General features: G+C 57.3%; 53 protein-coding genes, 1 tRNA gene and 1 riboswitch (1 of these 55 running past the window's edge). Of the genes, 26 read left to right on the top strand and 28 right to left on the bottom strand.

Translation table 11 applies throughout. From position 1 onward, the window contains the following. The first annotated feature begins 36 nt into the window (after positions 1-36). The 4 genes from CPY64_RS00805 (at position 37) to hslU (ending at position 3,769) form a co-directional block, all read left to right on the top strand. Entirely contained in the window at positions 37-1,137 is a 1,101-nt protein-coding gene (locus tag CPY64_RS00805) for a CobW family GTP-binding protein (protein ID WP_042488241.1), read from the top strand. An 82-nt stretch (positions 1,138-1,219) separates the two neighbouring features. Continuing rightward, positions 1,220-1,657, top strand: a complete 438-nt coding sequence (gene dksA / locus CPY64_RS00800; protein ID WP_042488105.1) for an RNA polymerase-binding protein DksA — start codon at positions 1,220-1,222, stop codon at positions 1,655-1,657. Between the two features lie 223 nt (positions 1,658-1,880). Next, a complete protein-coding gene (gene hslV / locus CPY64_RS00795) occupies positions 1,881-2,414 on the top strand; it encodes an ATP-dependent protease subunit HslV (RefSeq protein ID WP_009462614.1) in 534 nt (177 codons plus the stop codon). A 17-nt stretch (positions 2,415-2,431) separates the two neighbouring features. Continuing rightward, positions 2,432-3,769, top strand: coding sequence for an ATP-dependent protease ATPase subunit HslU (gene hslU, locus CPY64_RS00790; RefSeq protein WP_042488109.1), 1,338 nt, complete (start codon positions 2,432-2,434; stop codon positions 3,767-3,769). 87 nt (positions 3,770-3,856) lie between these two features. Here hslU and CPY64_RS00785 read toward each other — a convergent pair whose 3' ends face one another. Further along, positions 3,857-4,162: a copper-binding protein gene (locus tag CPY64_RS00785; RefSeq protein WP_042488111.1), complete on the bottom strand. Its 306-nt coding sequence runs from the start codon at positions 4,160-4,162 to the stop codon at positions 3,857-3,859. A 111-nt stretch (positions 4,163-4,273) separates the two neighbouring features. On the opposite strand from CPY64_RS00785, the gene CPY64_RS00780 reads away from it, so the two are divergent. Together CPY64_RS00780 and CPY64_RS00775 are read left to right on the top strand one after the other, a co-directional pair. Beyond that, positions 4,274-4,798 carry a GNAT family N-acetyltransferase gene (locus CPY64_RS00780; protein WP_080723836.1) on the top strand — a complete coding sequence of 175 codons (525 nt, stop codon included), beginning with the start codon at positions 4,274-4,276 and terminating at the stop codon, positions 4,796-4,798. Positions 4,799-4,806: 8 nt separating this feature from the next. Next, complete coding sequence (locus CPY64_RS00775) at positions 4,807-5,370, top strand: cob(I)yrinic acid a,c-diamide adenosyltransferase (protein WP_042488113.1); 564 nt, start codon at positions 4,807-4,809, stop codon at positions 5,368-5,370. Positions 5,371-5,449: 79 nt separating this feature from the next. On the opposite strand, the gene CPY64_RS00770 is transcribed toward CPY64_RS00775, so the two are convergent. Beyond that, complete coding sequence (locus CPY64_RS00770; protein WP_042488115.1) at positions 5,450-6,487, bottom strand: C45 family autoproteolytic acyltransferase/hydrolase; 1,038 nt, start codon at positions 6,485-6,487, stop codon at positions 5,450-5,452. Between the two features lie 5 nt (positions 6,488-6,492). Next, positions 6,493-7,368 carry a MurR/RpiR family transcriptional regulator gene (locus tag CPY64_RS00765; RefSeq protein ID WP_226791453.1) on the bottom strand — a complete coding sequence of 292 codons (876 nt, stop codon included), beginning with the start codon at positions 7,366-7,368 and terminating at the stop codon, positions 6,493-6,495. A 165-nt stretch (positions 7,369-7,533) separates the two neighbouring features. Between CPY64_RS00765 and CPY64_RS00760 the strand changes: the two genes are divergently transcribed. Together CPY64_RS00760 and CPY64_RS00755 are read left to right on the top strand one after the other, a co-directional pair. Continuing rightward, positions 7,534-8,859: an aspartate aminotransferase family protein gene (locus CPY64_RS00760; RefSeq protein WP_042488120.1), complete on the top strand. Its 1,326-nt coding sequence runs from the start codon at positions 7,534-7,536 to the stop codon at positions 8,857-8,859. Between the two features lie 125 nt (positions 8,860-8,984). Beyond that, positions 8,985-9,509 carry a carboxymuconolactone decarboxylase family protein gene (locus CPY64_RS00755; RefSeq protein WP_042488124.1) on the top strand — a complete coding sequence of 175 codons (525 nt, stop codon included), beginning with the start codon at positions 8,985-8,987 and terminating at the stop codon, positions 9,507-9,509. Here CPY64_RS00755 and CPY64_RS00750 read toward each other — a convergent pair. Next, a complete protein-coding gene (locus tag CPY64_RS00750) occupies positions 9,506-10,447 on the bottom strand; it encodes a LysR family transcriptional regulator (RefSeq protein WP_042488127.1) in 942 nt (313 codons plus the stop codon). The genes CPY64_RS00755 and CPY64_RS00750 overlap by 4 nt on opposite strands. Positions 10,448-10,710: 263 nt before the next feature. On the opposite strand from CPY64_RS00750, the gene CPY64_RS00745 reads away from it, so the two are divergent. The 3 genes from CPY64_RS00745 to CPY64_RS00735 all read left to right on the top strand — a co-directional run bounded on the left by CPY64_RS00745 (position 10,711) and on the right by CPY64_RS00735 (position 12,689). Continuing rightward, on the top strand, positions 10,711-11,169 hold the full coding sequence (locus CPY64_RS00745) for an alanyl-tRNA editing protein (protein WP_226791451.1): 459 nt from the start codon (positions 10,711-10,713) through the stop codon (positions 11,167-11,169). Positions 11,170-11,293: 124 nt separating this feature from the next. Continuing rightward, the gene (locus CPY64_RS00740; RefSeq protein ID WP_198501049.1) at positions 11,294-12,028 is read left to right on the top strand and encodes a 2OG-Fe(II)-dependent halogenase WelO5 family protein; all 735 of its coding nucleotides are present in this window, start codon (positions 11,294-11,296) and stop codon (positions 12,026-12,028) included. Position 12,029: 1 nt separating this feature from the next. Next, entirely contained in the window at positions 12,030-12,689 is a 660-nt protein-coding gene (locus tag CPY64_RS00735) for a LysE family translocator (protein WP_042488137.1), read from the top strand. Positions 12,690-12,797: 108 nt separating this feature from the next. Here CPY64_RS00735 and CPY64_RS19150 read toward each other — a convergent pair whose 3' ends face one another. The 6 genes from CPY64_RS19150 to CPY64_RS00705 all read right to left on the bottom strand — a co-directional run bounded on the left by CPY64_RS19150 (position 12,798) and on the right by CPY64_RS00705 (position 19,503). Further along, on the bottom strand, positions 12,798-12,920 hold the full coding sequence (locus CPY64_RS19150; RefSeq protein WP_086059762.1) for a putative transporter small subunit: 123 nt from the start codon (positions 12,918-12,920) through the stop codon (positions 12,798-12,800). Between the two features lie 32 nt (positions 12,921-12,952). Beyond that, complete coding sequence (locus CPY64_RS00725) at positions 12,953-14,650, bottom strand: sodium:solute symporter family protein (protein ID WP_042488140.1); 1,698 nt, start codon at positions 14,648-14,650, stop codon at positions 12,953-12,955. Positions 14,651-15,177: 527 nt separating this feature from the next. After that, positions 15,178-15,975, bottom strand: coding sequence for a winged helix-turn-helix domain-containing protein (locus CPY64_RS00720; protein ID WP_042488142.1), 798 nt, complete (start codon positions 15,973-15,975; stop codon positions 15,178-15,180). Between the two features lie 42 nt (positions 15,976-16,017). Further along, positions 16,018-17,235 carry an ESPR-type extended signal peptide-containing protein gene (locus tag CPY64_RS00715; protein ID WP_042488144.1) on the bottom strand — a complete coding sequence of 406 codons (1,218 nt, stop codon included), beginning with the start codon at positions 17,233-17,235 and terminating at the stop codon, positions 16,018-16,020. Positions 17,236-17,600: 365 nt separating this feature from the next. Continuing rightward, on the bottom strand, positions 17,601-18,290 hold the full coding sequence (locus CPY64_RS00710) for a response regulator transcription factor (RefSeq protein WP_226791448.1): 690 nt from the start codon (positions 18,288-18,290) through the stop codon (positions 17,601-17,603). Between the two features lie 337 nt (positions 18,291-18,627). Continuing rightward, a complete protein-coding gene (locus CPY64_RS00705; RefSeq protein WP_042488148.1) occupies positions 18,628-19,503 on the bottom strand; it encodes an ATP adenylyltransferase family protein in 876 nt (291 codons plus the stop codon). Positions 19,504-19,620: 117 nt separating this feature from the next. Between CPY64_RS00705 and CPY64_RS00700 the strand changes: the two genes are divergently transcribed. The 4 genes from CPY64_RS00700 (at position 19,621) to CPY64_RS00685 (ending at position 21,817) form a co-directional block, all read left to right on the top strand. After that, a complete protein-coding gene (locus tag CPY64_RS00700; protein ID WP_042488150.1) occupies positions 19,621-19,998 on the top strand; it encodes a RidA family protein in 378 nt (125 codons plus the stop codon). 92 nt (positions 19,999-20,090) lie between these two features. Further along, the gene (locus CPY64_RS00695) at positions 20,091-20,588 is read left to right on the top strand and encodes a RidA family protein (protein WP_080723837.1); all 498 of its coding nucleotides are present in this window, start codon (positions 20,091-20,093) and stop codon (positions 20,586-20,588) included. A gap of 144 nt (positions 20,589-20,732) precedes the next feature. Beyond that, positions 20,733-21,083, top strand: coding sequence for a CidA/LrgA family protein (locus CPY64_RS00690; protein ID WP_042488153.1), 351 nt, complete (start codon positions 20,733-20,735; stop codon positions 21,081-21,083). After that, the gene (locus CPY64_RS00685; protein ID WP_042488155.1) at positions 21,083-21,817 is read left to right on the top strand and encodes an LrgB family protein; all 735 of its coding nucleotides are present in this window, start codon (positions 21,083-21,085) and stop codon (positions 21,815-21,817) included. The genes CPY64_RS00690 and CPY64_RS00685 overlap by 1 nt, the downstream gene beginning before the upstream one ends. A 20-nt stretch (positions 21,818-21,837) precedes the next feature. Here CPY64_RS00685 and CPY64_RS00680 read toward each other — a convergent pair whose 3' ends face one another. The 4 genes from CPY64_RS00680 to metX all read right to left on the bottom strand — a co-directional run bounded on the left by CPY64_RS00680 (position 21,838) and on the right by metX (position 25,581). Beyond that, positions 21,838-22,455, bottom strand: a complete 618-nt coding sequence (locus tag CPY64_RS00680; RefSeq protein ID WP_009462658.1) for a trimeric intracellular cation channel family protein — start codon at positions 22,453-22,455, stop codon at positions 21,838-21,840. Between the two features lie 8 nt (positions 22,456-22,463). Beyond that, the gene (locus tag CPY64_RS00675; protein WP_080723838.1) at positions 22,464-23,693 is read right to left on the bottom strand and encodes a muropeptide transporter; all 1,230 of its coding nucleotides are present in this window, start codon (positions 23,691-23,693) and stop codon (positions 22,464-22,466) included. A gap of 17 nt (positions 23,694-23,710) precedes the next feature. Continuing rightward, positions 23,711-24,340, bottom strand: coding sequence for a methionine biosynthesis protein MetW (gene metW / locus CPY64_RS00670; protein WP_042488161.1), 630 nt, complete (start codon positions 24,338-24,340; stop codon positions 23,711-23,713). Then, positions 24,337-25,581, bottom strand: a complete 1,245-nt coding sequence (metX, locus tag CPY64_RS00665) for a homoserine O-succinyltransferase MetX (protein ID WP_042488164.1) — start codon at positions 25,579-25,581, stop codon at positions 24,337-24,339. The genes metW and metX overlap by 4 nt, the downstream gene beginning before the upstream one ends. After that, a riboswitch (SAM riboswitch) is annotated at positions 25,571-25,649 on the bottom strand. (Overlaps the previous gene by 11 nt.) 203 nt (positions 25,650-25,852) lie before the next feature. On the opposite strand from metX, the gene CPY64_RS19230 reads away from it, so the two are divergent. After that, the gene (locus CPY64_RS19230) at positions 25,853-26,128 is read left to right on the top strand and encodes a response regulator transcription factor (protein WP_080723839.1); all 276 of its coding nucleotides are present in this window, start codon (positions 25,853-25,855) and stop codon (positions 26,126-26,128) included. Here the strand turns inward: CPY64_RS19230 and CPY64_RS00655 are convergent. Next, positions 26,058-26,588: a hypothetical protein gene (locus tag CPY64_RS00655; protein ID WP_042488168.1), complete on the bottom strand. Its 531-nt coding sequence runs from the start codon at positions 26,586-26,588 to the stop codon at positions 26,058-26,060. The two genes, CPY64_RS19230 and CPY64_RS00655, sit on opposite strands and share 71 nt — an antisense overlap. A 194-nt stretch (positions 26,589-26,782) precedes the next feature. Here CPY64_RS00655 and gshA point away from each other — a divergent pair, with 194 nt between their 5' ends. The 3 genes from gshA (at position 26,783) to CPY64_RS00640 (ending at position 31,387) form a co-directional block, all read left to right on the top strand. After that, positions 26,783-28,366: a glutamate--cysteine ligase gene (gene gshA, locus CPY64_RS00650; protein ID WP_042488171.1), complete on the top strand. Its 1,584-nt coding sequence runs from the start codon at positions 26,783-26,785 to the stop codon at positions 28,364-28,366. Positions 28,367-28,559: 193 nt separating this feature from the next. Beyond that, entirely contained in the window at positions 28,560-30,614 is a 2,055-nt protein-coding gene (locus tag CPY64_RS00645; protein WP_042488175.1) for a TonB-dependent receptor domain-containing protein, read from the top strand. Next, positions 30,611-31,387 (top strand): class I SAM-dependent methyltransferase, encoded by a 777-nt coding sequence (locus CPY64_RS00640; protein ID WP_042488178.1) that lies wholly within the window; start codon positions 30,611-30,613, stop codon positions 31,385-31,387. Before CPY64_RS00645 ends, CPY64_RS00640 begins: the two co-directional genes overlap by 4 nt. A gap of 429 nt (positions 31,388-31,816) precedes the next feature. Here the strand turns inward: CPY64_RS00640 and CPY64_RS00635 are convergent. Continuing rightward, positions 31,817-31,891: transfer RNA gene (locus CPY64_RS00635), tRNA-Arg, on the bottom strand. A 243-nt stretch (positions 31,892-32,134) separates the two neighbouring features. Here CPY64_RS00635 and CPY64_RS00630 point away from each other — a divergent pair. Both CPY64_RS00630 and CPY64_RS00625 read left to right on the top strand, forming a co-directional pair. After that, positions 32,135-33,025, top strand: coding sequence for a c-type cytochrome (locus CPY64_RS00630; RefSeq protein WP_042488182.1), 891 nt, complete (start codon positions 32,135-32,137; stop codon positions 33,023-33,025). A 181-nt stretch (positions 33,026-33,206) separates the two neighbouring features. After that, complete coding sequence (locus CPY64_RS00625; RefSeq protein ID WP_042488185.1) at positions 33,207-33,809, top strand: hypothetical protein; 603 nt, start codon at positions 33,207-33,209, stop codon at positions 33,807-33,809. 270 nt (positions 33,810-34,079) lie between these two features. Here CPY64_RS00625 and CPY64_RS00620 read toward each other — a convergent pair whose 3' ends face one another. Beyond that, positions 34,080-35,615 (bottom strand): 3-hydroxyacyl-CoA dehydrogenase, encoded by a 1,536-nt coding sequence (locus CPY64_RS00620; RefSeq protein WP_042488187.1) that lies wholly within the window; start codon positions 35,613-35,615, stop codon positions 34,080-34,082. 37 nt (positions 35,616-35,652) lie between these two features. After that, on the bottom strand, positions 35,653-36,879 hold the full coding sequence (locus CPY64_RS00615) for a CaiB/BaiF CoA transferase family protein (RefSeq protein ID WP_042488190.1): 1,227 nt from the start codon (positions 36,877-36,879) through the stop codon (positions 35,653-35,655). Between the two features lie 246 nt (positions 36,880-37,125). Here CPY64_RS00615 and CPY64_RS00610 point away from each other — a divergent pair, with 246 nt between their 5' ends. The 5 genes from CPY64_RS00610 (at position 37,126) to CPY64_RS00590 (ending at position 46,110) form a co-directional block, all read left to right on the top strand. After that, complete coding sequence (locus tag CPY64_RS00610; RefSeq protein ID WP_042488193.1) at positions 37,126-38,097, top strand: NAD(P)H-dependent flavin oxidoreductase; 972 nt, start codon at positions 37,126-37,128, stop codon at positions 38,095-38,097. Between the two features lie 13 nt (positions 38,098-38,110). Continuing rightward, positions 38,111-38,854 (top strand): enoyl-CoA hydratase/isomerase family protein, encoded by a 744-nt coding sequence (locus CPY64_RS00605; RefSeq protein WP_042488196.1) that lies wholly within the window; start codon positions 38,111-38,113, stop codon positions 38,852-38,854. A 230-nt stretch (positions 38,855-39,084) separates the two neighbouring features. Next, positions 39,085-43,806, top strand: coding sequence for a glutamate synthase-related protein (locus CPY64_RS00600; protein ID WP_096917368.1), 4,722 nt, complete (start codon positions 39,085-39,087; stop codon positions 43,804-43,806). Positions 43,807-43,839: 33 nt separating this feature from the next. Continuing rightward, complete coding sequence (locus CPY64_RS00595) at positions 43,840-45,312, top strand: glutamate synthase subunit beta (protein WP_042488199.1); 1,473 nt, start codon at positions 43,840-43,842, stop codon at positions 45,310-45,312. Positions 45,313-45,873: 561 nt separating this feature from the next. After that, positions 45,874-46,110: a hypothetical protein gene (locus CPY64_RS00590; RefSeq protein ID WP_022983381.1), complete on the top strand. Its 237-nt coding sequence runs from the start codon at positions 45,874-45,876 to the stop codon at positions 46,108-46,110. 324 nt (positions 46,111-46,434) lie between these two features. Here CPY64_RS00590 and CPY64_RS00585 read toward each other — a convergent pair whose 3' ends face one another. The 10 genes from CPY64_RS00585 to CPY64_RS00540 all read right to left on the bottom strand — a co-directional run. After that, positions 46,435-48,510, bottom strand: coding sequence for a UvrD-helicase domain-containing protein (locus CPY64_RS00585; protein WP_042488202.1), 2,076 nt, complete (start codon positions 48,508-48,510; stop codon positions 46,435-46,437). A gap of 299 nt (positions 48,511-48,809) precedes the next feature. Continuing rightward, positions 48,810-50,903: a primosomal protein N' gene (locus CPY64_RS00580; protein ID WP_042488204.1), complete on the bottom strand. Its 2,094-nt coding sequence runs from the start codon at positions 50,901-50,903 to the stop codon at positions 48,810-48,812. A 285-nt stretch (positions 50,904-51,188) separates the two neighbouring features. Next, positions 51,189-52,265, bottom strand: coding sequence for a uroporphyrinogen decarboxylase (gene hemE / locus CPY64_RS00575; protein ID WP_042488206.1), 1,077 nt, complete (start codon positions 52,263-52,265; stop codon positions 51,189-51,191). 31 nt (positions 52,266-52,296) lie between these two features. Next, positions 52,297-53,100 carry a hypothetical protein gene (locus tag CPY64_RS00570; RefSeq protein ID WP_042488208.1) on the bottom strand — a complete coding sequence of 268 codons (804 nt, stop codon included), beginning with the start codon at positions 53,098-53,100 and terminating at the stop codon, positions 52,297-52,299. A gap of 113 nt (positions 53,101-53,213) precedes the next feature. After that, entirely contained in the window at positions 53,214-54,164 is a 951-nt protein-coding gene (locus CPY64_RS00565; RefSeq protein ID WP_042488210.1) for an AraC-like ligand-binding domain-containing protein, read from the bottom strand. A 116-nt stretch (positions 54,165-54,280) separates the two neighbouring features. Then, positions 54,281-54,781 carry a c-type cytochrome gene (locus CPY64_RS00560; RefSeq protein WP_042488213.1) on the bottom strand — a complete coding sequence of 167 codons (501 nt, stop codon included), beginning with the start codon at positions 54,779-54,781 and terminating at the stop codon, positions 54,281-54,283. 139 nt (positions 54,782-54,920) lie between these two features. Further along, a complete protein-coding gene (locus tag CPY64_RS00555; RefSeq protein ID WP_021447059.1) occupies positions 54,921-55,469 on the bottom strand; it encodes an aralkylamine dehydrogenase light chain in 549 nt (182 codons plus the stop codon). Continuing rightward, positions 55,453-56,094 (bottom strand): methylamine dehydrogenase accessory protein MauD, encoded by a 642-nt coding sequence (gene mauD / locus CPY64_RS00550; protein ID WP_009462707.1) that lies wholly within the window; start codon positions 56,092-56,094, stop codon positions 55,453-55,455. Before mauD ends, CPY64_RS00555 begins: the two co-directional genes overlap by 17 nt. Before the next feature lie 9 nt (positions 56,095-56,103). Then, positions 56,104-56,646 carry a MauE/DoxX family redox-associated membrane protein gene (locus CPY64_RS00545; RefSeq protein WP_042488215.1) on the bottom strand — a complete coding sequence of 181 codons (543 nt, stop codon included), beginning with the start codon at positions 56,644-56,646 and terminating at the stop codon, positions 56,104-56,106. Between the two features lies 1 nt (position 56,647). Further along, positions 56,648-57,325 carry the 3' portion of an amine dehydrogenase large subunit gene (locus tag CPY64_RS00540; protein WP_042488217.1) on the bottom strand. 495 nt of this gene lie beyond the right edge of the window, so only the last 678 of its 1,173 coding nucleotides appear in the window; its start codon lies beyond the right edge, outside the window; it ends in the stop codon at positions 56,648-56,650.

Raw genomic sequence — 57,325 nt, 5'->3', positions numbered from 1 at the left:
CCTTGTACCTTTCGCCCGCCACTGCGAGGCATGTTTATGAACGCGGCATCAGATCTGAACAACATGGTTCCAGTCACTGTTCTGACTGGTTTTTTGGGCGCTGGCAAAACCACGCTGCTCAAGCGCATCCTGAGCGAATATCACGGTCGACGTATTGCCGTCATCGAAAACGAGTTCGGGCCTGAAGGCATCGACAACGAATTGTTGGTGCAAGACTCCGAAGAAGAAATCGTCGAGCTGAGCAACGGTTGCGTGTGCTGCACCGTGCGCGGTGACCTGATGCGCACCCTGAACGATTTGCGCGTTCGCCGCCAGGCGGGCGAACTGAAGTTCGAGCGCGTCATCATCGAGACCACCGGCATGGCTAACCCCGGCCCGGTCTGCCAGACCTTCTTCATGGACGATGATATTGCCGACTACTATCGGCTGGACGCGGTCATCACGGTAGTGGATGCCAAACACGGCATGGCCACGCTGGACCAGCAAGAAGAAGCCCAGAAACAGGTTGGTTTTGCGGACCGTTTGCTGATCTCCAAAAAAGATCTGGTCAATGATGTGGATTACGAGGCCCTGCGCGCCCGTCTGATCCGCATCAACCCGCGAGCCACGATTACGCCGGTTCACTTCGGTGAAACCGACATCAAGGATTTGCTGGAAGTCAGCGGTTTCAACCTGAATTCCATTTTGGACATTGATCCGCAATTCTTGGCAGAGCAACACCCCGATGCAGCGGACGAGCATGATCACCACCACGATCATGCCCACGGTGAAGAAGGCGATTGCGGTCCTGACTGCGGGCACGACCACCACCATCATCACCACGAGCACGCCGCTCACAATGACGAGATCGGGGCTTTCGTGTTCCGTTCGGATCGACCTTTCGACCCCGAACGGCTGGAAGACTTCCTGTCGGGCATTGTTCAGGTATTTGGACCAGATCTGATGCGCTACAAGGGCATTTTGTATCTGAAGGGCATCAATCGCCGTATGCTGTTCCAAGGCGTACACATGATGATGAGCGCCGAGCCCGGCAATGCCTGGCTGGCCAAAGATAAAAAAGGCACCAAGCTGGTCTTTATTGGCCGCAAGCTGCCCCAAGACATATTCACCCAGGGCCTGGAGAATTGCCTGGTTTGAATTAATAATTATTCAGTAAATGCGGAGCGATTGCGCGTGACGACAGTTACAGGCTCCCAGACGTCAACAAGAGGTAAGCATCATGGCAACTAAGTCACATGACAGTACTACAACCCTGCTGACCGAGCAGGAGCTTTTGGCGATGCCTGAGTCAGACTACATGAACGCCGCCCAGCTGGAGTTTTTCAAGCATCGTTTGCGCCAGCTTGAGCAGGAAATTCTGGCCAACGCCGGTGCCACGACGGAAAACCTGCGTGAAACCCAGTTCGTTCCTGACCCGGCTGACCGTGCCACGATCGAAGAAGAACACGCTCTGGAGCTGCGCACCCGCGATCGCGAACGCAAGCTGCTCAAGAAAGTGCAACAGTCCATCGCCCTGATCGATTCGGGCGAATACGGCTGGTGTGAGGAAACCGGCGAGCCCATCGGCCTGCCCCGTTTGCTGGCACGTCCTACGGCCAACCTGTCTCTGGAAGCCCAGGAACGTCGCGAGAAGCGTCAAAAGATGTTTGGGGATTGATAGGCGGCAACGCCCCTCACCCTGATAAAAAGCCCGCCCGATCATTCTGGCGGGCTTTTTTTTGCCATTTAGTCCAGCCACACCAGCCTCTATCAACACAGCAGCGTGCCCTCCTTCACCCCCGTTCAGCGCAGCAACCTAGCGCCCGGTAAAAACTTCCTGCTGTCATGCGCTTGAAATTTTCTGCCCGGCCCCCAGATGGGAACCTTAAAGGAAGGAAATCATGGAACAATTTCACGCCACTACTATTGTCTGTGTACGCCGCGGAGATCAGGTCGCCATTGGCGGCGATGGTCAGGTCACCCTGGGCAATATTGTCATCAAGGGCACGGCCCGCAAGATTCGCCGTTTGTACAACGACAGCATCCTGGCCGGCTTTGCCGGTGCGACGGCCGACGCCTTCACCTTGCAAGAACGCTTTGAAGCAAAGCTGGAAAAGCACCAGGGCAACCTGCTGCGCGCCGCCGTCGAACTGACGCGCGACTGGCGCACCGACCGCGTTCTGCGCCGTCTGGAAGCCATGCTGCTGGTGGCGGACAAGGAACACACGCTGGTGCTCACTGGCAATGGCGACGTGCTCGAACCCGAGCATGGCCTGGCTGCCATCGGTTCGGGCGGCTCCTATGCCCAGTCAGCCGCCATGGCCTTGCTGCAAAACACCGATATGGCTCCTGCCGACATCGTTAAAAAGTCTCTGGAGATCGCAGGTGACCTGTGCATCTACACCAACCAGAACCATATCGTCGAAACACTCTGACAGCCGGATACCCCACCATGTCTACACCTAATATGACTCCCGGAGAGATCGTCTCCGAACTGGACAAGCATATCGTTGGCCAGGGCAAGGCCAAGCGCTCCGTGGCCGTGGCCCTGCGCAATCGCTGGCGCCGCCAGCAGGTTGCCGAGCCCCTGCGCAGCGAGATCGTGCCCAAGAACATTCTGATGATCGGACCCACCGGCGTGGGTAAAACCGAAATCGCCCGTCGTCTGGCCAAGCTGGCCAATGCGCCTTTTATCAAAGTTGAAGCCACCAAGTTCACGGAAGTGGGCTATGTGGGCCGCGACGTTGAAACCATCATCCGCGACCTGGTGGATATTTCGGTCAAGCAAACTCGCGAAGTCGAAATGCGCCGTGTGCGCACCCAGGCCGAGGAAGCCGCTGAAGACCGCATTCTGGACGTACTGGTGCCGCCCTCGCGCGATGCCCACGGTCAGCCCCAGCGTGAGGACAACTCGGCACGCCAGGTGTTCCGCAAGCGTCTGCGTGAAGGCAAGCTGGACGATACCGAGATTGAAATCGAGATGGCTCAGGCCATGCCTCGCATGGAAATCATGGCCCCTCCCGGCATGGAAGAGATGACCGAGCAATTGCGCGGCATGTTCTCCGGTCTGGGCCAGGAAAAAACCAAGGCTCGCAAGCTGACGGTCAAGGAAGCCTTCAAGCAACTGACCGAGGAAGAAGCGGCCCGTCGCGTCAATGAAGACGACTTGCGTACCGCTGCAGTGGCCAACGCCGAGCAGAACGGTATCGTGTTCCTGGACGAGATCGACAAGATCACTGCGCGTGGCGAAAGCCAGGGCAGCGGCGGCGATGTGTCCCGCCAAGGTGTGCAGCGTGACCTGCTGCCACTGGTAGAAGGCACCACCGTCACGACCAAATACGGTGTGGTGCGTACCGACCACATCCTGTTTATTGCCTCGGGCGCGTTCCATCTGTCCCGCCCCTCGGATCTGATCCCTGAACTGCAAGGCCGCTTCCCTATCCGTGTGGAACTGGAATCGCTGAGCGCCCAGGATTTCGTGCAGATCCTGTCGACCACGGACGCTTCCCTGACCAAGCAATACGCCGCCTTGCTGGGCACCGAAGACGTGCAACTGGACTTCCGTCCCGACGGCATCCAGCGTCTGGCCGAGCTGGCCTTCGATGTCAACGAGCGTACCGAAAACATTGGTGCCCGTCGCCTGTACACCGTCATGGAAAAACTGCTGGAAGAGCTGTCCTACAGCGCCGGCAGCCACGGTGAGCAAAATGTGGTCATTGACGCTGACTACGTGAACAAGCAGCTGCAGGAAACCGCAGCCAGCCAGGATCTGGCACGCTACGTGCTGTAAGACATCCGCTTGTCGCTGTAATAGAAAAGGGGCAGATTCTTCTGCCCCTTTTTCTTACTGCAACCCTGCGCCCGCAGAGCGCTGCGCCTATTTGCTGATCTTGGTGACCACGTAATCACCGCCATCACGTTTGGCAGTGAACTTTACCTTGTCACCCGGCTTGATATTGGCCAGCAAGGCGGGATCAATTTTGTACACCAATGTCATGGCGGGCAGCTCCAGGTCGCTGATCTCACCATGCTTGATGGTAATTTTGCCGGCCTCGGCGTCCAGACGGCGTACTTCACCCGAGGCACTGGCTTCCTGAGCCTGGGCAACCACGACATACGCCGAGCCCGCTACCACACCCAATGTTCCCAGTGCCAAGGCTGCGCCTCGTTTCGTCCACGTCATTTTTACCTCCTGCAAATTGGGCAGAGCCAGACAATTAGCTCATAATGCCTACTTTCGGACGCCTGATGCGTCTGTTTCCGATCAAGCATAACGCTAAACCTTTGCAAAAGCATGAGCGAATTTATTAAAGGGTATGTGCTGCGTCCAGCCACCCCCGCAGACATTCCGGCCGTTCTGGGCCTGATGCGCGATATGGCCGCCTTTGAAAAACTGGAGCATATTTTCAAGGCTAGCGCCGAGTCGCTGCGCAACAGCTTCTTCTCCGATGAGCCCAGCGCCTACTGCCTGGTGATCACGCCAGAAGACCAGCCCGACGCACCAATTTCTTACATTATGTGGTTTTACAACTACTCCAGCTTTCTGGATCGCCGCGGCATCTATCTGGAGGATTTGTATATAGACCCGGCCCATCGCAAGCACGGTCTGGGCGCTGCTGTCTTGCGCCATCTGGCCCAGATGGCTGTCGCCCAAGGCTGTGGTCGCCTGGAGTGGGTAGTACTGGACTGGAACCGGAACGCCATCGACTTTTACAAGCACCAAGGCGCTCAAGTGCTGGAAGACTGGCGTGTGGTGCGTGTTACTGGCGATGCCCTGGCCAACCTGGCCCAAGGCACCCCTAGCCCTGCCGAAATTTAAGGCCCCTCATGTCCACACGACTTTCCATTATCAGCACCCGCACCGGCGACGATGGGACAACAGGTTTGGGCGACGGCAGCCGCCTGCCCAAAACCGCTCCCCTGATCCACGCCCTGGGCGACGTGGATGAGCTGAACAGCCATATTGGTGTCTTGCGCAGCATGGCGCTGCCAGAAGATGTCGATAGCCTGCTGTCCGATATCCAGCACGACTTGTTCGATATGGGAGCTGAACTGTGCATTCCTGGCCATCAGGTCATAGGTAGTGCCCATGTAGAGCGTCTGGATCAGGCGATTCGCCACTACAACGAGCCTTTGGGCATACTCAAAGAGTTCATTTTGCCGGGCGGCAGCCCGGCAGCCGCACAAGCCCATGTGCTGCGCTGTGTGGCACGTCGTGCGGAACGTAGTGTTGTTGCTGTGCCCTCTGAGGCATTGCCACAGGACAGTCCGCGCTTGTACCTGAACCGCCTGTCGGATTTATTGTTTGTGTTGGCGCGTACCTTGAACCGCCATGCTGGCCGCTCTGACGTACTGTGGGAGCCCAAACGCAACGAGGCTGACAAGGACTGATCGCCCCGTCGCGACTGCGACTGCGACTGCGACTGCGACTATAAGAATAGGGCCCTGCATTAGCAGGCCCTATTCCTTTTCAGGCTAGATCAATGCGAGTGGTATCCGCAAATTTCAGCACAGGCTCGTCCGTGGGGTCTTCGTAGACCTGCCACTTCAAGGACTGGCTGCCCACCTGAATATCCACAGTTGCCAGGGTGTTTTCCGCGTCGCTGTCCTTAGGGTCACAGCGCCAGATCGGAAATTCCGCATGGTGCTGATCCGCCAGGACCGTCAAAGGATCAAGTGCAGCACCTGCTTGTGCCAGCAACTGATCCCCACGCTCCTGCCGCAGCTCGGAAGACCGGGTAATACGCTGTTCAAAGCCTTGCATGGACGGATGTACCGCATGATTGGCGTGCAGATGGTTCTGCTCAATGGTCTGCACAGAAACGGCCTCGGCACTAAATTCCACACTCAGCAAGCGCGGATCGCCACGCTGCGCCAGACTCAAATGGAAAGCGCCGGAACGGGGATGATCCTGCAGGATACCCACCGCCTGATCCAGATCGGGCTGATCCAGCATGGCACGGGTCAGAACCATGCGCGGCACCCCTGCGGTCACATGACGGGCGCGCACATTATTGACGGTCATGGCCAAGCCTGCCTGTGTCACCGCAAAGCTGTGACCTGGCAAGGAGGCGGGGTACAGGAAGGAGACAAAGGACATGCCGCTGTCGGGGATGAATTTGGCCACCCCGCAGTAACCGGCAAACCCTGGATCACCATCTTCGTTATGCACCAGGCGAGGTTCGCCCTGGGCCGGCATTTGTACGGTGGTGCAACCATCGGGAGCCATGGCCCACAGGTCGCCACGGCAATTCCACAAAAACACTTCTTCGAATGGGAGCTCCAGACCTAATGCCAGGCCCTGGAGCTCGGTCCATATTCGGGGGAAATAGCGCTCGGTGTACTGGGCCAGCTGGCTGGCTACAGCCGTCCCTTTTGATTGCATGATGCCTTGCCATGCTGCTGAACTCAGCAAATAGGCATGCACTGCAGGGGCTCCGAAACGTCCCAAAGAATGGCCAATTTCTTTGGGACCACCACTTAACTCCAGATAGGACAACTTAGCCATTGCGTCTATTTCCAGTAGGCACCGGACTGGTGCAATTGATTTTCAAGCAACTCGATACCGCTTACCGCACGACTGCCCGCCTTGGCCAGAACCTGCTCCAGCAAAACCTCCACCAGCGCCTGTGCAGCAACCAGAGAAGGAAAGAAAGACGGACTGTCGGTTCCAAACAATAATGTGGCATCAGCCTGCTGCGCAATAGGGGCAAGCAAGCTATCGCAAATCGCCAGAATTTGTGCATCTGCCTGCCGGGCCGCCTGATGCGCCAGTACGGCTTCCTGCGAATAGGGCGCAAAACCGAACAAGACCAGCACATCGCCCTTTTGCAAGGCACGCAAATCCATATCCAGGGTCCCCGACTCCCCACGTAGCAAGGCAATGGAAGGCCGGAACAAACGGTACTGGTAATGAAAGGAAAAAGCAGGCGCAAAAGAAGCCCGAAACCCGGCAACAAAAACCCGTTTCGCCTTGGCAAGCAAGCTGATAGCCTGGGGCAGCCGCGCTTCGTTCACCTCGCGCAACAGCGCCAGATTATCCATTTGCGCGGTCAAGGCCTGCGCCAGCCGATCTTCCTTGTTCCGATTACGAACCACCGCCCGCGCCTGATCGGCATAGCGGCGGGCCCCCTGGCCATGCAGAGCCTGGGTGAACACGGCCTTGAATTCTGCCCAACCGCCAAAGCCCAAAGACTGTGCAAAACGCAGCAAGGTTGCAGGCTGTACCTGTGCCTGGGCTGCCAACTGACGCATGGACAGCAAGGGCACCTGATCGGCATGATCAAGCACATAGCGTGCGCTTTGCTGGAACTGGGGCGACATGGCGGCAAACGCCGCTTGAATGCGCTCAGTCAAGGTGCTCAGGGAGTTCATGGCCAATACGCTCAAAAAGGGGACACCAAGTATATATCGGTCGCAAATGCTGCCAAGGCGCAACAGTGCAGCCTTTATCCACCCATACCGATCATTCAATGATGATTTATTTGTTGAAAGTATTATTATATATTCAACATACGTTGAAAATTCATTGGGACTACTTTCTGGATCTGCGCCATGACACATGTTTTTCATCGCAACCCCAAGCAAACGCTGCCCTATGCCGTCAAAGGCGATGGCATCCGCATCGTGGACAAGGAAGGCAAATCGTATATAGACGCCAGTGGGGGTGCGGCCGTGTCCTGCCTGGGCCATAGCCACCCAGCCGTCATCACGGCCATCAAGCAGCAGCTGGACCAGATTGCCTACGCCCACACCTCTTTCTTCAGCAGCCAGGCTGCCGAGGATCTGGCGGATTTTCTCAGCAGCCGATCCCCAGGGGATCTGAATCACGTCTACTTTCTATCCGGCGGTTCTGAAGCTGTGGAAGCCAGTCTGAAACTGGCTCGGCAATACTTTGTGGAAATTGGCCAGCCCGAGCGTCATATTTTCATCGCCCGCCGCCAGAGCTATCACGGCAATACACTGGGCGCTTTGGCCATTGGGGGGAATGAATGGCGTCGCAAGCCCTTCCTGCCCCTACTGGCTCCAACCCAGCACGTTTCCCCCTGCTATCCCTACCGCGACCAACGCAGCGATGAAAGCGCCGAGCAATATGCGGACCGTCTGGCCCAGGAGCTGGACGACATGATTCAAAGTCTGGGCTCCCAGAATGTCGCCGCTTTTGTTGGCGAGACCGTGGTGGGCGCCACCGCCGGCGCCTTGGCCCCAGTAGGCGACTACTGGAAGAAAATCCGCCAGGTCTGCGACAAGCATGGCGTGCTGCTGATTCTGGACGAGGTCATGTCCGGCATGGGACGCACCGGCTATCTGTTCGCCTGCGAAGAGGACGGCGTAGTGCCGGACATCATGGCCATAGCCAAAGGTCTGGGCGCAGGCTATCAGCCTATCGGCGCGATGCTGGCCAGTGACCGGATTTATCAGGCCATCCTGAATGGCTCAGGCTTCTTCCAGCACGGGCATACCTATATGGGGCATGCCACGGCCTGCGCCGGTGCTCTGGCCGTACAACAAGTGATTGAGCAAGACCAGCTGCTGAAAAACGTTCGTCAGCGCGGCGAACAACTGCGGCGGGAACTGCATCAGGCCTTGGACAGCCACCCCAATGTGGGCGATATACGCGGCCGTGGCCTGTTTGTCGGGATCGAGCTGGTGCAAGACAAGGCCAGCAAGCAAGCGCTGGACCCAGGCCTGAAAACTCATGCCAAGATCAAGCAATATGCGTTTTCCCAGGGCCTGATGCTCTACCCTATGGGTGGCACGATAGATGGGGTGCATGGCGATCATATTTTGCTGGCGCCACCTTTTATCTGCACCGAGTCCGACATTCAGGAAATCGTGAAACGTCTGACGCAGACCATAGAGCACATCCTGCCTCGTTAAATCCCATGTTGCAGAGCGTTGAGCAGGCAGCCCGCCCGGGTCTTGGCCACTGCAGAACGCTCTGCCGACCGCCCTGCGGCAAGCCCGCCGCAAGAAGCACCGCCAGCTATACCTAAAGGAGAACCATGGCCCGCCTACCTTATGCTGACTTGAACGCCCCCGAGGCTGCCCCGTTGGTAGAACAGATCATTGCAGAGCGTGGCAGCGTATTGCACCTGTACCAGATGCTGCTGCACAGCCCACCCATTGCGAAAGGCTGGCTAAATCACCTGACCGGCATACGCCACAACAGCAGCCTGCCAGGTGATCTGCGTGAGCTGGTCATCATGCGTGTCGCCTTGCTGAACCGCGCCCCATACGAGGCCGACCAACATGCCCCTATCGCGCTGGCAGAGGGCCTGAGCCAGGCCCAACTGGATGCCCTGCCTGACTGGCAGGACTCGGAGGCATTCACGCCCATCCAGCGGGCTGTACTGGCGTACACCGATGCCATGACCCTGAATGTGCAAGTGGAACCCGCTGTTTTTCAGGACGTACGCCAGTATTTCGATGAGCGACTGACGGTAGAGCTGACCGCCACTATCGCTACCTACAATATGGTGTCGCGTTTTCTGGAAGCCTTGCACATCCATTCCGACGACTCGCGCTAAAACGGCACCCTGAGTACATCCGTCCTGCTGCCTCCCAAGCGCCCCGCCAGAAACTCCACAAACAAGCGCAGCTTGGGGGGCAGATGGCGGGTAGGCGGATACAAGGCCCACAAGGCACCGCAATATTGAGTGCGGAACTCCCAATCGGCCAGCACGCGCACAATACGCCCTTCCTGCTCGGGCTCCTTGGCCACAAAGCAAGGCAGGCTGCCTATCCCCAAGCCCCGTTCCACCGCGTCCAGACGCACGCCCGTATGGTTGGCCGCGTAGCGTCCGCTAACCGACACATTCAACACCCGCCCGCCTTTATTGAACCGCCAGCGTGAATCGCTGGGTGCCTCGCCCAGATAGATGCAGCTGTGTTCGCGCAACTGCTGGGGATGCACGGGCAAACTGTGCTCGGCCAGATAGTCCGGACTGGCGTACAGACCATGTCGAATATCAGTCAGATGACGCCCCATCAAACCGGGCGGCGGCTGATCGGTAATCCGTATCGCCAGATCCAGCTGATCGTCGATCAGGTCTGCATAGCGATCATCCAGATTCATCAGCACGTTCACCTTGGGGTGCGCCGCCAGGAAATCCGGCATGTGCGGATGAATCAGGAAATGCCCGACTGCTTTGGGGACACTCAAACGAATCTGCCCCTCTGGCTCGGTCTGGAACTGCCCCGAAATCTCCATCGCCGCCTGGGCACAAGACAGCATGTCACGGGCATGCTCATAAATCGCCTGACCACTATCACTTAAGCGCAGTTTGCGTGTCGTGCGCTGCAGGACGCGCGTTCCCAGACCTTTCTCCAGACGCGCAATGGAACGGCTGACCGCCGACGGGGTATAGCCAAGCTGGCGAGAGGCTTCAGAAAAGCTGCCTGTCTCCACCACTTTGACAAAAACCACCATATCGCTCATCAGGGAAGTGAGATTACTTGTGCTCATAGGGAATAAATTATTTCAATGAATTGCAATTATCAGGACTGCTCACAATGCCTACAATGCCTTAAAACCAACCTACAGGTAATAAAATGCAAGATAAATTATATTTGACTAGCAATAGCCTTACCTGCATAGCGGAAATCCTGGAGTGTTATCACTCTGAAAATGAACGCTATGCTGTCAGGCTGGATAAAACCTTATTTCACCCTCAAGGCGGTGGCCAACCTTGTGACAAAGGCACGATAAATGGGCACGAGGTTCTGCATGTGGCACAAAACCGCGACGGCCATGTACTGCACTACCTGCATGTACGCCTGCCTCTGGGCCCCGCAGAACTGCATATCGACCGCGACCATAGACTGGAACATGCCCGGCTGCACACCGCTGGTCACATGATCGGCCATCTGGTTGAGCGCATTGGCTGGCAGGCCGTAAAGGCACATCATTGGCGTGGCGAGTCGCGTGTCGTCTTCCGTAACCCCAAAAACGCCCTCCCACCCTTCCTGGATGATTTATCGAACCGCTGTGCCGAACAGATCCCGCTGGCCCAGCCTATTTCCATCAGTTTTCAGGAAGGCCGACGTCAGGTTGCCATTGGCGGCCTGGGGCAATATGCATGTGGCGGCACCCATGTTGAAAACACATCCGAATTAAATGGATTGAAAATAGTCCGCATCAAAAACAAAAAAGATGAATTGAGCGTTCATTATGAAATGATGGATTAATAAATAATAAAAATTAAGGCAGTTTATTAGTTATAGCTATTATCGGAAAAGAAAAACAATTCTTCTAAAACCCCAAGGGAAGTGAGATATGTATTTAGAGACCGAACGATTGCGGACTGAGCATATGCAGTCCCTGCTAAATGGCGAACTCCTGGCCATTCGCCTGTCCCAGTTCATTGATGCGCCCACCTCACAAAAGCTGGGCAAGCAAATCATTGATAAAGGCTTTGATCGCTATGTGAATGCCCCCAGCATCGGCCGTATAGGCATGGCTTTTTACGAAGCCGAAAACCAGCCCGAACGCATGGCCTCTTACTTCGAGGGGGTTTTTGACAATATCGACGAGCTGCGTCACCGCTGCGCTCCCTACCTGTCCCCGATTGATGTACTGCGCTGCACGCTGGACGAGGTCTGGCCCGCCGGAGCCACGCTGGAGACGCTGTATGGCAAAAAAATGTATGTGGGTTTGTCGCGTGTGGTGCAGCCCGATGTGCACTTTCTGGCGCATCACGACATTTTGGCCAAAGACGCCCCCGGTAATTATCAGGCCATCAGTCTGCAAGGACAGCTGGCCGCCAATGTTTATTTAAAAATGCCTGAGCAAGGAGGTGAACTGCAGATCTGGCAAACCGAACTGAGTCCTGAGGAGTTTGATCAGATGCGGGGCGACAGCTACGGCATTCAACCTGACTTGCTGGGCGCCCCCGAAGTACAGATACGCCCCGGTCCGGGCGATCTGATTATTTTCAATTCTCGCAAAATGCATGCCGTCACCCCCGGCAAGGGCGATTTGCGCTTGAGCCTGTCTTGCTTTGTGGGATATCGCGGCCCGGCCATGCCGCTGACCTTTTGGAGTTAATGTGTTGCAAACCTATTGGCCGGAGTTCGCTACTCTGGCTTTGATACATGTTTTGGCCGTTATTGCCCCTGGGCCTGACTTTGCTGTCACCATCCGCCAAAGTGTGCGGCTGGGCCGCCAGGCCGGGATTGCCACTGCCATTGGCATTGGCGCAGGAATCTCCGTTCATGTGATCTATACCTTGATGGGCGTGGGCGCCTTGCTGCACTCCACCCCCTGGCTGATGAGCGTGGCCGAAGTCCTGGGCGGCGCATACCTGCTGTATATAGGCTGGGGATTTTTACGACAGGCCCATACCCCCATGGAAGTCAGTCTGGCCGAGTCCGGCAATGGCAAGCCCGCCGCTGTCAGTGTGCGTCAGTCCCTGACGCTGGGCTTCATGACCAACGCCACCAATCCTAAAGCCACGCTGTTCTTTCTGGCGGTGTTTACCACCGTGGTCAGCGCCAGCACGCCCTTGACGACCCAGATGCTCTACGGCGTGTGGATGTGTCTGGTCAACGCGGGCTGGTTTGTAATTGTCAGCCTGATCTTTACCAATCCCGGCGTACGCCAACGATTCTTGCGCATGGGAACCTGGTTTGAACGGATCACAGGCATCTTGCTGCTGGGCTTTTCAGTGCGTCTGCTGGTGCATGCAGGACAGCGCATCCTGCTCTAGGTCTGCTCCTGAGCCCCACCAAGGTCTGAGTGCTCTAACGCCTTGGTGATGCCCATCTACATCACAAAAAAAATCCCGCCCTTCAGAAAAGGGCGGGATTTTTTGCACTTAGATCATGGACTCACCCGTCTTGCGGGCTCTGCGCCAATCGCGGATCAGGTTGCCAACCAGCAAGGCCAGGATAATGGCCGACATGACAGGCCAAACCATAAAGTAAATCGTCATAAGCATAAGATTCTCCTTTGGGTTTTTCTATCGTGAGTTCAAGCACGGGCCGAAGCCGGCTCGCCTTTCACTTCACGCTGTTTCTTGCCCGGTACGGGAGTTTCGTCGTAGTGGAAGGACTGCACGCGCTCGGCCAGTACGGAAAAATCAAAACGTTCCTGACTACGCAAACTGATGGCCACACAAACCACAGCGCTAACGCCGTAAGCCGTCAAGGATCCCAGCAAGACAATGTATTCACGCAGGAAACCAATGAAGTTGGGCAGCAAGATGGCCGTGGCGATCACACCGATCGCAATCGCAATACGGCTGCGGAAAAATGCGAATGCCATCAAACCGGCAACCACGCCACCACCAATCGATGCGATCACTTCATAGAACACCGCCACCACACCTTCGATAGGAATCAGCTCAAAGCGTACGATCGTAAACAGCACAACGGCACACAGCACCGACCAGCTAAAGGCCTTGTTGGTGACACGGTCCCAGTAAAAACTGACGATGACTGGGAACACAATCGCACCCCACAAGGCACCTACAAACACCAGCATCACCAGAATATCCAGGCGCAGGCTGGCGAAGATCACCCCCACCATCGTGGCAACCACCATGGTGATACGGCCCCACCACAACATGCGAGCTGGTTTTGGACGACCACGGGCAATGTTCTTGGCATAGATGTCAGTCATCATAATGGCCGACAGTGCAGCCAGGTCCGAGTCCGCCGTGGAGGACAGGGAGCCCACCACCAGGATGAAGAACAAGGCGATGCCAAATGGCGGCAAGTAAGTGGACGCCATCTGCGGGATGATGTTGTTCATGTTCCCGTCCACTGGCTGCAGACCGGTGAACAGCGCCAGCAGACCCAGCATGCCCAGACCAATCACCACGGCGCCATAGCCAATGGTGGCGGTCAGGAACGTGGGTTTGATCAAGTCTTCACGCACGGCAAACAGGCGCTGCGCAATGGTCTGGTTACCAATCGCGTAAGCCAGCACGGCCACAAAGTACGGCGCACCTTGCTCCAGAATGGCCTTGGTCGAGTAGAAGTTGGCTTGTTCGGAATCCAGACGCCACCAGTTGGCCTGAATCATCTCTGTGCCGCCGGCGTTAAAGAAGATCAGTGGAATAATGACCACGGCCGACAAGATCATGGCGACCAGCTGGGCAAAGTCCGTCATCACCGACGCACGGAAACCCGACCACAGGGTATAAGACAGCACACCCAGACCGGCAATCAACACACCTTGAATAAATGTCAGAGGGCTAAGGATCGAGACCAACGCACCCGCGGCGGTGAAGTTCACCATCAGGCTGATACCACTGCCCACCACGTTGGAAATCGCCATAATCATCTGGCTGGAGGAGCCGTGCCGTGCATGCAGCACCTCGGCCAATGTGTGTGCCTGCGGGGCCAGCTGGCGAAAACGCCTGCCAAAGGGGTAGATGAACAGAATCATCAAGGCACCCCATAGCCCGTAATGCAAAGGGCCCGATAGCCCGTATTTAAAACCTGAGGTTGCGCTGGCATAAAACGACGCCGCCCATACCCAGGTGGCGATCATGCTGGCTGCTGACAAGCCAAACCCCACCGCACTGTTGGATACCATGTATCCATCCACGTTTTCTTTCTTTTGACCGATCATGAGCGACATCAGGAAGGTCGCGCCATAAAAGCCGACCAGCAACAATATGGCCGTTGTAGTTGAAAGCGTAAAAAACTCCGCCTCTTGCATGTCTTTCCCTTTCTCTTCTGCGCGATGGCTGCTTGCAAAACAACCCTCACTCGCATGCGTGCCGATTCCGCAGTAACGCGCTGGGCGGCACCGGTCCCAGGACCAGAACCGAAACACCTGAACCGAACGCGCGCACGAGCGCCTTCGCCCTTGGCGAGAGCCAAAGCGAAAAAAAAGCAAGACACAGCGCAAAGTGCCTCACATTACGGCGAGTCTGCGGGCCTTACAGCAAATAAACATGGCCAGAGACAAACCGCTCTGTTGCAGGCCGATGTCATGTGAGACAGTCGGCTGGTTGCTCCGCGACCCAAGGGTCGGGCAAGGTGTTTCGGGCTAAAGCCGGGTTGTTGTGCAACAACCTGTTGAAGAACGGACCGCCATTTTTTTATGCAATTTTGTCGCACCTGAACGGCCTGTTCGAGAAGCTGATTCAATGAACCAGAGCGATCAATTATACATATTTAAAATTTTAGGGTCTATATCATGCTGTTTCAGCATCGAGAAAGAGCTTTCAAGCCTTTTCCGAATCATTCATAGACCTCGTCCATGCTAAGGCTGACACGCGCCAGTTCCTGGCAGGCAACGGACACTTTGCCTACAAAAGCGTAGCCTTCCCCCCGCACCGCGCGTATGGGCAACTCCTCTCCCATCGCGGTTATTTTACGTTTCAAGCGACTGATCAAAACGTCCACAGAACGGGCAGTTGCCTCCCGTCCCTCCTCCAGTGGAAACAGACGGTCGCGCTCCACAGTTTGGGGACTGACGGCAAAGAGAACCTGCACAATACGCCGCTCGCCACGGGTCAGCATGACCGAGTGGCCTCTGGGGGTAAGCATGGTCCAACCGTTCTCCATCAAGTCCCATAATTGCAGCTCCGGCTCCAGCTCTTTTTTTTGAGACACAGGCCCGGCTTTGGCAGGTTCCGCAAGAACGGTTTGCAAACTTCGCTGCAAGGCATAGCCGCGACGTCGCAGCGCCTGCACGCAGGCCACCACTTCCACCGGCAAGGCGTCCTGATCAAAGCAGGCATCAGCCCCGGCAAGTAGCAAATGCCCTCGCTCCAGGCCGGCCATTTTGTCGCGTCGCACAACCAGGACGCCCGCAGCTGGAAAATCCATGCGTAAACGATTGATATGCAAAAAAACGTTGTCTGCCTGACACATCAAGGCAAACACCCTCTCGGCACTGGTCGAATGCGCCAGGGACAAGCACTGCTCCATCGTCTCTACCGTCTGAACCTTCACCCCCCACTGCTCCGACTCCAAAGCGATCTGCTGCAAACTAGCCTTATCGTCATACAACAGAAAAATCTGTTCTACCGTCATAGTTCTCACCCTTGCTGGCCCCATTAGGCACTTTATGTTTTTTTACCCTTGGACCTGCCGTAACAAACGCTGTGCCGCTGCGTCGTCAGGCATGGAGAGGTAAATCATCCCCTGCTTCAAGGGTTCGCCAATTCGGGCGACCTGTGCCACCTGATCTTCCATGACCAAAACCAGCAAGGCTCCCACATTACCAGAGCTGACCTCGGCCAACTTGCGCGCCCCTAAGGAATTCAACTGAAATCGAACCAGATGCTGGCCTTGCTCGGTACGCAAGGAGGCCACGCGCGTCAAATCGCTGCCCTTGCTGGTAGTCCCTGCATCACTGCCAATCGCAATACCGTTTTCCACGGTGTTGCCGGTGCCCGAGCGTGCACCCAGAGCAATTGCTTCCTTGCCTGTGGCTTCCGACTCCAGTCCCGCTGCCAACGCTGCCTCGCCGCTGGAGGTCGCTTGCGGCCCTATGGCGGTGGAGTCTGTCCCGCTGGCCACCGAATCTGCCTTGGTGGAGCTGCCGTGGAAATACTTGATGCCATCGCCTGAATTCAAGACTCCATACAAGACTTTGCCCGAGACAGCCTTGGTACTGGAGGCGCTCACGGCGGCATCGGCCAGACCCGAAATCTTGTTGTTATTCACATTCACGGCACGCAGGCTGCTATTGCCGGTCGCCGTCAGGCTGACGGTAGTGACGCCACCCGAGTTGACGGAGCCCACCGCCGAGGCCGATTTTGCCGCGATGTTTCCATCAATAATGGCACTGGGCGCCGTCAAACCTCCCGTAAACGTACCTGCCCCGGCGGACACACTTCCTGCCGTCAATTGGTTGGTAATCGTGGCGGTATTCGCCTGCAAATTACCTTGCACCGTGGCCACTTTGACCAGGCCCGAAGCCGTCACGGAGTCCACGTTGAGATCAGGATTCAGGGCAACGGCAACAGTCCCGCCCGTCTGGGTCAGAGCGATGTTGTTTCCCAAAGTCAGGGAGAAAGCCCCGCCAGGAATCACGTGAAAGGGAGCGGCTCCATCTACAGCCAATTCCCAGCCATCAGTAATCTGTGCCATGGCAGGTTGCGTCACGACACCCGCACTCAGCAAGGCCAGCGCCACCGTCCGCAAACGCAATCCCTGCAACCATTCCAGCACCGTCTGGCTGGCGCAAGCGCCCCCTGAACTGCGTTTGCCGCGTGCCTTGGTGTTTTCCGCAACTGCCACAAATGTTGCAGTTTGCTCGTTCCAAACCGACTTGTAGATTCTGTTCATGGTCTCTTCGCTTACAAAAAAAATTAGCCATTAGCCTTTCCGGATCACCCTTCTCCCGCGCTGACGTAACAGAGTTTTCAGGCGCAACAAATCCCCTCACCACGTCACGGTGATAATTTGAATTTGTTGTTCAGGAAAGCCTTACCGAACCCTCATTCCTATTCGGATCGTTTTATTTTCTTACCGTTTTTTAATAATTACTTTTGAATTTCTACAGAAGCCATTTGAATCACTGCAAAACAACATTTTATTAAATTACTTATTTCATTTTCGTTTTAAATATTAGTACCGTTGCGCTGTCTGTAAACCGACGGAGACAGGCCGCTGTACTGACGAAAGGCGGTGGCAAAGTTGGCCGGATTCACCTACCCGGACTCCACCGCCACATTGGTTACAGCCATATCCGTTTGTCTGAGCAGGTGCATGGCATAGCGCATTCGACTGGAGCGCACAAAGTCATGCACTGTCAAGCCGAAACCGCCCTTGAAGAGCTCATTAAGACGGCGTCCTGTGGTCCCGAACATCTCCGCCAGGCTTTCGGCCGTCAAGCAATCCGACAGGTTGTCCCGCACATATTGCTGGACCGCATCCACCAGGAGATGCTGCAAAGATGGCCTGGTAAATCGGCCCCACTCCCTAGCCTGGCTGACATCCTCTCTATCTGACTCCACTTCTTTCAATCCCAGATGCAAACGAATTCGCTCCACCACTAATTGCATATTTGTTTGGTAGGCAATGAAATCGCGAGCTCCGCTACGCAGGGCCATAAGCTGACTATCCGCACAGGGCACCGTTGACATGAACACCACCGGGATAGAGGCTGTTTGGGGATTGGAACGCAACATTCGCATAAACGTATCACCCCGCAATCGGGGCAAGTGGTACTCACTCAACACACAATCGGGTAGCAAGGACTGGCAGCGCGCCAGCCCCTGCTGGGCATCCAGCGCAAAGCTGATACGGGCGAAACTGGTGCGTAACAAAACTAATAAATCCGCTACCCCTGCAGGTTCTGGAGCAATAAACAAAATATGTGCTTCAGACGAGACACACATAAGCGATCCACCTATGAAGACAGACCAATTTGTGTAGTTTCAAGCTGACGGTAATTCTAATAATTAATTTCGCTTATACATTAACGCTCCAATTTTCCTACACTCCATATTTCTATTTATTTCCATAATAAAAGTTACATTATTTCAAATCATTTCCTTTTAAACCCATTAAACGTCGTCCCAAACCGCAATAAACCGAAAATCTGGCTTTATTACATTCAAATATTTGTCTTTTGTTTCAATTCGGTAAATGAAGCTTCCAAACAATACGAAAATACACAAATAAAAACCCCGCCGCAGCGGGGTTCATCATGTAAAGCAGGGTAAAACCCAAGGATCATTCGTTTCTGGCATAGCCCGCTCGAGCCAGAACGCCCAATGGGCCGATCTGGCGTACCAGGTCGATTTGCTCGGGAGTGCGCACATAAATGCAGCCAGCATACGACAGTGCATTGACTGAAATCCCATCGACCAACTCCACACTGCGTGGCACCACCAACAACCAACCCTGGCCGGCCAACATATTATGGGCTGCCAACAGGCCATCCTCTCCAGGGGCCAGTCGCAATTCATTGCAGGCTCGGCGGTAAGAACTTAAAAGACTGTCACTCAAGGCCACAGGGTCGGACGTATCCACCAAACGAACAAAGCAATGCTCGAAGGCCAGCGCGGGATGGTGATGCACACTGCCCGCCGCTGCCTGCGCAGGCAGCTTGTCCTGATAAAGGGCCAGCGAACCATTGCGGTCTGCTTGCGGAATCCACTGCGTATGTTTGTGGCGCTGGCTGGCCCCTGCCGGGCCTCCCCCGTTATAAAAGCCCAGGCCGCCTTGCAGTGTCAGAAAGTCGGCCAGAATCCGGAAATCAATATCGCGTAGCGGGCTGAGCTGTTCGGAGAACACCTTGTCAGCCAGAACCAGATGCAGATCACAGACAGCAAACTTGTTCAGCACAATATTGTGCGTGCTGCTGGCATCAGCCACCGTCAAGGCAGGGGCCGGCGGCAAGAAAGGATTGAAGTTGGGGTCGCGCGGTCCACCTGGAATCGAGACGCTGGCGGCATCCTTGGCCGCCAGAGTGGATACCCAACGCACAAAAAATGTCAGCCCTTGATCCTGCATCAGCTCTTCCTGAGCTTGCACGGGCAACAAGTCACCGCTGGCCAGCGCGGCCTGGCTTAGTTGGTCCAGGCGTTGCAAAATTTCCTTGCTCACGTCGTCTCGCTCCTCATTTGAAGTTGTATAGTGACGCCTTATTGTAGGCAAGAGACGCGAATAAACGCGCATTGCTGCCTAGTCCGAATTTTCCACCATCCCTATCAGGAGTACTCCATGTCCGGTATCCGCCGTATTACCAGCCCACTGCCACTGCCCTTCTCGCGTGCCACCATGGCTGGCGGCTTTCTGTTCTTGTCCGGCCAGATTCCTTACGACGCCCAAGGTGAAGTGGTGCGCGGTTCCATCCAGGATCAGACCCACGCCGTGTTTGATCGCCTGATCGAAGGCCTGGCTCTGGCTGACGCCACCCTGGCTGATGTCGTCAAAGCCACGGTCTGGCTGTCGGATATGGCCTTGTTTGCCGACTTCAACAAAGTCTATGCCGAGCGCTTTGGTGACACCCTGCCTACCCGCTCGCTGGTTGAAGCCAAGCTGGCCAAGAACGTGGACGTAGAAATCGAAGTGCAGGCCTGGCTGGGCGATCGCGCCTAAGCCGCCTTGAGGCCGACGGGCCGTCACACAAATTAACGCTACCCAGCCCCGGCTATGGCACACTGAATTTCCCTAGTCCAAGGAGAATTCTGATGCGTTTTTTTTCTTCGGCCCGTCACACTTTGCTGGCTTGTTCTATCTTAGGCCTGGGCATCAGCAGCACCGCCTACGCAGCCAATACTGAAAAAACCGCAGAGCCGACTGCGATCAAACGCTTTCTGGGCAACTCGGACATGCCATTCTCCCGCGCCGTACAGGCCGGGGACTTTTTGTTCCTGTCCGGACAGATTCCATTGAACGAGAAAGGCGAGATCGTACGCAGCAGCATTGAGGATCAGACCAATGCCGCACTGGACCGGATTGAAGAGACTCTGAAACTGGCAGGCGCAGACTTCAGCCATGTCGTCAAAGCCACGGTCTACCTGTCTGATATTGCCTTGTACGACCAGTTCAACAAAACCTATAAAGAACGGCTGGGCAGCAACTTCCCGGCGCGCTCTCTGGTACAAGCCAAACTGGTAGATGGTGTGGACGTGGAAATCGACGTTCAAGCCTGGACAGGCGCTAACACCAGCCCCGCCAAGCATTGATGCAGGCCACTTACTATAGGCAATTCGATATAAGCAGCACGCTTACAGCCTGGCTGCCTTGTATGGCACACTAGCACCCTTAGCCCGATTTTCACCCGCGCCAGGCCCGCCGCCTGGCGTTTTCGTGCCTTTACGGAAACTCTCATGATCTACGCGATTACTGCCCTTTTCGCCTTTCAGTTACTAGGCGAAATTCTGGTGCAGACTCTGTCCTTGCCACTGCCAGGCCCTTTGGCAGGCATGCTGCTTCTGACTGCTGCCTTGCTGATTCGCGGCGGCGTGCCCAGCTCTTTGGAGAGCACGGCCAGTGTCATGCTGCAAAACCTGATGCTGCTGTTCATCCCCGCTGTCACCGGCGTGATGTTGTATTTTGATCGGGTGGCCGATGAATGGCAGCCCTTTCTGATTGCCACCTTGGGCGGCACCGTCATTACCATGGTGGTCACCGCCCTGGTGCTCAATCGTCTGCTTAAAAACCGCCAGGAAGAAGAATAATGACGGACGGACTTTTTCAAATCTGGGTCTTTCTGGCCAGTTCCCCCCTGCTGTGGCTGACCCTGACCTGCTCGGTCTACGCAGGTTCGGTCTGGATGTATCGCAAGTCGGGCAGCAGCCCCTTTTTGCTGCCGATTCTGGTCTCGGTCATTGTGATTGTGTCCCTGCTCTTGCTGACCCGCACACCGTACCCCGTCTATTTTGAAGGGGCCAAGTTCATTCACTTTCTGATTGGACCGGCCACGGTTGCCCTGGCGGTGCCGCTCTATAGCCAGCTGCGTCAGTTGCGCAAGATCTGGAAGCCGCTGACCATTGCCTTGCTGATTGGCTCGGTTACCGCTATTTTCAGTACGGTGCTGATTGCCTGGGCCTTGGGTGGCTCGGCTGAAACCATCATGTCGGTCGCGCCACGCTCGGCTACCATGCCGATTGCCATGGCTTTGGCAGAGCAATTTAACGGGCAGCCTTCCCTGGCCGCGGTGGCGGTTGCCATTACCGGGATTGCGGGCACCATCATGGCGCGCCCTCTGCTGAACTTGCTGCGTATTGATCGCCCCGAAGCGCGGGGCTTTGCGGTGGGAGTAACGGCGCACGCCATTGGCACCGCCCGTGCCTTGCAGGTTCATGAAACGATTGGAGCCTTCTCCGCCATAGGCCTGAGCCTGAACGGGATCATGACCGCAGTGCTGGTGCCCTTTGTTCCGATTGTGCTGCGCTGGTTAGGCGTGGCCTGACAAGGCAGGACAGGCTGGCTCTAGCGCCACTCGTCACGATAGACGAAGCGGGGCATCTGCCAATTGCGGTGCAGAGCCAGCATACGGAAACTCAAGCCGATAATCATGGGGCCCAGCAGGGTTACATACGGGTGCCAATCCAGGTGCTGGGCACCCAGATACAAAGCACCGGTCAGCATGGAAACGCTGGCATACATCTCCTTGCGCAGCAGCAAGGGGATGTCATTACACAAGATGTCGCGCAAGACGCCACCGGCACAGCCGGTAATCATGCCGCTGAGCAGCACCACTGTAATGGGCAACTTCATCTCCAGCGCAATCTGACAGCCAATCACAGTAAAGACCACCAGCCCCATGGCATCGAGCAGCAGGAACAGACTGTGCAAGCGCCGCATGATAGGGGCGATCAAAGCCGTCAGAATGGCCGCACCCGCCGTGATCCACAGGTATTCAGGATGCTGCACCCAGGTCAGCGGGTAATGCCCCAGGAGCACGTCCCGCACCGAGCCGCCGCCCAGGGCAGTGACGCAGGCGATGGTACAGACGCCCACCCAGTCCATATCGCGACGGCCAGCGGCCAGCGCCGCAGTCATGGCTTCTGCGGTGATGGCAATAATGTAGAGAACAAGTAAGAGCATGATATTTTTCAAGCATCAAGCTGTTGAATAAGGCCCCGATAACAACGCAGCATCAGCAAGCCAGGCACAGCAATAAAGACGGTACAAATAAAAAAGCCCGGCCAGCCCAGGGATTCGACCAGCACAGGCGTCAAGGGCCCGGCCAGATAGGTGCGTCCCACTGCCGACAAGGCCGACAGCAACGCAAATTGAGTGGCGGAATAAGTTCGATTGCACAAGGCCATCAACAAAGCGACAAAAGCCGCTGTACCCAAGCCACCACACAGGTTTTCCAGACCGACCACACTGCCCATCAGCCACATGGATGGCGAAGTTTCAATCGCAATCAGCCAGTAACCCAGGTTGGAGACGGCCTGCAAAACACCAAAAATCATCAAGGCACGATACAAACCCAGGCGAGCCATGATCGCCCCGCCCATCAAGGCTCCAACTACGGTGGCGGCCAGGCCGAACACCTTGTTGATCGTGCCGACCTCGGACAAGGTAAAACCGGCAGCCCGAATCAGAAAGGTGGTGGACAAGGCTCCCGCAAAGGCATCGCCCAGCTTGTAGAGCACGATCAGCGCCAGAATACTCCAGGCACCGGGGCGCGAGAAAAAATCTGCCAACGGCGCTACCACCGCCTCAGACAAGCTGCGCGGTGGGCGGCTTTGCTCCTGTGGGTCCGGTGAAATCAAGGTCACCAGTGCGCACAGCGCCATGAAGCCACCCATCAGGAAATAGGTGTTGGACCAGCCCAGCCAGCGGTCGGCCAGAATCAGGGCCAAACCACCAGACACAATCATGGCAATGCGATAACCCATGACCTTGACCGCCGCCCCTGCCGCCCGTTCCTGCGCTTGCAGCACATCAGTGCAATACGCATCAAAGGCAATGTCCTGCGTGGCCGACAAAAAGGCTACCCACACGGCCAGCAAGGCCAGCGCAGTCAAATTCACGGAAGGAGAAAACAGACCCATGGCCGCAATCGAGGCGGCCAGCAGCAATTGGGTGACCAGTATCCAGCCGCGTCTACGCCCCATAAAAGGCGGCGCATAGCGATCAATCAGGGGGGCCCACAGAAATTTCAGCGTATAAGCCGAGCCAACCAGGGTCAGGAAACCGATCTCGGTCAGCGAAACATTTTCAACGGTTGCCCAGGCCTGCAAAGTGCCTGAAACCAGGGCCAGAGGCAGGCCGCTGGCGAACCCCAGAATCAGCAAAGGCAAGACTCGGGGACTGGTATAGACACGTGACACGTCAGGCCTTATTAGCGCTAAGCAGCAAGAAAATGGGGAGACTCGAAACGATACATGGCCAAGGTACTGCGCCAGCCCGGCAAAAAGCGCACCGTGTCGCGACCATTGAATGCCGCACGATCAAGAATACGTACGCCCACCGCCTGGGCCAGATCCTGAAAGTCTTTCATGGTGCACAAATGGATGTTGGGCGTGTTGTACCACTGATAAGGCATTTCGCCCGTGACCGGCATGCGTCCGCGCAAGATGCTCCAGCCATGTGGCCAATAACCGAAGTTAGGAAACGAGACGATACCATACCGCGCCACTCGCGCCATCTCGCGCAGGATGTGCTCGGTATGGTGCATGGACTGCAGGGTTTTGGACAGGACGACGGTATCAAATTGCTGGTCGCTGAACAGCGCCAGGCCTTTTTCCAAGTCCTGTTGAATGACATTGACGCCACGGCGCACCGAAGCGATCACGAACTGATCATTCAGCTCCACACCCGTGCCGACAACCCGGCGTGTATCACGCAGGTGCGCCAGCAAGGTGCCATCGTTACAGCCCAGATCCAGCACACGCGAACCTGGCTCAATCCACTGCGCAATGCGCAGCAAATCCGGTCTTAACATGGCGTCATCCACCTGTGTTTGCAGCTTAGTCATTCTGCCAGCACCCCTGTAGTACGCGTGCGCGCAGGCAAGCCCAAATTAGTGGCGATCTGGTCATAGTATCCCTGCACAACGGCATGGTAACGAGGGTCTTCCAGCAAGAAAGCGTCGTGCCCGTGCGGCGCATCGATTTCGGCATAGGTTACCTGACGCTGGTTGCGCAGCAAGGCCTGCACGATTTCGCGCGAACGCTCGGGCGAGAAACGCCAGTCTGTCGTGAAGGACACCAACAGGAATTTGGCCTGCACCTTTTCCAGCGCCTTGACCAGATCCCCCTGGTACTGACGCGAAGGATCAAAGTAATCCAGCGCACGGGTGATGATCAGGTAGGTATTGGCGTCAAAATAACGCGAGAACTTCTCGCCTTGATAACGCAAATAGGATTCGACCTCGAATTCCACCCCGTAGTTGTAGTGGTACTCACCGCCTTGGGCTGGGGCGCGCTGATTGCGGCCAAACTTTTCCGCCATGACAGTATCGGACAGGTAGGTGATATGGCCCACCATGCGAGCCACGCCCAGGCCAGCCTTGGGGACCACGCCGTGCTCGTAATAATTACCACCGTGAAACTGCGGGTCGGACAAAATGGCGCTGCGGGCCACTTCGTTGAAAGCAATGTTCTGGGCCGACAGACGCGGGGTACTGGCAATGACCACGCAGTTTTCCACGCGCTCCGGGCAGCTGATGGCCCAGCTCAGGGCCTGCATGCCCCCCAAGGAACCGCCCATGACGGCCGCAAACTTGCGGATACCAAAGTAATCAGCCAGACGGGCCTGGGCACGCACCCAGTCTTCTACCGTCAGAACGGGAAACTCGGAACCCCAGGGTTTGCCAGTGGCGGGATTGATGCTGGACGGGCCGGTAGAGCCAAAGCAGGAGCCGATATTGTTGACGCCAATAACAAAGAAGCGATCGGTATCCACCGCTTTGCCGGGGCCGACCATATTGTCCCACCAGCCAGTGCTTTTGGGATCGTCGTCGTAATAACCGGCAACGTGGTGCGAGGCATTGAGCGCATGGCACACCAATACCGCATTGCTGCGTTCTTCGTTAAGGGTGCCGTAGGTTTCGACTGCCAGCTCGTAGCTGGGCAGCACTTGCCCGCTGCGCAGATGCAGGGGTTCGTCAAAGGCGATGAGTTCGGCTTGTACAGGGCCCACGGAACCTTCGGGGATCAAACCGCAGGATGGGCTAAGGGCGCCAGCGTCGGCGCTAGGGACGGAATCAGTGGCCATCAGGACCTCTTTAGCTGGATTTATGGAGCGCCCGCAAGCGGATCAGGCAAATCGGCGCAAAACGTATAAGACAAAATTCTAGCATCGCTGCGGCGCGGCGTCCAAATCGACCAGCCGGGATCGATTCAGAACTCTGGGCAAAGGTAACGTCAGAAAAAATACAATGCTTTGATTTACATCATTATTTTCGTGCACATCTGTCTGCCAGCTAAGCTAAATTTGAGTACATTGGCCCGACGTCTACCACGAATGCATGAGGAATGGCTTTACCGTGACGCATCTAACTTCACGCGAGCAGTCCTGCCTGAACTGGGCTGCCCATGGCAAGACCAGCTGGGAAATCAGCATCATCCTGGGCATTACTGAACGCACGATCAACTTTCACTTCCAGAACGCCTACGCCAAGCTTGGAGTCTATAGCCGCCAAGCTGCCATTACCCTGGCCCTGCAACAGCACCTGATCAGTGGCGATCCGGCTAGCGAGCTAAGCCGTCAAAGAAAACCTTCGCCTGAGCCGCGTCCGGGGCCTTCCCGGAATCCGTCATAACAAAGCCCTGCACCAGCCAGCCCGGCTCCATGCGTATCATGGCCTCCAGGCGCAAGGCCACGCCGCCCACATCACGCGTCATGAAAAAGACCTGGCCTGGTGGAGGAAGTTGTATCTGGCTTTGCTCGCTGACCTGTCCATCCGGTATGAATTTCCCGCGCAGGGACTCATGCAGCGCTTCATACAGCCGTTGGCGGGCAGCCTCGTCCTGTTGCAGTTCCGTGGGCAAAATCACGTGGCCCACGGTATAGCTTTGCCCGCCGGCCGTGGCAGTAGTCAGGTAAAAATCCAGTTGATGCTGCTCGAAATCCAACATTCGGTGGCTGGTGGTGGGCTTGCCAGGCAACATGGCCGACAAGCCGGTTTGCTCAAGCTGGACCTTGCGCCAGTTAAACTCCGGACTGCAGGCAGCCAAGGTCAAGAAGGCCACCAGTATCGCGATAATGCGCCTGATCATCATGGTGCTAATCCCATATCCCGTTTCATGCTTTTCATCGGCTGGCTGAACAGCCGCCTTATACTCGCCCTGCCCGATACGCCTTTTGGCGCAACTTAACAAAGCAAGTGTGGTCGGACTACTATTTATAGACGGGGCCAGGCCCCTTTGAACAGTCCCGTATCTTGCACCCGATTTCGAAAGTGGGAAACACCACCATGAACACCAGCCACGAACGCCGCCTTGCCCTGCAACAGAATCCCGAGATTTTGAAAGGGATCTTGCGTGGCATCGAAAAAGAAGGACTGCGCGTCGATGCGCTGGGCCAATTGGCAAACACTCCCCACCCGCAAGCTATCGGGTCGGCCCTGACCAACGGCCACATCACCACCGACTACGCCGAAGCCCTGCTGGAGCTGATTACCGAGCCACGAGCCCGGGTCGAGGACGTGTTGCAGGAGTTAAGCGACATCCATACCTTTGTAGCCAGCAAGCTGGACCAGGAAATTATCTGGAACCAGTCCATGCCCGCGCTCCTGCCCGCCGAAAAGGACATTGCCATTGCCTGGTACGGCAAGTCCAACACCGGCATGCTCAAGCATGTGTACCGCCGTGGCCTGGCCGAGCGCTATGGCAAACCCATGCAATGTATCGCCGGCGTGCACTACAACTTTTCCCTGCCGGATGGCATCTGGCCCTTGTTGAATGTCTGTGGCGACAATCTGCAAGACCAGCGCTCCAACGGGTATCTGGCGCTGATCCGCAACTTCACGCGCTACTCCTGGCTGCTGATGTACCTGTTTGGTGCCTCGCCCGTGCTGGATGCGAACTTCCTGCAAGGTCGCAACAACAATCTGGACAAGATCGACGAGGACACGCTGACCATGCCCTGGGCGACCAGTCTGCGCATGAGCGATCTGGGCTATCACAACAAGGAAGCCCAGGCCGAGCTTCAGCTTTGCTACAACGACCTGGACACCTTTGTGATGCGCATGTATCACGCTGCCGTGACCTCTTGGCCGGACTACGAAAAGCTGGGTACCCACCGCGATGGCGAGTGGATTCAGCTCAACACCCATATTCTGCAGATTGAAAACGAGTACTACTCCAGCATTCGTCCCAAGCGCACGACGCAGCGTAGCGAACGCCCGGCTACCGCCCTGGCTCAGCGCGGTGTGGAATATATCGAAGTACGCTGCCTGGATATCGACCCTGAGTCGCCCACCGGTATCTCCGAGCAAACCTGCCGCTTCCTGGATACGTTCCTGCTGTTCTGTACCATACAAGACAGCCCCTTCTTCCCGGACGGTGGCTACTGCCAGGACAGCAAGAACAACTTTGCAACCGTTGTGCGCGAAGGCCGCCGCCCCGGCCTGATGCTGACCAATCAGCAAAAACAAAGCGTCAAGCTGCAGGACTGGGGCCACGAGATCCTGGAATCTCTGCTGCCTTACGCACACATGCTGGATCAGGCCCTGAATACCCAAGGTCACACCGAAGCCGTGCAAGCCCAAATCCGCAAGCTGGAGAACCCCGAGCTGACGCCGTCAGCCCAGCTGCTGAGCCGCTTGCGCGACACGGGTTTGAGCTTTCACGACTACGCCTTGCAACGCAGCCGCGAACATCATGAAACCTTGTTGGCCCACCCTTTGCCTGCCGACAAGCAAGCTGCTTTCGAACAACAGGCCAAAGATTCTCTGCAAGCCCAAATTGATATCGAGGCCCAGGATCAGGAGTCCTTTGAAGACTACGTACAGCGCTACGAGCGCAACCTGATTCCACCTGAAGTGGAAAACAGCTAAACGACTCCACTAAAAAGCCGCTCTCAAGAGCGGCTTTTTTTTGCTGCCTGCACACCCACGCGACCTCCGAGCTCCTTCGAACAGCACAAAAGCAAGCTCTGCTTTTCCCCTTTTCTTGAAATGGCTTTCCGACTATTTCAAAAAATAATTGTTATGTTATAACATCTCGAAAATTAACAAACCGGAAGATGAGATGCGTTTCCAACCCCGTCCCCTGCCACTCGCCCTGGCTCTGCTTTTGTGCGCCTCTGCCCAAGCCAATGAAATTGAAGAACCTGTCCCTGAACTGGCCCCTATCCGAATCTCCGCCAGCCCCCTGGCCTTGCAACAAACCGAGCTGGCCACGGCCAGCACGGTCCTGCAAGGCCCCAAACTGGATTTGCGCCGCAGCAGCACCTTGGGTGAGTTGCTGGACGGTGAAGTCGGCATCCATGTAGACAGCTTTGGTAGCGGTGCCAGCCGCCCCGTCATCCGCGGCCAAACCGCACCCCGCGTTAAAGTCCTGAGCGATGGCGCAGAGGTCATGGACGCATCGGCCATCTCGCCCGACCACACCATCACGGTCGACACCTGGCAAGCTGATCGCATTGAAGTGCTGCGCGGCCCATCGGCCCTGCTGTATGGTGGCGGCGCCATTGGTGGCGTGGTCAACGTACTGGATCGCAAGATCCCAACCGCCATCCCCGAAAAGGGGTTTGAAGGCTCGGTACGCGCCCAAGGCTCCACGGCTGATCGCGGCAGGATCGGCGCGGTGGAAATGACGGCGGGTGAAGGCAATATCGCCTTGCACGTAGAAGGTGCCTCCCACCGCAGCCGTGACTATCGTGTCCCGAACTGGACCGACAGCCGCGTCAAGGACTCGGACTCCAGCACAGACACGGGCAGCATCGGCCTGTCCTTTATTGGCGACCGTGGCTACATTGGTGCCGCCTACTCGTATCGTGAAGGCAGCTATGGTCTGCCCGGTCACAGCCACGAATACGAGGACTGCCACCCGCACGGCGCCACCCTGCATTGCGGCGGCCACAGTCACGACCATGACCACGATCATGGGCACAGCCACGATCACGGTCATGAGCACGAGCACTCCGCCACCGCTCATCTGCGTACCCAACGTTTCGATATACGAGGCGAACTGCGCGATCCCTTGCCCGGTTTCCAGCGCGCTCGCCTGCGTGCGGGTGCGACCAACTACCAGCACGTAGAAAAAGATGGCGATATTGCTGGCACCCGCTTTACCAATCGAGGTTATGACACCCGCCTGGAGCTGGAACACAATCCATGGGGGCCGTTTGAAGGGGTCATCGGCCTGCAAACCAGCCAGTCTGATTTTGCGTCCCGCGACGGCACGGAAAACTTCATCCCTCCTACCCGCACCCGCAGTCAAGGCTTGTTCCTTCTGGAGAGCGTGAACTGGGACGACTGGCGTCTGGAACTGGGCGCTCGTCAGGAATGGCAAACCGTCACACCCGACTCGCAAACTCTGGAGCGCCGCAAAGGCACGGCCACCTCCTTCTCTTTGGGCACCGTCTGGGACTTTGCGCCTGAGTACGCGGCCAGCCTGTCCGTATCCCGCTCGCAGCGTCTGCCCACGGCGCAGGAGCTGTTTGCCAAAGGCGTGCACTTTGCCACACTCAGCTATGAACGCGGCGATCCGAATCTGGACCGGGAAACCAGCCATACGGTTGATCTGGGCCTGCAAAAACACCTGGGTGATCTGCGCTTTGATCTGCGCACCTTCTACACCCGCAGCTCGAACTACATTTATGGTCGCAGCCTGGACCGCCACGAAGACTTCCAGCTGATTCAATACAGCCAGGACAAAGCCCAGTTCTGGGGCCTGGAAGCGGAAGCCTCCTACCCCGTCACGTCCTGGGCCTCGCTGAGCGTCTATGGCGATCTGGTGCGCGGTAAACTGCAAGACCCCGGCCGCAACCTGCCACGCATGCCCGCCGCCCGCCTGGGTATTCGCACAGATCTGAACTGGCAGAACTGGTCCGGTTTTGTGGGATACACCCACACCTTCGGCCAGGAGCGCGTGGCAGAGCATGAAGAGAGCTCGCCGTCTTACGGTTTGCTCAGCATGGGTTTAAGCTACCGCCTGCATATGGACCAGAACACCTACACCCTGTACCTGAGAGGAAATAACTTGCTGAACAAGTTGGCTTACCGCCATACCTCCTTTATTGCCCGTCAGGCCCCGCTGATGGGGCGCAACATCCTGGCCGGGATACAGGTGGAATTTTGAGCAAGACCGCCATACACACGGGTAGCCGTCTCTACCAGATCGTGGCCGACATGCAGGGCGACCGTCCCTGGGGCAACTTTCTGGATGCCGGCACCGGCAAGGGCTCGCTGCGCTGGTTGCTGACGCTGGACACAGAACGCTGGACAGCCATTACCGCCTCCCCCGGTATGGCCGAACAGGTGACCCGTGAGCTGGGCGATCAGAAACGTCCCGAGGACCGTCTGCTGGTGGGCAACTGGAGCGATCCGGAGTTTTTGCAGGGCGAACGCTTTGATACGGTTCTGGCGGACTATCTGCTCGGTGCCATAGACGGCTTTGCCCCCTACACCCAGGACCAACTGTTCAGCCGCCTGCGGCCACTGACCGACCAGCGCCTCTACATTATTGGTCTGGAGCCCTACGTGCCCTATAGCAGCACGGATCCGGCGGGCAAACTGATTGTGGAAATAGGCCGTTTGCGCGATGCCTGCCTGCTGCTGGCAGGCGAGCGACCGTACCGCGAGTACCCGATGGACTGGGTACTACGCCACCTGCGGCAGTCCGGCTATCGCTGTGTGGATGCGCAACGCTTTGGCATTCGTTACGGCGACAGCTTTATCCACGGTCAGCTGGATATGTGTGACGGGCGCTTGCGCCGCCTGAAGGACCGCAACCTGGCAATGGCCTTGTCCGAGCATGTTCAGGCCTTGCGCCAACAAGCCCTGGCCTTGAATCAGACCTTGGGAGGGCTGCGCCATGGCCATGACTATGTGATTTGTGCCGAAGCTATTTAAAACCAGAAAGCTGCACAGGAAAAAGATAAAGGGGCCGATAAGGCCCCTTTATCTTTTCAGAATCCCACTGATCTACACCTTGTCATAGCAGGAACCTGGAGCCACCGTCTGGTTCCATATCCTTGTCGGATGTTGCCCCGCTTGAGTCAGGCATCATTCCGGGAGATAAACCTGAACACATTCTGTCCTCACACTCGAACAAAGGCAGGACACAAAAATACAAATTAACACCGCCCACTTCGTCCCAGGTCAAATGATCGAAATCAATAATTAGCCAACTTCACTTCAGCAAGCCCAGAGCAGAACGTTTGACAAACAACAGGCGCAAAAAAAGCAGCCATAGGCTGCCTGCATTGCGACGCTTTATAACTGGAAATTCAAACCAGGCCTTGAAAAACTGCCCCAAAGAGCCGTATAAACAAGGAATTCTGGCGCGTCCGACAGGAATCGAACCTGTATCGAGGGCTTCGGAAACCCTAATTCTATCCATTGAACTACGGACGCCAAGCTCGCTATTGTAGCGCGAGTTTGGAGTTTTTTTCAGTATCTATCCGGCAATTATGACTGTGCCAAATCAAGAGTCAGATACAAGAGCGACACACTCCGCTATAATCCATGGTTGCGCGATCTGGGTCGGTGGCTTGGTAGACACGTCCTTGCGCACACCCATTAGGTAGGCGCAAGCCTTTATTGGTGGCCTTTAAAGGCCCTCCCGTCATTTCTTGTACGAACTCGCAGGATCCGATAATGAGCAACACGGAACAAAAAACCGAAGAACACAACGAGGGTCACTCAGCCATGATCAAAACCCCTAAACAATTGCTTGTGACCGTGGCTCTGGCTTTCTTGGTGCCCATCGCGATTATTGTCATGCTGGTCAGCCTGGTTACCTCCACCATGGGTGCAGGTGCTGGCTCCGCCGCCCTTTCCCCTGAAGCCATTGCTGCCCGCATCCAGCCTGTGGCCGGCTTCAAACTGGTTGACGCCAATGCCGTCAAAGAACTGAAGACGGGTCAGCAAGTGTACGAAACCACCTGTACCGCCTGTCACGGCGCCGGTGTGGCCGGTGCGCCCAAATTTGGCGACAAGGGTGCCTGGGGCGAGCTGATCAATCTGGGTCAGGACGAACTGGTCAAGAACGCTATTCACGGTATCCGTGCCATGCCAGCCAAGGGTGGTAACCCTTCGCTGGACGATATCGAAGTGGCTCGTGCCGTTGCTTACATGGCTAACGCTGCTGGCGCTGACTTCAAGGAACCCGAAGCGCCTGCACCAGAAGGTGAAGAAGCCGACGCCAAGCCTGAAGCGACTGCTGCCGCCGACACCAAACCTGCCGAAGCGCCTGCGGCTGAGGCTCCTAAAGCCACGGAAACCGCTGCCGCTGACGACAGCAAGGTCGACCCAGCTGGTATCAAGCTGTACGACACCATCTGCTTTGCCTGTCACGCTGCCGGTGTAGCTGGTGCGCCCAAGTTTGGCGATCAAGCTGCCTGGAAGCCATATATCGAATCCGGTATGGACACTATGGTTCAAAAGGCCATCCACGGTGTAGGCGCCATGCCTCCACGCGGTGGCTCGCAAGCCTCTGACGACGAAATCCGTGCTGCCATTCAGCACATGGTCAACGCCGCCAAGTAAGCATTGCTCCAAGGCTCTGGCACTGTACAGAGCCTGCGAATACAAAAAGCCCGATGAATATTCATCGGGCTTTTTCTTTGTCCAAGGCTGTTTGCAGATGACTGAGGCAGGAACTGCCCCCTACAATCGAACCCTCGGATCACTGCACTCCGCCGCCATCAAACAGTTGCGGGCACTTACCATGACACGCCTTCCTTCCCCTGCTCGTCTGGCCGTTACGGGCATCCTGTCGGCCCTGGCCGTTTTGATCTTGCCGTCGGCCCAGGCCTTCGCCAATGAGTCGGCAACGGCAGCCACTCAGAACGCAGCACAGGCCACTAGCGTCCTGAATCGGGATAGTCTGGACAAAGCCATGCACACGCTGCTGCAAGCCACCATGGACAGGGATCTGAAAACGATTCTGCAGTTTCAGTCACCACGAAAGATCCAGAAAATGTCACAAGCGATGGGCAAGGACTATACAGAGACCATTGCCGAACTGATCCGGCTGGGCCGCTCTATGGATGAGCATCAGCCCGTACAGATTCTGTCTGGCCACTACGACGTGAATACCGCACAGTTCGGTAAAACCAGCACTGGTCGCGACTACGCCGTACTGAACTACAGCCGTACCTTCAAGAAAGACGGCAAAACCTTTGAGCTTAGCTATCCCACATTGGCCAGCGTAGATGGCAAGACGATTTTCATCATCCCGCTCAGTGAAGATGCGCTGCTACCCGAGCTGGTTGAGCTGTATCCGGATCTAGCCTCGGTGAAAATACCTGCGGCGAAAACACAAAAGTAATAGTCTGCTCTCCTTGAGCCCTAAGCCCGGCCCCAGCTTCCATCTATTTAGCACCTGGTTCAGGCTGCCTTTTAGAGGCAGGTAGGGCCCGCCATGGACTTGGCACAAAGAACTATCAGCCCCCCCCAACAGCCCCCGTCTGCCAGTAAAAAAGCCTGAGTCCGGTGTCATCCCGGACTCAGGCCTACTCATAGCCTTGTTGGCTGATCTACCCCTAGAACACGCTTTAAAGCCTCATAAAGCGCCCAGGAGAGCAATCTGAGACGTCTTTTACTGCGCCTTGCACTGCGCCAAGGCCGTCAGGGACATGCCCAATTGCACACGGCGTTGCAGCCAAGGGCTGGCGCGGTAGCGCATATCACCCGTGACGGCTTGCAGCGTGTTCAGCACATCCAGCAAATCCCGCGAGCCGACGGCATCACCCATGGACAGCGGGCCATTGTGCGGGTAACCCAGCCCCAGACGCACCGCAGCGTCGATGTCAGACGGTGTCGCAATCTGCTGCTGAGCGATATCGCTGGCGATGTTCACAATGGTGGCCACCAAACGCTGGGCCACAAAACCGGCGGAATCCTCAATCACGCTGACAGCCGTACCATCGCTGGCCAGCATGGCCCAGGCCTGGTCGCGCCATTCGGGTGTGGTTGCAGCCGAGCACATCAGTACACGGCGGCGGCCTTTTTCCAGACCGAACAAGGTATCCAGCGCCACGGTACGGGCAGGATCCAGGCCATGCAGGGACACCAAAGTCGCCACGTCTTCACCGTAAGGCGTCAACAGAATCAGCGCATCAGCCGGTGGCTGGTCGCCCTCCACCACTTTCACACCCAGCTCGTTCAGCAATTGCAGCGCGCGAGCCTGACCTTGCTCGTGGTAAGGCGAGACCCATACGGGTGCAAAAGAAGTCACGGCAGGAACGGCAGGCTCTTGAGGAAGCTGTTTCTTGCCATCTTCATACTTGTAGAAGCCTTCACCATTCTTGCGACCAAACAGCTTGCCCGCGTGGCGTACCGCCGTGATGGGCGAAGGACGGAAGCGAGGCTCGTCGTAAAACTGACGGTAAATGGATTCCATCACCGGGTGAGACACATCCAGCGCGGTCAGATCCAGCAGTTCGAAAGGGCCCATGCGGAAACCGGCCTGCTCGCGCATGATGGCGTCGATCTGGTAGAAAGGAGCCACGCATTCCTGGGCGATTTTCAGGCCCTCGATGTTCATGCCGCGACCAGCGTGATTCACGATAAAGCCAGGCATGTCCTTGGCTCGCACGGGCGTATGGCCCATATCGCGCGACACTTGCATCAGGGCATCACCCACTTCAGGCGAGGTGCGCAGGCCATCAATCACCTCAACCACTTTCATCAGGGGCACGGGGTTAAAGAAGTGATAACCAGCCACACGCTCGGGGTGGCGGCAGGCTTGGGCAATGGCGGTAATGGACAGCGAAGAGGTATTGGAGGCCAGCACGCAATCGGCCGACACAATCTCTTCCAACTGCTGCAGCAAGCCTTGCTTGACGTCCAGGCGCTCCACAATGGCTTCCACTACCAGATCAGCAGGGGCCAAGGCTTGCAGGTCGCTGGCGGTTTGCAGGCACGCTTTGGCCGCGTCCACCTGTTCAGCCGTCATGCGGCCTTTTTCTTGCAGACGGCTCCAAACGGCATGCACGTCGGCCAAAGCAGCCTTGACCGAGTCCGCATTCAGGTCATACAGCAAGACCTGCTTGCCAGCCTGGGCAGCAATCTGGGCAATGCCCCGTCCCATAGCACCTGCGCCAACAATAGCGATGGTTTGTATCTGTTTCATGATTCACAACCTGATCGAAAAGCAATAAAAATTAAGCCTATGCAGCGGAGCCGGACACCAAGGCCTCGACTTCGTCGGACGACAGCTCCAGCACTCGCGCCAGGACCTCGCGGGTGTGTTCACCCAAACGCGGGGGCGCACTGCGATACTGCACCGGCGTAGCCGACAAACGCAAAGGGCTGGCCACCGAAGGCAGCCTGCCACCCTGCCCGGTCGGCAAGTCCAGGCGCAAACCACGCGCCAACACCTGCGGGTCCTGATAAACCTGTTCCATCGTATTGATGGGCCCGGCTGGAATACCCACGGCTTCCAACGCCTGCAACCAGCTATCACGCGTCCGGCTCAACATGACCTGCGCCAGCAGGGGCACCAGTTCGTCCCTGTGCATGACGCGTCCGGCATTGCGCGCAAAACGGGGATCATCCGCCCACTCGGGGTGACCCAGTTCCTGCGCAAAACTGCGAAATTGGGCATCGTTACCCACCGCCACAATCAAATGCCCGTCACTGGCCTCAAAGACCTGATAGGGCACCAGATTCTGATGTGCATTACCGGGCCGCTGTGGCGCCTGCCCGGTACACAAGTAATTCATGTTCTGATTGGCCATCATGGCCACCTGGCAATCCAGCAAGGCAATATCCAGATGCTGGCCCAGGCCACTACGATGGCGTTCCACCACCGCGGCCAGTACGGCCACCGTGGCGTACATGCCGGTCATGACATCGGCCACGGCCACCCCCGCTTTTTGCGGTTCGCCTCTTGGCTCACCAGTCAGTGACATCAAGCCACCCAGCCCCTGGATCATGAAGTCATATCCTGGACGACTTGCATAGGGGCCAGTCTGCCCAAATCCGGTAATCGAACAATAAATCAGGGCCGGGTTGATGGCTCGCAGGCTTTCATAATCCAGCCCGTACTTTTTCAGACCACCAACCTTGAAGTTTTCCACCAGGATATCGCAGCGACTGACCAGTTGACGCACCACATCTGCGCCTTGTGCAGTGCCTATATCCAGGGTGATGGATTCTTTATTGCGGTTAGCGGCCCCAAAATAGGCCGCATCTTCCGTGTCCGCTCTGTGACCATCCTGCAGATAAGGCGGCCCCCAGCCCCGGGTGTCATCTCCCGCACCGGGACGTTCGACCTTGATGACTTCCGCACCCAGATCAGCCAGGTTTTGAGTACACCAGGGCCCGGCCAGCACGCGCGTCAAGTCCAGAACACGCAATCCCGCCAAGGGCGTTTTTCGTTCAGTCGTGGTCATAGCAAACAAAAATCCTTCAAGTCGCTTATTGTGCACTACGTCTTCTTAGTCCGGTCTACGGACAGAAAAAAGTGCTCAAACCATGGTCATTTTCGGGCCCGGAGGAATTTGTGCGGCGCACCAAGCCGGGCGACGATAAACCGTCCTAGAATAGGTGACGATAGATTATCAGCGGCAGATCTTCCTTGCAGGACCCCGCCCCTTCAAGAGGCAGGGCACTTCTTTCGATAACAGGAGACCGACCTTATGCCATCGGCATTAACGCAGCAGCTTTATCAATCTATGACCCTGCCTGTAATGGCAGCGCCCATGTTTATTGTTTCGAACCCCGCCCTGGTGATTGCGCAATGCGCCAGCGGCATTATCGGTTCCGTCCCCGCCTTGAACGCCCGCCCCCAGGAAAAGCTCAAGGATTGGCTGGACGAGATCGACGACACCCTGGCCGAACTGCGCGAGCGCCACCCCGAGCGCCGCATCGCCCCCTATGCCATCAACCACATCATCCACCAGTCCAACGACCGCCTGGAGCAGGATCTGCGGGTATGCGCCGACCACAAGGTGCCGCTGGTAATTACCAGCCTGCGTGCCCCGCAGGACATCGTGCCGCATGTGCACGCCTGGGGCGGCAAGGTTTTCCACGATGTGACCACCTTGCGTCACGCCGAAAAAGCCCTGGAAGCCGGTGTGGATGGGCTGATCGTGGTGGCAGCCGGTGCAGGTGGTCACGCCGGTACCTTGAGCCCCTTTGTACTGGTCAACGAAATTCGTCAGATTTTTGATGGCCCGATTGCCCTGTCCGGCGCCATGAGCCGGGGTCGCGACATTCTGGCCGCCCAAGCCATGGGGGCCGACATGGCCTACATCGGCACCCGCTTCATTGCCAGTACCGAAGCCAATGCCTCGGACGATTACAAGAACATGATCGTCAAGGGCCGTGCTGCCGATATCGTCTACACGCCGCTGTTTACCGGCATCCCTGGCAACTACCTGAAGGACAGTATCCGCGCTGCCGGCCTGGACCCGGACAAGCTGGATGCGGAAAAAACGGCCGATACCGCCTTTGGTTCGGGCATGAGCAAAGCCTGGCGCGACATCTGGGGCGCTGGCCAAGGCATTGGTGGCATTGATTCGGTAGAACCTACTGCCGACATCGTGGCCCGTCTGCACCGCGAATATCAGGAAGCCAAGGCAGCACTGCTGGCCTCCCCTTTCGCCTGAACAGGAGCACGCCATGATACGGACTCATGACGCGGGCCATTGGCTGGAAGTCATTCTGGATCGTCCGGAACGACGCAATGCCTTGACCGGCCCCATGTACGAAGAACTGGCCGACATCATCGACCAGGCCGATCAGAATCAGAAATATCGTGCCCTGATTCTGACCGGCGCGGGCGAGCATTTCTGTGCCGGCAACGACATCTCGGAGCTGTCCAATGTGCGCAACAACGACATGCCGCCGCCGATCAAATTCCTGCGCAGTCTGGTCAAAGCCGACATCCCGCTGATCGTGGCCGTAGAAGGCCACGCTGTGGGTATCGGCGTGACCTTGCTGCTGCATGCAGACTTTGTGTACGCGGCCCGTGACGCGCGCTTGCGCATGCCTTTCACGGCCCTGGGCCTGTGCCCGGAGGGCGCATCCAGCCACCTGCTGGCCCAGTACGTGGGGCCACGCCGTGCCAACGAATGGCTGCTGCTGTCACAAGCCTTCAGTGCCGAGCAGGCCATGGAAGACGGCCTGCTCACTGAACTGACCGACCACGGCAACAGCCTGGAAGCCGCCCGTGCCTGCGCTCACGCGCTGTCCGAGCAGCCTCCCATTGCCTTGCGCACCAGCAAGCGTCTGCTACGTGAGCCCCAGCGCGAAGTTTTGCTGGAGGTTCTGGAGCGCGAGCGCAAGCTTTTTTCCAAACTGCTTGAAGGCGAAGAAGCTCTGCAAATTCTGGGCCAAATGAGCCAGAACCGCAGCGGCAAATAGCCGTTCATCAGGCCTGATTTCTGCGCAAACCCGCATGTGCAGCGATCTTGCCACAGTGCACCCCGTTCAGGGGGGTGATAAGGGGCCTGTGAGAGCAGGTCCCTAATTTTTTTTACCGTATTCGCAAAAATTTCTTGCGTGCAAAAAAAAAATCGCTGTATTTTATTTTTTGCGCTGCAACAAATGCACCGCTTTAACACGTTCTTTGCGGATACGCCCATGACACACTCCTGTCCCCCCAAGCCCAAGGCTTGTACCTCCCCGCTAATGAACACGACGCCTGCGGCGTCGGATTTATCGCACACATCAAAGGCCAGGCGAGCCACGCCATCATCACCCAAGGCCTCAAAATCCTGGAAAACCTTGATCACCGCGGCGCTGTAGGCGCAGACCCCTTGATGGGCGACGGTGCAGGCATTCTGATCCAGATCCCCGACCAGTTGTACCGCGAAGAAATGGCCGCCCAGGGCGTGACCCTGCCGCCCCCTGGCGAGTACGGCGTGGCCATGGTGTTCCTGCCCAAGGAAACCGCCTCCCGCCTGGCCTGTGAGCAGGAGCTGGAGCGTGCGGTACGTGCCGAAGGCCAGCACATGCTGGGCTGGCGCGACGTGCCTGTGGACAGCACCATGCCCATGTCGCCCACCGTCAAGGCCAACGAGCCGGTGATTCGCCAGCTGTTCATTGGCCGCGGCCCGGATGTGATGGTGCCCGACGCGCTGGAGCGCAAGCTGTACGTCATCCGCAAGACCGCCAGCCACGCCATCTACCGCATGGCATTGGCCCACGGCCAGGAATACTTTGTGACCTCGGCCTCGGTGCGCACCATCGTCTACAAGGGCTTGCTGCTGGCTGACCAGGTTGGCCGCTACTACCGCGATCTGGCCGACCCTCGCGCCTGTTCCGCCCTGGCTCTGGTGCACCAGCGCTTTTCCACCAACACCTTCCCTGCCTGGCCACTGGCCCACCCGTACCGCCTGATCGCCCACAACGGCGAGATCAACACGGTACAGGGCAACTTCAACTGGCTGCGTGCCCGTGAAGGCGCCATGGAATCAGCCGTGCTGGGCTCGGACCTGCAAAAGCTCTACCCCATCGTGTACGAAGGCCAGTCCGACACGGCCACCTTCGACAACTGTCTGGAACTGCTGGTGATGGCCGGCTATTCCCTGCCGCACGCCATGATGATCATGATGCCGGAGGCCTGGGAACAGCACGCCGAGATGGACGAGAGCCGTCGCGCCTTCTACGAGTACTACGCAGCCCAGATGGAGCCTTGGGATGGCCCCGCCGCCATCGCCTTTACCGATGGCCTGCAAATCGGTGCGCTGCTGGACCGCAACGGCCTGCGTCCGGCCCGCTACGTCATCACCGACGACGACATGATTGTGCTGGCCTCTGAAGCCGGTACTCTGCCCATCCCCGAGCACCGCATCGTCAAAAAATGGCGTCTGCAACCGGGCAAGATGTTGCTGATCGACCTGGAACAGGGCCGCATCATTGACGATGCCGAGATCAAGTCCCAGCTGGCCAACACCCATCCCTACAAGCAGTGGATTGAACGCCTGCGCTTGCGCCTGGACTCCCTGCCCAGCGTGCCCGGTGTACGTCCCCAATTGGCCAGCCGCGACCTGCTGGATCAGCAACAAGCTTTTGGCTGGACCCAGGAAGACATCAAGGTCGTGCTGCAGCCCATGGCCAGCAAGGGTGAAGAAGCCACTGGCTCCATGGGTAATGACGCGCCGTTGGCCGTGCTGTCCGACAAGTCCAAGCCCTTCTACAACTACTTCCGCCAGCTGTTTGCTCAGGTTACCAACCCGCCTATCGACCCGATTCGCGAACAGATGGTGATGTCGCTGGTGTCCTTTATTGGCCCCAAGCCTAATCTGCTGGACATCAATAACGTCAACCCGCCACTGCGTCTGGAAGTCTCCCAGCCCGTGCTGAGCCCGTCTGACATGAACCAGATCCGGCGCATTGAAGCGGCCAGCAATGGCAAGTTCCGCAGCCAGGAGCTGGACATCGTCTACCCCAGCGCCTGGGGTCCGGAAGGCATTGAGGCCAGCGTGGCCGCCCTGTGCGCCCGTGCGGCGGATGCCGTGCGCGATGGCTACAACATCCTGATCCTGACAGATCGCCGTTGTGACGCCGAGCATGTGGCCATCCCTGCCCTGCTGGCGACCTCGGCCATTCACCAGCACCTGATCCGCATCGGCCTGCGTACCCGCACGGGTCTGGTTGTGGAAACCGGCTCGGCCCGTGAAGTGCATCACTTCGCCCTGCTGGGTGCATATGGTGCCGAAGCCATGCACCCCTGGCTGGCTTTTGAAAGCCTGCAGCAGCTGGCCCAGGACCCGATCAACCAGATCGACGCGTCCCAGGCCGAGGGCTACTACATCAAGGCCATCAACAAGGGCTTGTACAAGGTCATGTCCAAAATGGGCATCTCCACCTACATGTCCTACACCGGCGCGCAGATTTTCGAGACCATCGGCCTGTCGCGCTCGCTGGTGGACAAGTACTTTGTGGGCACCTCCTGTCCGGTAGAAGGGATTGATATCTTCACCGTGGCTGAAGAAGCGCTGCGTCAGCATCGCGCCGCCTACAGCAAAGATCCTGTACTGGAAAATCATCTGGAAGCTGGTGGCGAATACGCAGTACGCGTGCGCGGCGAAGCCCATATGTGGACGGCCGACTCCATCGCCAAGCTGCAACACGCTACCCGCAGCCAGAACTACAGCACCTACAAGGAATACGCCCAGCTCATCAACGAGCAAAGCCGCCGTCATATGACCCTGCGCGGTTTGTTCGAGCTGCGTCTGGACCCGGCCCGGGCTATTCCCCTGGAAGAAGTAGAACCGGCCAGCGAGATCGTCAAACGCTTTGCAACCGGCGCCATGTCGCTGGGTTCGATTTCCACCGAAGCCCATGCCGTACTGGCCGTGGCCATGAACCGGATTGGCGGCAAGTCCAATACCGGCGAAGGTGGCGAGGACGAGTTGCGCTATCAGCACGAAATGCAGCACGGTAAAAGTGGCATCCGCCAGGGTGATACCTTGGCCAGCGTCCTGGGCCAGGACCGCGTGTTTGCCGACATTGATCTGCAAGAGAACGATTCGCTGCGCTCGCGCATCAAGCAGGTAGCGTCCGGCCGCTTTGGTGTGTCGGCCCAGTATCTGTGCAGTGCCGATCAAATCCAGATCAAGATGGCACAAGGAGCCAAACCCGGCGAAGGCGGCCAGCTGCCCGGCCATAAAGTGTCCGAGTACATCGCCAAGCTACGTTACTCCGTCCCCGGTGTGGGCCTGATTTCGCCCCCGCCCCACCACGACATTTACTCCATCGAAGATTTGGCCCAGCTGATTCACGACCTGAAAAACGTGAACCCGCAGGCGGATATCTCGGTGAAGCTGGTGTCCAAAGTGGGTGTAGGCACTGTGGCTGCCGGTGTTGCCAAAGCCAAGGCCGATCACATTGTGATTGCCGGCCACGACGGTGGTACGGGTGCTTCGCCCCTGTCCTCCATCAAGCACGCCGGTACGCCGTGGGAACTGGGCCTGGCTGAAACTCAGCAGACCCTGTTGCTGAACCGTTTGCGCAGCCGCATTCGTGTGCAGGCTGACGGTCAGATGAAGACCGGCCGCGATGTGGTGATCGGCGCCTTGCTGGGTGCGGATGAATTTGGCTTTGCCACCGCCCCGCTGGTCGTGGAAGGCTGCATCATGATGCGCAAATGCCATCTGAACACCTGCCCGGTTGGCGTTGCCACTCAAGACCCCGTGCTGCGCCGCAAGTTCAAGGGCAAGCCCGAGCACGTGGTGAACTACTTCTTCTTCGTTGCCGAAGAAGTGCGTGAACTGATGGCCAAGCTGGGCGTGCGGCACTTTGACGATCTGATTGGTCGCAGCGACTGGCTGGATATGCGCAGTGGTATCGAACACTGGAAAGCACAAGGTCTGGACTTCTCCCGCCTGCTGCACAAAGTGGAAAACGAAGAGTCCCCACGTCAGATCGCTACGCAGGATCATGACCTGGAACACACACTGGATCGCCAACTGATCGAGCGCAGCGCCGTCACCCTGAATCAGGGCACCCCACTGTCCTTCATCACCCCCGTACGCAACCGCAACCGCAGCGTCGGTGCCATGCTCTCGGGCGTATTCACCAAGAAATACGGCCATCAAGGTTTGCCTGACGACAGCCTGCACATTCAATGCAAAGGCACGGCGGGCCAGAGCTTTGGCGCTTTCCTGGCACAGGGCATCACCCTGGATCTGGTGGGCGAAGCCAATGACTACGTGGGCAAAGGCTTGTCCGGCGGCCGCATTATCGTGCGCTCGCCCAACGACTTCCGTGGCTACGGCCCGGACCACATCATCGTGGGTAATACCGTGCTTTACGGTGCTCTGTCGGGTGCAGCCTACTTCAACGGCGTCGCTGGCGAGCGTTTTGCCGTGCGTAACTCCGGTGCCAGCGCAGTTGTAGAAGGCGTAGGCGACCACGGTTGCGAATACATGACGGGCGGCACCGTCGTCGTTCTGGGCGAAGTGGGCCGCAACTTTGCAGCCGGCATGTCCGGTGGCGTGGCCTACGTGTGGGACCCGCAACGTCGCCTGCAACTGCGCTGCAACCCCGGCATGGTGGATCTGGAGCCCGTTTTGAGCAAGGCCGAGCAAGAGATGAACAGCAGCATGGCGCAATGGCACAGCCGTAGCGCCCAGGGCGAACGTCAGACCGACGATGCCATCTTGCAAACTCTGGTCCAGGAACACTTCAAGGCCACGGGCAGCTTCCAGGCCCGCGAGCTTTTGAAAGACTGGGACAGCGCCCGCGCACAATTCGTCAAGGTCATTCCACGCGAGTACCGCCGTGCATTGAGCGAATTGTGGCAAGGTCCGCAAGCGAGCAAAGCCGCGCCCAAAAGCAGTAAAACCCGCCGTTCGGCTTCGGCCTGAACCCTTCCCATCACCATCAGGAAACGACACATCATGGGAAAGACGACTGGATTTCTTGAGTTTCAACGTCTGCAAGAAGCCGTAGAAGCTCCTTTAAAGCGGGTCAAGCACTGGAAAGAGTTTGTCCAGGTATTGAACGACGAACAGGCAGGCCAACAGGCTGCCCGCTGCATGGACTGCGGCATCCCCTTCTGCCACAACGGCTGCCCGGTCAACAACATCATCCCCGACTGGAATGATCTGGTTTACCGCCAGCAGTGGAAAGAAGCGCTGGACGTGCTGCACTCCACCAACAACTTTCCGGAAATCACCGGCCGTATCTGCCCCGCTCCTTGCGAGGCAGCCTGTACCCTGAACATCGATCGCGCACCCGTGGGGATCAAATCCATCGAGCACGCCATCATCGACAAAGGCTGGGCAGAAGGTTGGGTTGTGCCACAAGTGCCTACCCATAAAACCGGCAAACGTGTGGCCGTCATCGGCTCCGGCCCTGCCGGACTGGCCAGCGCCCAGCAATTGGCACGCGTCGGCCACGACGTCACCGTGTACGAGAAAAGCGACCGCATTGGTGGCCTGATGCGCTACGGCATCCCCGACTTCAAGCTGGACAAGCACCTGCTGGATCGCCGTATCGCCCAAATGCAGGCCGAGGGCGTGCAGTTTTGCCCCTCTACCTACATAGGCCAAGCACAAGACCAAGCCGCCCAGGAACCGGGGCTGACTGTGCTGTCCCCTACCGATCTTGAGCAACAGTTCGACGCCATCATCCTGGCTGGCGGCTCCGAAACCCCACGCCTGCTGGACGCCCCCGGCAGCCAACTGCAAGGTGTACATCCCGCCATGGACTTCTTGCGCATCCAGAACCAGCAAGTTGCCGGTTCGCGAGGCACTCCCGCCATCAGCGCTCAAGGCAAGCATGTCGTAGTGATTGGCGGCGGTGATACCGGCTCGGACTGCGTGGGCACCAGCACACGCCAAGGCGCAAAATCAGTCACGCAGTTTGAACTGATGCCCCGCCCGCCCGAGCAGGAAAACACGGAGCTGACCTGGCCTTACTGGCCTATAAAACTGCGCACCTCGTCCTCGCACGAAGAAGGCTGCGAGCGCGACTGGGCGATCAACACCATAGAGTTGGAAGGCAAGAACGGCCAAGTCAAAGAACTGCGCGCCGTGCGCGTGGAATGGAAAACCGACCCAGCAACAGGCCGCATGAGCATGACCCCCATCGCCGGCTCTGAAATGACCTTCCCCGCCGACCTGGTCCTGCTGGCCATGGGCTTCACCGCCCCCGTACGCCAAGTGCTGGACGCCTTCGCCGTAGACGCCGACCAGCGCGGCAACGTCGCCGCCAACACAGACGACTACCAAACCAACCGCGCCAAAGTCTTTGCAGCCGGAGACATGCGACGCGGCCAGTCCCTGATCGTCTGGGCCATCCGCGAAGGCCGCCAGTGTGCCCGTTCCGTAGACGAGTTCCTGATGGGGAGTTCGACACTGCCCCGCTAAGTCCTCTTGGCAGCACCAGTGAGCAAACAGCCAGCCGCGATAATCGGCTGGCTGTTTGTCTTTGTATTGGCTATTGGTGGTCGGTTGTTGGTTGTTGGTTGTTGGTTGTTGGTTGCCACCATTCTGAAGCCCTTGCTGGCTTGAGGCTGGGTTGGAGCATTCAGGAGGCTTGCCGCCGTCTGGGGCTGTTGTAGGGATGCAAGCACCTTGCTGTTTGAGTTCAACGCTTGTGGTTTGTCCGGGGGACAAACCACTGAACGAGTTCAAGGTGCGCCCTACAACAGACCCAGACAAGGGCACCGGTGCGCAGCACCGGCAAGCTTCCGCTCCGACCCAGCCTCAAGCCAGCAAGGGCTGCCGCAAAGAAGCCACTCCCCACCTAAAACCCACAAATCCCACCCCATAAGCCTTTGATTTAATTTCTCTTTCCAAAACACCCTAGGGTTTTCCCCTAAAAACCACAGGCTAATCCAACCTCTAGGGTTTACCCTTGCTTTCCGACTAGGGAAAACCCTATAATGAGGGCTCGTAACTTAGACCTTCACCTTAAAGGGAAAGCAAATGTCTACCATGACCACTTACTCGCACTACATCCACTGGAGTGATGCTGTTGAGCGTGGGGTAATGCAGCATGCCCTGGAAAATGGTGAATCCGTGTCTTTAACTGCACTGACCAAAGCAGCGGCCAAACAAGTTTCCAAAGCCGCAAACGTGGTGTTCAAGTACATGGTCGAACTGACCCGTGCCTTGAACGAAGCCCGCATCCGCGATTCCCGCATGTCGGCCAGCTACTGGTAAGCCACGCATCACCGTCGTAACGCTCAAGCAAAACACCGCTTGATGTTGAAAAGCCTGCTGATTTAGCAGGCTTTTGTTTTTTCTACGTTTGCCAAACCAATATTTTTGATAACACACGTTAACGCTCAGCCAAAGGCTTTAGCAGCCCACTGCGCGTAAGCGCCTCACAGCTTCCCCCTTCAAGATCGAAACAGGTCGTGGCAAAGAAAGCTCTTCTTCTTGTCGACGCAAGACATGAAAAAGGCCAGCAAATGCTGGCCTACTGACCTACGGTCTCTCAAAACATAGTCTAAGAACAAATCGTCCTCGGACGATGCAAACCGCTTAAGACTTGTTCAACAAGTTCTTCAGCATATCCAGCCGCTGCTTGGGACTTAACGCTGCCTGCGCCGGATCTTCCTGCGCACCTGGGTCTTCGATCTTCATCTCATCAATAAAGCGCGACCGCTCCCGCACCAGATTTTCACGTGCACGTCTGCGCTTCTTGCACCAGCTCAAACGCAAGCTGCGTTGCGCACGCGTAATACCCACGTACATCAGACGCCGTTCTTCCTGAATACGTTGAGCCAGAATATCGGCCTCTTTATCCGGGTCTATATCCTCGTCATCGCGCCCGATGTGCGGCAGCAAACCTTCCTCCACCCCCACCAGGAACACATGCGGATATTCCAGCCCCTTGGAGGCATGAAGCGTGGACAATTTGACCGCATCCGGGTCTTCGTCCTCGCCACGCTCCAGCATGGTGATCAGGGCAACTCGCTGCACCAGATCGTTCAAACTAAGCTCATCGTCTGCCGCTTTGGACTTCAGCCAGGTAATCAGCTCCAGCACGTTTTCCCAACGGGTCTGCGCGGGACGTTCGTCGAACATATCGTAAAGATAGCGCTCGTAATCAATCGCCCGCAGCAGCTCGTCCAGCAATTCGCTGACAGCCGTTTCGTGCCCTTCCTGCTCGCTCTCTACCCGGTCCGCCCTTTGCTGGATACGGCCAATGAACTGCGCAAAGACACTTAAGGGCTCCAGCTGTCTTTCCGGTAAACGATCCGTCAAAGCGATTTGCGAGACAGCGGAATATAAAGACAGCTTTTGCTCTGCCGCGAATTGCCCCAGCACCTGCAAGGTCGCCTGCCCAATTCCTCGCCTGGGTGTCGTCGCTGCACGGATGAAAGCTGGATCGTCATCCTCGTTAGCAACGATCCGCAGGTAAGACAAAATGTCGCGAATCTCGGCCTTGTCAAAGAAGCTTTGCCCACCAGAGATCGTGTAGGGAATGCGCAAATTACGCAGAGCCTGCTCAAAGATACGGGCCTGATGGTTGCCACGGTACAGCACCGCAAAATCACGCCACTCGGCCTGACGCTCGAAGCGCTCTGCCGAGATACGCATGGCTACCGAATCGGCCTCGTTCTGCTCGTCGTCCGTCACGTGGACCTGGATAGGTTCACCAAAACCCAGATCAGACCAGAGCTTTTTACCAAACACGACAGGATTATTGCCAATGACATTATTGGCGGCCTGCAAGATGCGCTGCACCGAGCGATAGTTCTGCTCCAGCTTCACAACTTTCAGATCTGGATAGTCCGTCGGAAGTTGCGCCAGATTCTCCACGGTGGCGCCACGCCAAGCGTAAATGGCCTGATCGTCGTCCCCCACCACGGTAAACATATTGCGCTGACCGGTCAGGGAACGCACCAGCCGGTACTGACACAGGTTGGTGTCCTGATACTCGTCCACCAGCAAATACTGCACCCGACGCTGCCAGCGCTCGCGTACTTCCTGATTCTCTTCCATCAATTGCGCAGGCAGGCGGATCAGATCATCAAAGTCCACCGACTGATAGGCAATCAAGGTGGCGGCATAGTCACGATAAATACGGGCCGCCTCGATCTGGCTGGGCGAATTTGCGGCACGTTCCGCCTCATCCGGCCCCATCAAGGCGTTCTTCCACAAGGAAATTTCCTGCTGAACGGACTTCAGGCGACCTTTATCCGTGGTGGCCAGCAGCTCCTGGATAATTGCCAGCGCATCGTTGGAATCCAGAATGGAAAAGCGCGGCTTCAAGCCTACATGCTGGGCTTCCTCGCGCAACATACGCAGGCCCAGAGAATGAAAAGTGCTGACAGTCAGCCCTCGCAGCAACTTGGGGTCTACCAAGGCGCGAATCCGCTCGTTCATTTCACGCGCCGCTTTATTGGTGAAGGTCAGCGCGACCACTTGCCGGCCCGTGTACCCACACTCACGCAGCAAATAAGCGATTTTCTGCGTGATCACCCGTGTTTTGCCACTGCCCGCTCCGGCCAGCACCAGGCAAGGCCCATCCATATACAACACAGCCTGACGCTGCATGGCGTTCAGGTCGGTGGGGACGGTATGGCCTGGTGTAGTGACGGAGGTGGACATGGTGAAATCAGTGAATACTAGGCAAGAAAACGAGGTTCAAAGCCAAACAGCATGCAAAACTAAAAGTGGCATCCCGGCCAAGCCGAGTATGGTTTGATGACAAGCGAAAGGCCAACACAGAGATACAGCGAAAACGAGGCACAAGAGCATGACAGCGGCAGGGCAACAACATCGCGCCACAGCTTCATCGCTTCCTGCCTCTTGGCTCATAGCTGCATAGCTGCATAGCGGACAAGGATACACCCTGCTGTACCCGAGATGCTCCTACTGTTTCCGTCCGCTCATGTGCCTGGAGAATCTTAAATTTCGAGAGGATCGACCTCAATCGTAATGCGCACTTTATGCTGCTTGGCCAACTGTGCGACCTGTGGCCCCCAACAGCGCACAAAGGCCTGCAAGGCCGGGCGATGAGCACTTTCCAGCAACAGCTGAGCACGCTCCACTTTGGCGACGCGCAAAACGCGTAAAGGCACAGGATCGTACAGGAAAACCTGATCCGCACCCGGAAATTCGTTCGGATACTCTTCAGGCAAGCGTCGTGCCTGCGTCAGCAGGCGTATCGCGTCGGCCAGTTGCGGCGCTTCGGCCGACAAGAGCACTTGATAGGCAAACGGCGGCAAGCCCACCGATTCGCGTTCGTTCAAGGCGCTTTGGGCAAAACCGATGTAATCGTGCTTGATCAGACTTTGATAAACCGCCTGCTCCGGATAGCCGGTCTGGATGATGACATCCGCCCCTTCGGTATGGCGACCTGCGCGGCCTGCCACCTGCATCAGCTGAGCAAACAGACGCTCGGGTGCACGGAAATCATGGGCGAACAAGGTGGCATCGGCATTGAGCACACCGACGACGCTCAAGCGCGTGAAGTCATGACCTTTGGCCACCATCTGGGTGCCCACCATGATGTCCACTTCGCCTGCATGAACCTGCTCGAACAATTGCTGCGCACTGCCCTTCAAACGGGTGCTGTCCGCATCAATACGCACCAGGCGGGCATTCGGAAAACGCTCGCCCAGAAACTCTTCAATACGCTGGGTACCCCGGCCCATGGGCTGCAAGTCCTGATCGCCACAATCTGGGCAAGCGCGCGGCACGGGGGCCTGATAGCCGCAGTGGTGGCACTGCAGATTGTGCTTGAAGCCGTTTTGCCTATGCAGCACGGTGTACACCGTACAACGCGGGCATTGGGACAACCAGCCGCAAGAGGCACAATGCAACACAGGCGCATAGCCACGCCGGTTGATGAACACCAGCGACTGCTCGCCACGGTCCAGACACGCTTCCAGCGCATCCAGCAACTGAGGAGAAAAACCCGACTCCAGGCGCAAATGGCGGGTATCGACCAGACGCACTCGCGGCAAGGAAACCTCTCGCGCACGCTTGGGCAGGCTCAACAGGCTATAGCGCCCTTGCCGAGCATGATTCCAACTTTCCAGTGAGGGGGTGGCTGAACCCAGCACCACCGGCACTTTCAGATCGTAGCCACGCCACACAGCCAGGTCCCGAGCAGAGTAACGCAAGCCATCTTGCTGCTTGTAAGAAGCGTCGTGCTCCTCGTCCACAATAATCAGGCCCAGCTCGGGCATGGGGGTAAAAATGGACAGCCGTGTTCCCAGCAGAATGCGCGCCTGACCACTATTGACGCGCAACCAGGAACGCAAACGTTCGCCTTCGGACAAGCCGCTATGCAGGACGGCCAGCACATCGCCCGGCAGGACGCGCGCCAAACGGGCACGCAGGACCTGCTCGAACTGAGGCGTCAGATTGATTTCGGGCACCATGAACAGGACTTGCCGACCAGCGGCCAGCACTTGTTCCAGCACCCGCATATAGACTTCGGTTTTCCCGCTACCCGTTACGCCATGCAGCAATAGGCAGCTACCGGGTTTGGCCGCCACAATGCCATCTACCGCAGCCTGTTGTTCGGCATTGAGCACGGGCAGGACATCGCTGTCCACCGGCTCCACCTTCTTTTCCTTGCGCTTGGCCATACGCAGTACAGGACCACCTGCGGAACGCTTGCCCAGATAGGCAGAAGGTTTACGCAAGGGCCCCGGCAAGGACGGCATCATGACCTCGCCCAACGGACGGTGGTAATAGGTGGACGCAAAGCGCGCCATCCGTAACCAGTCCTCCGGGAAGGGAGGCAAGTCATCCAGCAGTTGGTCAATCGCTTTGACCTGCTCGGGCGGGTAGGAAGGTTGTTCCGGCAAGGCGACCACCACCCCTATCATCTGCCGCCGACCAAAATGCACAATGACACGCTGCCCGACCAGGACAGGTTCGTGGTGCTGATAATCAAACACCCCATCCAGGGGGACGTCCAACGCCACATGCAGCCAGAAAGGTCCGGTGCTTGCCGATGCAGAAATAGCGTCAGGAGTGGCGGTCATGGATGGTGGTTCAAAAAAGGGCTGGCCTGGCTGAAAGCCTGATAAGTCAAGAGCTTAGCGGCCTGTGGATAACTTTGGGGAAAATGGCATGAACAAAAAATACAAAGAAGCAAGCACAGATACAATTTAATTTTCAATATCTCTGAAATAAGGATAAAACGCAGAGAAATCAACTAATTAAAACTGGGTATTGAAATTAAACCTTAAATATAAAGACCTCAAACCCAGCCCCATCTGTGTGCATAACTTTGCGCACAAGCTGCGTCAGCCCGTGCGCAAAGGCTGTCAAACGCTGTGGTGACGACGGCTGTAGGAATGCACTTCATCGACCAGAATGCCCACGGCTTCCGGATCGGTGAAACGCGAAATACCGTGGCCGAAGTTGAACACGTGACCGCCCTGACCCACCGGGCCAAAGTCGTCGATAACGCGACGGGCTTCACGACGGATGGCTTCTTCGCCACCGAACATGGTCATGGGGTCCAGATTGCCTTGCAGGGCCAGCTTGTCTCCGATACGAGCGCGCGCACGGGACAAATTTACGGTCCAGTCCACACCCATGGCATCAGCGCCACAACCAGCAATATCTTCCAGCCACATGCCGCCGCCTTTGGTAAAGACGATGGCAGGAACGCGCTTGCCGTCATGCTCGCGGATCAGGCCATCAACCACTTTACGGGTGTAGGCCAGGGAGAACTCCTGGAACAGGGAGTCGGACAAGACACCACCCCAGCTGTCGAACAGCATCACAGCCTGTGCACCGGCACGGATCTGATTGTTCAGGTAGTCGCAGGTGGTTTGGGCGTTGATTTCCAGCATGCGGTGCATCAGGTCCGGACGCTGATACATCATGCTTTTCACCAGACGGTAGTCGTCCGAGCCCTGACCTTCAACCATGTAGCAGGCGATGGTCCAGGGGCTGCCGGCAAAGCCGATCAGCGGTACTTTGCCGTCCAGCTCCTTGCGGATCAGCGAGACAGCGTCGAACACGTATTGCAGCTTGGACATGTCCGGCGCTTCCAGCGCCATGACATCGGCTTCGTTACGTACAGGACGGGCAAAACGCGGGCCTTCACCAGCAACGAAATCCAGACCCAGACCCATGGCGTGTGGCACGGTCAGGATGTCCGAGAACAGAATGGCGGCATCCAGATCGAAACGACGCAGGGGTTGCAGGGTTACTTCGCAGGCAAACTCGGGATTCTGAGCCAGTTGCATGAAAGAGCCAGCCTGAGCACGGGTGGCATTGTATTCAGGCAAATAACGCCCGGCCTGACGCATCAGCCAGATGGGGGTGTAAGGCACAGGTTCGCGCAACAGCGAGCGCAGGAAGACATCGTTTTTTAATTGAGGTAAAGACACGGCAATCCCTATTGAAAAATGCCTGTTAATTTTAACCATCGTGTTCGTCGTCTGGGTTTGACGCGGATCGAAAGCGTGCTGCATCGATATGGTGTTTGCGCATCAGTGCCCAGAAAGCACGCCGGTGCTTTTGCGCGGAGCGGGCCGCCATGGCGATATTGCCGCTATGGCGATCAAGGGCGGCATGGATATAAGCCTGCTCGAAGCGGGCCACTATCCGTCCCTTGGCTACTTTGAAAGACTCCTGGCTGCTGGCGTAGCGCGAGGCTACCGCAGCGGCATAGGCTTCCAGCGTTGTCCCTTCCTGTTGCAAGATCGTTTGCGACAGACGCTGCTCCGTTGGGCCGGGGTGCAGGACCAGATCCTGGTTTTCCTGCACCCTATAGTGTATCCGACCCGGCAGCCCCGGTTCATTCAAAGCGTGGGAAGAGGTCTGCAAACGCTGACGATTGATGCGGGCACGCAAATCGTCCAGGCATAAAGGCTCGCGTACGTAATCGGCCAGGCCCAGTTCCAGAAGATCGGTCAGGGCGGCGGCCTTGATGGCAGCACGCACCAGACCAAAGACCGGCACCGGCAAATGGCCCTGGGCCGCCGACAAGGCCCGACGCACCTGGATCAGGGTGGAGGCTTCAACGGGAATCAGACAAGCGTCAAACCGCAGCAGCAAGGCAGCCGAACGGCGCAAAAACAAATAGTCCTGATCGGGATGGGGAGGCGGCGGAGCCTGCAAGGCTTGCAGCTGCAGACGCTCGCATGGCGGAATAATGGCCAGCAAATTCGGGGCCCACGTGGGCTGAGTATGCAACAGGGCACAATCGAGATGTAGACGCATGAGACTGTCCTTGAGAAGCCGGGCGGACCACATTGGCCGCCCCAATCACGAGCTTCTAGGATAGAAATCCGACCTGTTTGCGATAAGTCGGAGTTGCGTCTACGTAGCTGTACTTAATCGCCCAGAATGCGGCTGCGACGCCACTCACTGGGCGACACGCCATAGCGTCGGCGAAAGGCGTGGCTGAACACGGCCGCATCGGAAAAACCCATTTGCCAGGCCAGCTCACTGATCTGCCGGCCTGGTTTGCCATCCACCAATAATTGACAGGCGCGCTCCAGGCGGGCGGCCATGATGTAATCGGCAGGCGCTTGCCCGCATAGCTCGAACAGCTTGTAGAGATAACGGCGTGAAATGCGAAATTGCAGTGCCAGGGCCTGTGCATTCAAGCCGGTATCACCCAGGTGATCCTGCACGTATTGCTGAATTTGCAACAGCTGCCCGCGCCGCACCTCGTCCAGGGCCGACTCGGTCGTCACCGGACGGCCGTCGGCCAGGCTCAGGGCCATCATGCGAATCACGGTTTGGGACAGTTCGCTCAAGGCCGAGGGCGACAGGTGCCCGCGCTCCTGCAAGCCCAGACGCAGCATGTCCATGGCAATCCGGGCCGGGCCCGTAGTGGCCGAAAAAGACCGGGCCACGGCATCGCTCAGCCAGGGCAGCCAAGGCAGCAAACGCTCTTCCTCGAACTGCAAGACCAGAAAATGGGATTGATCCTGCACGGCCACCTCGTAAGGACGGGTGGTGTCATAAATACCCCACTCCCCGGCGTGCAAAATGCCACTGCGATTATCCTGCTGAATCTGGCTGCTGCCACTGATTTGCAAGGTGACCTTGTACAACGCCTGCTCGGAACGGCTGGCCAGAGCCTGGGTACGGCGCACGCGCTGCGCGCTGGTACACAGCTCCATGACATCGACCGAGCCCATGCGGTCGGTGGCTGCCCGGTTGGAGAAACCACGACGCGAGTCCGGCTGGACCTCCAACGGCACAAAGTACGCGCACACCACTTCCTGCCAAGCAGCCAGGCTCTTGAAAGAAGCAGAGGGAGTGCGCAATAACATAGACATTGCCTGGGGGCCCTTTCGGCCAACTCGATTGATCGGGGTAAGGGGCAGAGTACGCCCCCTTTCTTATAGCCCTAAAAAATTCAAGCGTCTACGGTCGTTAACCCGCTGTATCAGCGCTCCATGGAGCCATACAGGTAAGGAGCAGGTTCCAGACCCATGCTGTTCATCTTGACGGTTAACTCCGTACGCGCCTTGAGCACATCATCAAAACGGTGACGGCGTGACGCTCCCACCTCGGCGGAGGTAAAGGGTCGGTAATCAGGTGTTATTTCTTCAGGGCTGAACTTGGCCACAATCCAGTTCAGCACACGAGCCAGATCTGCATTATCCAGCTGCGACTGCGAGGCACCGGGCACCCGAATCATATAGTCCCGTCCCGCCGGCAAGCGGGTAAACAAGCCAATGGACTGGTTGAAATTGGGGATTCCACGATGGGTCAGGCCCTGGCCATCGTAGCGATGGCAGCCTGCGCATTGCAGCATATAGTCTTTAAAAGCCTGGGAACTTTGCAGGTAATCGCCCGTTCCGGCCATCTCTTCTTGGGCATGGGCCCAAGGCGTAAACGCCAGGAATACGGCGCCCAAACAGGCCAGGCGCAAAGATGTCCACACAGTGTTGCCTCCTTGAGTGACCGGACGCCATCCAGGCCGCCCGACACCTTGTTCAAACCCTTAAGTTTGCCAAGACGGGAAAGAACCGACGTCCCAGGGACCGTTCTTCCCGCAACCCTGGCAGCCCATCGGGCCTTTTTTAGTTTTTAGCCAAGCCAACCAGTACCGATGTCGTGCAATGGAAGGTGCTGTTCTCGTTCGCCATGCACCAGTTCACGTCATTGTGCAGGAAGAACTCGTAACCAGGACGCTCTCGGGTCTGCGTGTTGCACTGGCAGCGGCCACACGCGGTCTTGCCGCAGCAGTCGTGGTAGCTGATCAGGTAGTCCTTGCCATCATGCGGGTTATGGCAAGTGCCAATCCACGAGATGGGCGAGGGCGTCGAGCCCGGCGGGCAGGTGGTAGTTGTGCCGCCGCAGCAAGAGCACAGGAACCCGTCCACCGCGCAATGACGCCAGTAGTCGCAGGAGTTCACTTCGTCTTCATTCGCCAGATCGGGATTCAGACTGATGTGATCGGCACCACTGCTGCTGCCACCACCACCGGCAGCACGAGCCACAGGCAATACGGGCAACACAAAGGCCGAACCGACCATTAATTTGCCCACCGAGCGCAGCACGCTGCGACGCGAAGTCTTGTGGGCCACCGAACGGGAGAGGCTCTCCCCAAATTTATCCAGCCAACGCATTGACGTTCTCCTTTCGTGATACCTGCACTTGCTTCATGCCCGAGTCACCGGCCAAGTATTCTTGCGCCGAGGCCACGCCCAGGTCTTTGGCGGTAAACAGGCTTTCCAGCTGTTCACGCGAATTGACCAGACCCTTGCCGCGCACCACACCGTTCTCGTCGATCAGGACGGCGTAAGGCAGTTTGCTGATCTGAAAGCCCATGCCCAGTTGCGTGGACAGGACGTAGGGGAAGGCGTCCAGCTGTGCTTTCTGGTAGAAAGCCAGGTGCTCGGGCATCTCGCCATCACTGGCCAGCACAATATCAACCCACTGACCTTCCGAGCCCTGGATGGACTTCAGAATCGGCAAGAGTTTCTTGCACACCGGGCAGGTGGGCGACATGAAGAAAATCAACTGGCTGCGCGGGCCAGCCACCCCCACGGTAACGGCACGACCACGCAGGTCCTGCAGTTCCATGACGGGCGCGGCATCACCCACTTGCGGGCCTTTGTCCATGGTCAGGGCACCCATGGGGGCAACCCGTTCATACAACACGCCAATCTGGCGCGACAGGGCAAGCACAACCAGCACCAGGGCCAGTACGATTACCCATAAAATGACGTTGGAAATCATTAAAGCGGTCATTTAGGTCTCCTAAGAATTCTGCATTTTCTGGAATTTCAGATGGGATTCGATCAGCTGGTTGGCTGCGTAGTACAGGCCCAGCAAGGCCAATGTGGCACCAAAGAAGGTCAAACCGTCCACCCAGACCAGTTCACGGGCGCTGTTAATAGCCCAGTCACCACTGGCCACGGCCAGCGCAGCCAGCAAGGCATTGCGAGCCACCAGCCACCAGGACAGACCACCGGAGGATTCACCCAACCCGGAGCAGCCGCAATCCACATCGCGGCGGCCACGCAGCAGGTTCATCACAATGCCACTGGTGGCGACCAACAAGACGCACAGGGCCAGCACTGCTCCCAGCGAACGACTGGCTGGCCACAGCAGCAAAGGCGCACTCAAGGCCTCGGCAGCCACAAACAGCACACTGAACGGTCGTAACAACACTTCCGGCAACAATCGATAACCGCCAACGGCTGCCTCGAACAGGCTGAAGTGACGCAGTTTATCCAGCGCCCCCAGTCCCATCAGCACGGCCAAGCAAGCCAGGCTGGCATAGGTCAGGACCGGGTCCATATCAGACACCTCCAGTTGGGTGGAACTGAACTTGCAAGGAGGCTTCGGCGGCGCCTTCAATGGTGCGGAGCAACTTGGGTTCAGGCTGGCTAATGTCGTAGACATTCACATTGCCACCGTCCAGGGTCAGCATCAGATTGCGTTGCTGATCAATGGTCATGGACAAGGCATCACGTCCGGGCACGCGGGCTACGCGTTTCTTGGTCTTGGTGTCCATGACCCAGATCTCGGCAGCAGGGAACTTGTGAGTGCCTTCCTTGCCATCGGGATGCATGAACACGTACATGCGACCGCTGGCGCGATGCAGACCCACCAGGTTGTAGCCACCGGGCACCCAGTTCTTGGCCTTGTCCTCGTCGTTCAGCAAGGACCAGGGGCCGTCCACCTTGACCTCATCACCGCTGAAATCCGCACTGTAGACATTGCCGTAGTAGGACACGAAGTGAGCCTTGTCCTTGTCCAGGGCGGGAGCGATAAAGATCGGATCGTCCTTCACGGAGAACATCTGCTTGCTGCGCGACTGGCTGGCGACCTTGCCGTCTTCGCCCAGATTGATGCTCAACAAGCCACCATCACCACAAATGGTCATGAAGCTGCGGGGGCGATTGGGCTGGGGAATCACGCTCCAGCAACCGGCGGCAGCGGTAACGTCTTCCACATAGTCGCCCTTGGCCACGTC

It is taken from the genome of Alcaligenes faecalis (genome assembly GCF_002443155.1).
In the GTDB taxonomy this organism is placed as follows: Bacteria; Pseudomonadota; Gammaproteobacteria; order Burkholderiales; family Burkholderiaceae_B; genus Alcaligenes; species Alcaligenes faecalis.
This window is presented reverse-complemented; position numbering and strand designations above follow the sequence as displayed.

Bases quoted from the DNA above. Each gene is read 5' to 3' on its own strand.
- CPY64_RS00805 (WP_042488241.1), top strand. From the start codon at position 37: ATGAACGCGGCATCAGATCTGAACAACATGGTTCCAGTCACTGTTCTG.
- dksA (WP_042488105.1), top strand. From the start codon at position 1,220: ATGGCAACTAAGTCACATGACAGTACTACAACCCTGCTGACCGAGCAG.
- hslV (WP_009462614.1), top strand. From the start codon at position 1,881: ATGGAACAATTTCACGCCACTACTATTGTCTGTGTACGCCGCGGAGAT.
- hslU (WP_042488109.1), top strand. From the start codon at position 2,432: ATGTCTACACCTAATATGACTCCCGGAGAGATCGTCTCCGAACTGGAC.
- CPY64_RS00785 (WP_042488111.1), bottom strand. From the start codon at position 4,162: ATGACGTGGACGAAACGAGGCGCAGCCTTGGCACTGGGAACATTGGGT.
- CPY64_RS00780 (WP_080723836.1), top strand. From the start codon at position 4,274: ATGAGCGAATTTATTAAAGGGTATGTGCTGCGTCCAGCCACCCCCGCA.
- CPY64_RS00775 (WP_042488113.1), top strand. From the start codon at position 4,807: ATGTCCACACGACTTTCCATTATCAGCACCCGCACCGGCGACGATGGG.
- CPY64_RS00770 (WP_042488115.1), bottom strand. From the start codon at position 6,487: ATGGCTAAGTTGTCCTATCTGGAGTTAAGTGGTGGTCCCAAAGAAATT.
- CPY64_RS00760 (WP_042488120.1), top strand. From the start codon at position 7,534: ATGACACATGTTTTTCATCGCAACCCCAAGCAAACGCTGCCCTATGCC.
- CPY64_RS00755 (WP_042488124.1), top strand. From the start codon at position 8,985: ATGGCCCGCCTACCTTATGCTGACTTGAACGCCCCCGAGGCTGCCCCG.
- CPY64_RS00750 (WP_042488127.1), bottom strand. From the start codon at position 10,447: ATGAGCACAAGTAATCTCACTTCCCTGATGAGCGATATGGTGGTTTTT.
- CPY64_RS00740 (WP_198501049.1), top strand. From the start codon at position 11,294: ATGCAGTCCCTGCTAAATGGCGAACTCCTGGCCATTCGCCTGTCCCAG.
- CPY64_RS19150 (WP_086059762.1), bottom strand. From the start codon at position 12,920: ATGCTTATGACGATTTACTTTATGGTTTGGCCTGTCATGTCGGCCATT.
- CPY64_RS00725 (WP_042488140.1), bottom strand. From the start codon at position 14,650: ATGCAAGAGGCGGAGTTTTTTACGCTTTCAACTACAACGGCCATATTG.
- CPY64_RS00720 (WP_042488142.1), bottom strand. From the start codon at position 15,975: ATGACGGTAGAACAGATTTTTCTGTTGTATGACGATAAGGCTAGTTTG.
- CPY64_RS00715 (WP_042488144.1), bottom strand. From the start codon at position 17,235: ATGAACAGAATCTACAAGTCGGTTTGGAACGAGCAAACTGCAACATTT.
- CPY64_RS00710 (WP_226791448.1), bottom strand. From the start codon at position 18,290: ATGTGTGTCTCGTCTGAAGCACATATTTTGTTTATTGCTCCAGAACCT.
- CPY64_RS00700 (WP_042488150.1), top strand. From the start codon at position 19,621: ATGTCCGGTATCCGCCGTATTACCAGCCCACTGCCACTGCCCTTCTCG.
- CPY64_RS00695 (WP_080723837.1), top strand. From the start codon at position 20,091: ATGCGTTTTTTTTCTTCGGCCCGTCACACTTTGCTGGCTTGTTCTATC.
- CPY64_RS00690 (WP_042488153.1), top strand. From the start codon at position 20,733: ATGATCTACGCGATTACTGCCCTTTTCGCCTTTCAGTTACTAGGCGAA.
- CPY64_RS00685 (WP_042488155.1), top strand. From the start codon at position 21,083: ATGACGGACGGACTTTTTCAAATCTGGGTCTTTCTGGCCAGTTCCCCC.
- CPY64_RS00680 (WP_009462658.1), bottom strand. From the start codon at position 22,455: ATGCTCTTACTTGTTCTCTACATTATTGCCATCACCGCAGAAGCCATG.
- metW (WP_042488161.1), bottom strand. From the start codon at position 24,340: ATGACTAAGCTGCAAACACAGGTGGATGACGCCATGTTAAGACCGGAT.
- metX (WP_042488164.1), bottom strand. From the start codon at position 25,581: ATGGCCACTGATTCCGTCCCTAGCGCCGACGCTGGCGCCCTTAGCCCA.
- CPY64_RS00655 (WP_042488168.1), bottom strand. From the start codon at position 26,588: ATGATGATCAGGCGCATTATCGCGATACTGGTGGCCTTCTTGACCTTG.
- gshA (WP_042488171.1), top strand. From the start codon at position 26,783: ATGAACACCAGCCACGAACGCCGCCTTGCCCTGCAACAGAATCCCGAG.
- CPY64_RS00645 (WP_042488175.1), top strand. From the start codon at position 28,560: ATGCGTTTCCAACCCCGTCCCCTGCCACTCGCCCTGGCTCTGCTTTTG.
- CPY64_RS00630 (WP_042488182.1), top strand. From the start codon at position 32,135: ATGAGCAACACGGAACAAAAAACCGAAGAACACAACGAGGGTCACTCA.
- CPY64_RS00625 (WP_042488185.1), top strand. From the start codon at position 33,207: ATGACACGCCTTCCTTCCCCTGCTCGTCTGGCCGTTACGGGCATCCTG.
- CPY64_RS00620 (WP_042488187.1), bottom strand. From the start codon at position 35,615: ATGAAACAGATACAAACCATCGCTATTGTTGGCGCAGGTGCTATGGGA.
- CPY64_RS00615 (WP_042488190.1), bottom strand. From the start codon at position 36,879: ATGACCACGACTGAACGAAAAACGCCCTTGGCGGGATTGCGTGTTCTG.
- CPY64_RS00610 (WP_042488193.1), top strand. From the start codon at position 37,126: ATGCCATCGGCATTAACGCAGCAGCTTTATCAATCTATGACCCTGCCT.
- CPY64_RS00605 (WP_042488196.1), top strand. From the start codon at position 38,111: ATGATACGGACTCATGACGCGGGCCATTGGCTGGAAGTCATTCTGGAT.
- CPY64_RS00595 (WP_042488199.1), top strand. From the start codon at position 43,840: ATGGGAAAGACGACTGGATTTCTTGAGTTTCAACGTCTGCAAGAAGCC.
- CPY64_RS00590 (WP_022983381.1), top strand. From the start codon at position 45,874: ATGTCTACCATGACCACTTACTCGCACTACATCCACTGGAGTGATGCT.
- CPY64_RS00585 (WP_042488202.1), bottom strand. From the start codon at position 48,510: ATGTCCACCTCCGTCACTACACCAGGCCATACCGTCCCCACCGACCTG.
- CPY64_RS00580 (WP_042488204.1), bottom strand. From the start codon at position 50,903: ATGACCGCCACTCCTGACGCTATTTCTGCATCGGCAAGCACCGGACCT.
- CPY64_RS00570 (WP_042488208.1), bottom strand. From the start codon at position 53,100: ATGCGTCTACATCTCGATTGTGCCCTGTTGCATACTCAGCCCACGTGG.
- CPY64_RS00565 (WP_042488210.1), bottom strand. From the start codon at position 54,164: ATGTTATTGCGCACTCCCTCTGCTTCTTTCAAGAGCCTGGCTGCTTGG.
- CPY64_RS00555 (WP_021447059.1), bottom strand. From the start codon at position 55,469: ATGCGTTGGCTGGATAAATTTGGGGAGAGCCTCTCCCGTTCGGTGGCC.
- mauD (WP_009462707.1), bottom strand. From the start codon at position 56,094: ATGACCGCTTTAATGATTTCCAACGTCATTTTATGGGTAATCGTACTG.
- CPY64_RS00545 (WP_042488215.1), bottom strand. From the start codon at position 56,646: ATGGACCCGGTCCTGACCTATGCCAGCCTGGCTTGCTTGGCCGTGCTG.